The 56,065-nt window shown below is 51.8% G+C and carries 61 protein-coding genes, 1 rRNA gene and 6 pseudogenes (1 of these 68 only partly in view); 23 read left to right on the forward strand and 45 right to left on the reverse strand.

Going from position 1 to position 56,065, the window contains the following annotated elements:
• From DW724_RS13650 to DW724_RS15685, 18 genes are all read right to left on the reverse strand, one after another.
• Positions 1-1,028: ribosomal RNA gene (locus DW724_RS13650) — 16S ribosomal RNA — on the reverse strand; it reaches 716 nt to the left of the window's first position.
• Between the two features lie 428 nt (positions 1,029-1,456).
• Positions 1,457-1,582 (reverse strand): hypothetical protein, encoded by a 126-nt coding sequence (locus DW724_RS16275; protein WP_256372149.1) that lies wholly within the window; start codon positions 1,580-1,582, stop codon positions 1,457-1,459.
• Between the two features lie 109 nt (positions 1,583-1,691).
• Positions 1,692-2,012 (reverse strand): SCP2 sterol-binding domain-containing protein, encoded by a 321-nt coding sequence (locus DW724_RS13655; protein WP_158574710.1) that lies wholly within the window; start codon positions 2,010-2,012, stop codon positions 1,692-1,694.
• Positions 2,013-2,171: 159 nt separating this feature from the next.
• Positions 2,172-2,564 carry a hypothetical protein gene (locus tag DW724_RS13660; protein WP_117490730.1) on the reverse strand — a complete coding sequence of 131 codons (393 nt, stop codon included), beginning with the start codon at positions 2,562-2,564 and terminating at the stop codon, positions 2,172-2,174.
• Positions 2,565-3,176: a ribosome biogenesis GTP-binding protein YihA/YsxC gene (gene yihA / locus DW724_RS13665; RefSeq protein ID WP_227600708.1), complete on the reverse strand. Its 612-nt coding sequence runs from the start codon at positions 3,174-3,176 to the stop codon at positions 2,565-2,567.
• 1 nt (position 3,177) lies between these two features.
• Positions 3,178-5,592 carry an endopeptidase La gene (lon, locus tag DW724_RS13670; protein WP_118761854.1) on the reverse strand — a complete coding sequence of 805 codons (2,415 nt, stop codon included), beginning with the start codon at positions 5,590-5,592 and terminating at the stop codon, positions 3,178-3,180.
• A 131-nt stretch (positions 5,593-5,723) separates the two neighbouring features.
• Positions 5,724-7,040, reverse strand: a complete 1,317-nt coding sequence (gene clpX / locus DW724_RS13675; RefSeq protein WP_118761855.1) for an ATP-dependent Clp protease ATP-binding subunit ClpX — start codon at positions 7,038-7,040, stop codon at positions 5,724-5,726.
• A gap of 53 nt (positions 7,041-7,093) precedes the next feature.
• On the reverse strand, positions 7,094-7,675 hold the full coding sequence (gene clpP, locus DW724_RS13680; protein ID WP_117490728.1) for an ATP-dependent Clp endopeptidase proteolytic subunit ClpP: 582 nt from the start codon (positions 7,673-7,675) through the stop codon (positions 7,094-7,096).
• A gap of 165 nt (positions 7,676-7,840) precedes the next feature.
• A complete protein-coding gene (gene tig, locus DW724_RS13685; RefSeq protein ID WP_118761856.1) occupies positions 7,841-9,172 on the reverse strand; it encodes a trigger factor in 1,332 nt (443 codons plus the stop codon).
• A 78-nt stretch (positions 9,173-9,250) separates the two neighbouring features.
• Positions 9,251-9,952: a metallophosphoesterase gene (locus DW724_RS13690; RefSeq protein WP_118761857.1), complete on the reverse strand. Its 702-nt coding sequence runs from the start codon at positions 9,950-9,952 to the stop codon at positions 9,251-9,253.
• A complete protein-coding gene (gene thrC / locus DW724_RS13695) occupies positions 9,952-11,445 on the reverse strand; it encodes a threonine synthase (RefSeq protein WP_118761858.1) in 1,494 nt (497 codons plus the stop codon). The genes DW724_RS13690 and thrC overlap by 1 nt, the downstream gene beginning before the upstream one ends.
• A gap of 100 nt (positions 11,446-11,545) precedes the next feature.
• Entirely contained in the window at positions 11,546-12,508 is a 963-nt protein-coding gene (locus tag DW724_RS13700; protein WP_118761859.1) for a dipeptidase, read from the reverse strand.
• Between the two features lie 2 nt (positions 12,509-12,510).
• Positions 12,511-12,861, reverse strand: coding sequence for a YraN family protein (locus tag DW724_RS13705; protein WP_158580367.1), 351 nt, complete (start codon positions 12,859-12,861; stop codon positions 12,511-12,513).
• Entirely contained in the window at positions 12,858-13,475 is a 618-nt protein-coding gene (locus tag DW724_RS13710) for a ribonuclease HII (RefSeq protein ID WP_117752253.1), read from the reverse strand. Before DW724_RS13710 ends, DW724_RS13705 begins: the two co-directional genes overlap by 4 nt.
• A gap of 56 nt (positions 13,476-13,531) precedes the next feature.
• Entirely contained in the window at positions 13,532-14,389 is an 858-nt protein-coding gene (ylqF, locus tag DW724_RS13715; protein WP_110436595.1) for a ribosome biogenesis GTPase YlqF, read from the reverse strand.
• Position 14,390: 1 nt separating this feature from the next.
• Positions 14,391-14,957, reverse strand: coding sequence for a signal peptidase I (gene lepB / locus DW724_RS13720; RefSeq protein ID WP_110436594.1), 567 nt, complete (start codon positions 14,955-14,957; stop codon positions 14,391-14,393).
• A 125-nt stretch (positions 14,958-15,082) separates the two neighbouring features.
• The gene (gene rplS, locus DW724_RS13725; protein WP_110436593.1) at positions 15,083-15,424 is read right to left on the reverse strand and encodes a 50S ribosomal protein L19; all 342 of its coding nucleotides are present in this window, start codon (positions 15,422-15,424) and stop codon (positions 15,083-15,085) included.
• Between the two features lie 127 nt (positions 15,425-15,551).
• Positions 15,552-15,923, reverse strand: a complete 372-nt coding sequence (locus DW724_RS15685; RefSeq protein ID WP_158580369.1) for a hypothetical protein — start codon at positions 15,921-15,923, stop codon at positions 15,552-15,554.
• Positions 15,924-16,023: 100 nt separating this feature from the next.
• On the opposite strand from DW724_RS15685, the gene DW724_RS13735 reads away from it, so the two are divergent.
• A complete protein-coding gene (locus tag DW724_RS13735) occupies positions 16,024-17,334 on the forward strand; it encodes an alpha-amylase family glycosyl hydrolase (protein WP_118761862.1) in 1,311 nt (436 codons plus the stop codon).
• Between the two features lie 60 nt (positions 17,335-17,394).
• On the opposite strand, the gene DW724_RS13740 is transcribed toward DW724_RS13735, so the two are convergent.
• The 3 genes from DW724_RS13740 to DW724_RS13750 form a co-directional block, all read right to left on the reverse strand.
• On the reverse strand, positions 17,395-17,868 hold the full coding sequence (locus tag DW724_RS13740) for a hypothetical protein (RefSeq protein ID WP_118761863.1): 474 nt from the start codon (positions 17,866-17,868) through the stop codon (positions 17,395-17,397).
• A gap of 24 nt (positions 17,869-17,892) precedes the next feature.
• A complete protein-coding gene (locus DW724_RS13745; RefSeq protein ID WP_118761864.1) occupies positions 17,893-19,983 on the reverse strand; it encodes an S-layer homology domain-containing protein in 2,091 nt (696 codons plus the stop codon).
• 246 nt (positions 19,984-20,229) lie between these two features.
• Positions 20,230-21,027, reverse strand: coding sequence for a YlmH family RNA-binding protein (locus DW724_RS13750; RefSeq protein ID WP_158574454.1), 798 nt, complete (start codon positions 21,025-21,027; stop codon positions 20,230-20,232).
• Between the two features lie 108 nt (positions 21,028-21,135).
• On the opposite strand from DW724_RS13750, the gene DW724_RS13755 reads away from it, so the two are divergent.
• Complete coding sequence (locus DW724_RS13755; RefSeq protein WP_158580371.1) at positions 21,136-22,128, forward strand: biotin--[acetyl-CoA-carboxylase] ligase; 993 nt, start codon at positions 21,136-21,138, stop codon at positions 22,126-22,128.
• A 38-nt stretch (positions 22,129-22,166) separates the two neighbouring features.
• On the forward strand, positions 22,167-22,703 hold the full coding sequence (locus DW724_RS13760; protein WP_116704867.1) for a hypothetical protein: 537 nt from the start codon (positions 22,167-22,169) through the stop codon (positions 22,701-22,703).
• Positions 22,704-22,765: 62 nt separating this feature from the next.
• On the opposite strand, the gene DW724_RS13765 is transcribed toward DW724_RS13760, so the two are convergent.
• Positions 22,766-24,424 carry a ribonuclease J gene (locus DW724_RS13765; protein ID WP_110436586.1) on the reverse strand — a complete coding sequence of 553 codons (1,659 nt, stop codon included), beginning with the start codon at positions 24,422-24,424 and terminating at the stop codon, positions 22,766-22,768.
• Between the two features lie 654 nt (positions 24,425-25,078).
• Between DW724_RS13765 and DW724_RS16280 the strand changes: the two genes are divergently transcribed.
• Positions 25,079-25,801: a 3D domain-containing protein gene (locus DW724_RS16280; protein ID WP_118480737.1), complete on the forward strand. Its 723-nt coding sequence runs from the start codon at positions 25,079-25,081 to the stop codon at positions 25,799-25,801.
• Positions 25,802-26,285: 484 nt separating this feature from the next.
• Here the strand turns inward: DW724_RS16280 and DW724_RS13775 are convergent, their stop codons facing one another.
• The 6 genes and pseudogenes from DW724_RS13775 to DW724_RS13815 all read right to left on the reverse strand — a co-directional run bounded on the left by DW724_RS13775 (position 26,286) and on the right by DW724_RS13815 (position 33,928).
• Positions 26,286-27,566: a glycosyltransferase family 2 protein gene (locus DW724_RS13775; protein ID WP_192924414.1), complete on the reverse strand. Its 1,281-nt coding sequence runs from the start codon at positions 27,564-27,566 to the stop codon at positions 26,286-26,288.
• A gap of 588 nt (positions 27,567-28,154) precedes the next feature.
• Positions 28,155-29,360: an FprA family A-type flavoprotein gene (locus DW724_RS13780; protein WP_118480739.1), complete on the reverse strand. Its 1,206-nt coding sequence runs from the start codon at positions 29,358-29,360 to the stop codon at positions 28,155-28,157.
• Between the two features lie 588 nt (positions 29,361-29,948).
• Positions 29,949-30,632: pseudogene (locus DW724_RS13785) on the reverse strand (site-specific integrase); the annotation flags it as partial.
• Between the two features lie 188 nt (positions 30,633-30,820).
• Positions 30,821-31,799, reverse strand: a pseudogene (locus DW724_RS13795) (tyrosine-type recombinase/integrase).
• Positions 31,800-32,157: 358 nt separating this feature from the next.
• Positions 32,158-32,298: a hypothetical protein gene (locus DW724_RS16140; RefSeq protein ID WP_243105764.1), complete on the reverse strand. Its 141-nt coding sequence runs from the start codon at positions 32,296-32,298 to the stop codon at positions 32,158-32,160.
• An 889-nt stretch (positions 32,299-33,187) separates the two neighbouring features.
• Positions 33,188-33,928 carry a DNA polymerase Y family protein gene (locus DW724_RS13815; protein ID WP_442861288.1) on the reverse strand — a complete coding sequence of 247 codons (741 nt, stop codon included), beginning with the start codon at positions 33,926-33,928 and terminating at the stop codon, positions 33,188-33,190.
• Between the two features lie 252 nt (positions 33,929-34,180).
• On the opposite strand from DW724_RS13815, the gene DW724_RS13820 reads away from it, so the two are divergent.
• From DW724_RS13820 to DW724_RS16460, 3 genes are read left to right on the forward strand one after another with little or no spacing between them, the layout of a single operon-like run.
• Positions 34,181-34,597, forward strand: a complete 417-nt coding sequence (locus tag DW724_RS13820) for a helix-turn-helix domain-containing protein (RefSeq protein WP_118761867.1) — start codon at positions 34,181-34,183, stop codon at positions 34,595-34,597.
• A 48-nt stretch (positions 34,598-34,645) separates the two neighbouring features.
• The gene (locus DW724_RS16455) at positions 34,646-34,915 is read left to right on the forward strand and encodes an ImmA/IrrE family metallo-endopeptidase (RefSeq protein ID WP_243105766.1); all 270 of its coding nucleotides are present in this window, start codon (positions 34,646-34,648) and stop codon (positions 34,913-34,915) included.
• A gap of 4 nt (positions 34,916-34,919) precedes the next feature.
• Positions 34,920-35,153, forward strand: a complete 234-nt coding sequence (locus DW724_RS16460; RefSeq protein ID WP_243029956.1) for a hypothetical protein — start codon at positions 34,920-34,922, stop codon at positions 35,151-35,153.
• A gap of 145 nt (positions 35,154-35,298) precedes the next feature.
• Here DW724_RS16460 and DW724_RS13830 read toward each other — a convergent pair whose 3' ends face one another.
• The 7 genes and pseudogenes from DW724_RS13830 to DW724_RS13860 form a co-directional block, all read right to left on the reverse strand.
• Entirely contained in the window at positions 35,299-35,613 is a 315-nt protein-coding gene (locus tag DW724_RS13830; protein WP_118761868.1) for an ArsR/SmtB family transcription factor, read from the reverse strand.
• A 35-nt stretch (positions 35,614-35,648) separates the two neighbouring features.
• Positions 35,649-37,464: pseudogene (locus tag DW724_RS13835) on the reverse strand (HAD-IC family P-type ATPase).
• A gap of 92 nt (positions 37,465-37,556) precedes the next feature.
• Positions 37,557-37,775 (reverse strand): annotated as a pseudogene (locus tag DW724_RS13840) (cation transporter).
• Positions 37,776-37,935: 160 nt separating this feature from the next.
• Positions 37,936-38,070 (reverse strand): FeoB-associated Cys-rich membrane protein, encoded by a 135-nt coding sequence (locus tag DW724_RS16465; protein WP_118761869.1) that lies wholly within the window; start codon positions 38,068-38,070, stop codon positions 37,936-37,938.
• A gap of 177 nt (positions 38,071-38,247) precedes the next feature.
• Positions 38,248-39,165, reverse strand: coding sequence for a radical SAM mobile pair protein B (locus DW724_RS13850; protein ID WP_118761870.1), 918 nt, complete (start codon positions 39,163-39,165; stop codon positions 38,248-38,250).
• Entirely contained in the window at positions 39,153-39,842 is a 690-nt protein-coding gene (locus tag DW724_RS13855; protein ID WP_118761871.1) for a radical SAM mobile pair protein A, read from the reverse strand. The genes DW724_RS13850 and DW724_RS13855 overlap by 13 nt, the downstream gene beginning before the upstream one ends.
• 28 nt (positions 39,843-39,870) lie before the next feature.
• Positions 39,871-40,374: a flavin reductase family protein gene (locus DW724_RS13860; protein ID WP_118761872.1), complete on the reverse strand. Its 504-nt coding sequence runs from the start codon at positions 40,372-40,374 to the stop codon at positions 39,871-39,873.
• A 154-nt stretch (positions 40,375-40,528) separates the two neighbouring features.
• On the opposite strand from DW724_RS13860, the gene DW724_RS13865 reads away from it, so the two are divergent.
• Positions 40,529-40,882: a winged helix-turn-helix transcriptional regulator gene (locus DW724_RS13865; protein WP_117800764.1), complete on the forward strand. Its 354-nt coding sequence runs from the start codon at positions 40,529-40,531 to the stop codon at positions 40,880-40,882.
• 85 nt (positions 40,883-40,967) lie between these two features.
• Here DW724_RS13865 and DW724_RS13870 read toward each other — a convergent pair whose 3' ends face one another.
• From DW724_RS13870 to DW724_RS13885, 4 genes are all read right to left on the reverse strand, one after another.
• Positions 40,968-41,543, reverse strand: a complete 576-nt coding sequence (locus DW724_RS13870; protein ID WP_442861287.1) for a DNA-3-methyladenine glycosylase I — start codon at positions 41,541-41,543, stop codon at positions 40,968-40,970.
• 21 nt (positions 41,544-41,564) lie between these two features.
• Complete coding sequence (locus tag DW724_RS13875; protein ID WP_243105767.1) at positions 41,565-42,224, reverse strand: NAD-dependent protein deacetylase, SIR2 family; 660 nt, start codon at positions 42,222-42,224, stop codon at positions 41,565-41,567.
• 193 nt (positions 42,225-42,417) lie between these two features.
• Complete coding sequence (locus DW724_RS13880; protein ID WP_118761874.1) at positions 42,418-43,299, reverse strand: NAD-dependent protein deacetylase, SIR2 family; 882 nt, start codon at positions 43,297-43,299, stop codon at positions 42,418-42,420.
• Complete coding sequence (locus DW724_RS13885) at positions 43,296-44,276, reverse strand: NAD-dependent protein deacetylase (protein WP_202183533.1); 981 nt, start codon at positions 44,274-44,276, stop codon at positions 43,296-43,298. Before DW724_RS13885 ends, DW724_RS13880 begins: the two co-directional genes overlap by 4 nt.
• Positions 44,277-44,397: 121 nt before the next feature.
• On the opposite strand from DW724_RS13885, the gene DW724_RS13890 reads away from it, so the two are divergent.
• From DW724_RS13890 to DW724_RS13920, 9 genes and pseudogenes are all read left to right on the forward strand, one after another.
• Positions 44,398-44,841: an Rrf2 family transcriptional regulator gene (locus DW724_RS13890; RefSeq protein ID WP_117484730.1), complete on the forward strand. Its 444-nt coding sequence runs from the start codon at positions 44,398-44,400 to the stop codon at positions 44,839-44,841.
• A gap of 214 nt (positions 44,842-45,055) precedes the next feature.
• Positions 45,056-45,277 (forward strand): annotated as a pseudogene (locus DW724_RS16470) (cation transporter); the annotation flags it as partial.
• A 208-nt stretch (positions 45,278-45,485) separates the two neighbouring features.
• On the forward strand, positions 45,486-45,707 hold the full coding sequence (locus tag DW724_RS13900) for a heavy-metal-associated domain-containing protein (RefSeq protein WP_118761875.1): 222 nt from the start codon (positions 45,486-45,488) through the stop codon (positions 45,705-45,707).
• 143 nt (positions 45,708-45,850) lie between these two features.
• Positions 45,851-46,092 (forward strand): annotated as a pseudogene (locus DW724_RS13905) (CGGC domain-containing protein); the annotation flags it as partial.
• Positions 46,093-46,239: 147 nt separating this feature from the next.
• Positions 46,240-46,626: an ArsR/SmtB family transcription factor gene (locus tag DW724_RS13910; protein ID WP_118761876.1), complete on the forward strand. Its 387-nt coding sequence runs from the start codon at positions 46,240-46,242 to the stop codon at positions 46,624-46,626.
• Positions 46,627-46,770: 144 nt separating this feature from the next.
• The gene (locus DW724_RS15485) at positions 46,771-47,004 is read left to right on the forward strand and encodes a hypothetical protein (protein WP_118667718.1); all 234 of its coding nucleotides are present in this window, start codon (positions 46,771-46,773) and stop codon (positions 47,002-47,004) included.
• Between the two features lie 24 nt (positions 47,005-47,028).
• Positions 47,029-47,268 (forward strand): hypothetical protein, encoded by a 240-nt coding sequence (locus DW724_RS15490; protein WP_147358674.1) that lies wholly within the window; start codon positions 47,029-47,031, stop codon positions 47,266-47,268.
• A 34-nt stretch (positions 47,269-47,302) separates the two neighbouring features.
• Positions 47,303-47,614, forward strand: coding sequence for a helix-turn-helix domain-containing protein (locus DW724_RS13915; RefSeq protein WP_158580373.1), 312 nt, complete (start codon positions 47,303-47,305; stop codon positions 47,612-47,614).
• A gap of 125 nt (positions 47,615-47,739) precedes the next feature.
• On the forward strand, positions 47,740-47,928 hold the full coding sequence (locus tag DW724_RS13920; RefSeq protein WP_243105768.1) for a hypothetical protein: 189 nt from the start codon (positions 47,740-47,742) through the stop codon (positions 47,926-47,928).
• A gap of 70 nt (positions 47,929-47,998) precedes the next feature.
• Here the strand turns inward: DW724_RS13920 and DW724_RS13925 are convergent, their stop codons facing one another.
• From DW724_RS13925 to DW724_RS13935, 3 genes are all read right to left on the reverse strand, one after another.
• On the reverse strand, positions 47,999-48,331 hold the full coding sequence (locus tag DW724_RS13925) for a hypothetical protein (RefSeq protein WP_243105769.1): 333 nt from the start codon (positions 48,329-48,331) through the stop codon (positions 47,999-48,001).
• 67 nt (positions 48,332-48,398) lie between these two features.
• Positions 48,399-48,827, reverse strand: a complete 429-nt coding sequence (locus DW724_RS13930) for an MmcQ/YjbR family DNA-binding protein (protein ID WP_118761878.1) — start codon at positions 48,825-48,827, stop codon at positions 48,399-48,401.
• 3 nt (positions 48,828-48,830) lie between these two features.
• Positions 48,831-49,133 carry a chalcone synthase gene (locus DW724_RS13935; RefSeq protein ID WP_118761879.1) on the reverse strand — a complete coding sequence of 101 codons (303 nt, stop codon included), beginning with the start codon at positions 49,131-49,133 and terminating at the stop codon, positions 48,831-48,833.
• A 397-nt stretch (positions 49,134-49,530) separates the two neighbouring features.
• Between DW724_RS13935 and DW724_RS13940 the strand changes: the two genes are divergently transcribed.
• From DW724_RS13940 to DW724_RS13965, 6 genes are all read left to right on the forward strand, one after another.
• A complete protein-coding gene (locus tag DW724_RS13940) occupies positions 49,531-49,926 on the forward strand; it encodes a Fur family transcriptional regulator (RefSeq protein WP_118761880.1) in 396 nt (131 codons plus the stop codon).
• Positions 49,927-49,948: 22 nt separating this feature from the next.
• Positions 49,949-50,245: a hypothetical protein gene (locus DW724_RS13945; protein ID WP_118761881.1), complete on the forward strand. Its 297-nt coding sequence runs from the start codon at positions 49,949-49,951 to the stop codon at positions 50,243-50,245.
• Between the two features lie 126 nt (positions 50,246-50,371).
• On the forward strand, positions 50,372-51,910 hold the full coding sequence (locus tag DW724_RS13950; RefSeq protein ID WP_118761882.1) for a metal ABC transporter solute-binding protein, Zn/Mn family: 1,539 nt from the start codon (positions 50,372-50,374) through the stop codon (positions 51,908-51,910).
• 12 nt (positions 51,911-51,922) lie between these two features.
• On the forward strand, positions 51,923-52,636 hold the full coding sequence (locus DW724_RS13955) for a metal ABC transporter ATP-binding protein (RefSeq protein WP_118761883.1): 714 nt from the start codon (positions 51,923-51,925) through the stop codon (positions 52,634-52,636).
• Positions 52,633-53,484: a metal ABC transporter permease gene (locus tag DW724_RS13960; protein WP_202183534.1), complete on the forward strand. Its 852-nt coding sequence runs from the start codon at positions 52,633-52,635 to the stop codon at positions 53,482-53,484. The genes DW724_RS13955 and DW724_RS13960 overlap by 4 nt, the downstream gene beginning before the upstream one ends.
• Positions 53,481-54,110: a hypothetical protein gene (locus DW724_RS13965; RefSeq protein ID WP_118761884.1), complete on the forward strand. Its 630-nt coding sequence runs from the start codon at positions 53,481-53,483 to the stop codon at positions 54,108-54,110. The genes DW724_RS13960 and DW724_RS13965 overlap by 4 nt, the downstream gene beginning before the upstream one ends.
• Positions 54,111-54,558: 448 nt before the next feature.
• On the opposite strand, the gene DW724_RS13970 is transcribed toward DW724_RS13965, so the two are convergent.
• The 3 genes from DW724_RS13970 to DW724_RS13980 form a co-directional block, all read right to left on the reverse strand.
• The gene (locus DW724_RS13970; RefSeq protein WP_147358675.1) at positions 54,559-54,963 is read right to left on the reverse strand and encodes a hypothetical protein; all 405 of its coding nucleotides are present in this window, start codon (positions 54,961-54,963) and stop codon (positions 54,559-54,561) included.
• A gap of 91 nt (positions 54,964-55,054) precedes the next feature.
• On the reverse strand, positions 55,055-55,441 hold the full coding sequence (locus DW724_RS16330) for a hypothetical protein (protein ID WP_330426320.1): 387 nt from the start codon (positions 55,439-55,441) through the stop codon (positions 55,055-55,057).
• 249 nt (positions 55,442-55,690) lie between these two features.
• Positions 55,691-55,972 carry a hypothetical protein gene (locus DW724_RS13980; RefSeq protein ID WP_202183535.1) on the reverse strand — a complete coding sequence of 94 codons (282 nt, stop codon included), beginning with the start codon at positions 55,970-55,972 and terminating at the stop codon, positions 55,691-55,693.
• Between the last annotated feature and the right edge of the window lie 93 nt (positions 55,973-56,065).

Below are 56,065 nucleotides of genomic sequence, written 5' to 3' on the forward strand. Positions count from 1 at the left end.
TCCGAAGAGAAGCCCTATCTCTAGGACGGTCATCGGGATGTCAAGACCTGGTAAGGTTCTTCGCGTTGCTTCGAATTAAACCACATACTCCACTGCTTGTGCGGGCCCCCGTCAATTCCTTTGAGTTTCAACCTTGCGGCCGTACTCCCCAGGTGGGATACTTATTGTGTTAACTGCGGCACGGAAGGGGTCAATACCTCCCACACCTAGTATCCATCGTTTACGGCGTGGACTACCAGGGTATCTAATCCTGTTTGCTCCCCACGCTTTCGCGCCTCAGCGTCAGTTAATGTCCAGCAGGCCGCCTTCGCCACTGGTGTTCCTCCGTATATCTACGCATTTCACCGCTACACACGGAATTCCGCCTGCCTCTCCATCACTCAAGACCAGCAGTTTTGAAAGCAGTTTATGGGTTAAGCCCATAGATTTCACTTCCAACTTGCCGGCCCGCCTGCGCGCCCTTTACACCCAGTAAATCCGGATAACGCTTGCTCCCTACGTATTACCGCGGCTGCTGGCACGTAGTTAGCCGGAGCTTATTCTTCAGGTACCGTCATTTTTTTCGTCCCTGATTAAAGATCTTTACAACCCGAAGGCCTTCTTCAATCACGCGGCGTTGCTGCGTCAGGGTTTCCCCCATTGCGCAATATTCCCCACTGCTGCCTCCCGTAGGAGTCTGGGCCGTGTCTCAGTCCCAATGTGGCCGTTCAACCTCTCAGTCCGGCTACTGATCGTCGCCTTGGTGGGCCGTTACCCCGCCAACTAGCTAATCAGACGCGAGCTCATCTAAAAGCGGATTGCTCCTTTGGCAATGAAAACATGCGAATTCATTGCTTTATGCGGTATTAGCAGCCGTTTCCGACTGTTATCCCCCTCTTAAAGGCAGATTGCTCACGCGTTACTCACCCGTCCGCCACTAAGTCGAGAATTCCAATCCCGAAGGATTTTCCAAAACGACTCCGTTCGACTTGCATGTGTTAGGCACGCCGCCAGCGTTCATCCTGAGCCAGGATCAAACTCTCTAAAAATTGTATTAGAACGAAATTTCTTTCGTTTTAACCGACTTCAGAGTCTGACGTGTCACTTTGTTTTAACTGGAGTTGTGACTTCCAGCGATTTACCAAGAGTAAAAAACTCTCGAAATTTCAGGTTCGCACTACAACCTTCGTTCTTTTGAACAAAAGTTTAAGCACATCGTTGTTTAATTTACAAGGTACAATCTGCTGTTTTCAAAGAGTTTTCACAACTTTTCGTCGTTCTCAACCGCTCATCAACAGCTTATTTAGTATATCAAAACCAGAAGCGTTTGTCAAGAACTTTTTTCAAATTCTTTTTTGAAGAATCAAGTCGTTCTAAATCAAACTTTTCGGTTTTGCGCTCGTCTCTGAGAGACAGCTTTACTAGAATACCAAATCCGACAGCGAATGTCAAGAGTTTTTTCGTCTCTGTTCGACATTTATTTCTCGTTTCTCCGCACAAGACTGATTACAAAAGCCGCAATCGACAGTCCTGCGCTGACCGCTGACAGCGCGCACGCAATAATATCCAGTGTCAACTTGACTTTTTTCTGTTTTTTATTCATTTTTGAGCATTTCTCCTTGTATAACTACAGCATGTACCGCTTTGGATGCTTTTACATAAAAGACCCGCCTGAAAGTACGGCGGGTCTTCCTCTATGCAGCTTTGCATCATTACTTCATCAACTCTGCCAGCAGCATAACCTTATCCACATTGCCTTCAACCTTGATTTTTCCCTCAGCGATAGCAACCTGCGGAACCAGCTTGCCGGTAAGCACCTTCTCCAGATTCGTCATCGACCCGGAAACGATTGCATCGTGGTCAATATACTCATACGGCATAACGGACACATTGCCGTTCAGGATTTCGATGTAGAATACACCTGTAATCTTGCCCGTAAGATTAAACTGCACCGCAACCTTGCCTTCCGTGCCGGCAATATCGGCTTTCTTTAATCTGTTGTAAAACTTTCCAATCAGCTGATCAATATCCATCGGACTCACCCCTGCTCTATTTTCTATCTTTATTATACAACACATGCAAGAAAAAGCAAGGATAATTTTGGTGATTTAGCCGTGAAACCGTAACAAAGCGACTGTGCAATTTTTAATGCACAGTCGCTTTGTAAATTGAACAGTAATCAACAGTTAATTTCAGGTCTTTCGATCGAATTTAGTGTGACAATGCGGGCAGGTAATCATAATCTTTCCCTTTCCCTTGGGCACGCGCAGGCGCTGACCGCACTCCGGACACTTGAAATAGCAGTGTGTCTTACGGTCGGCAAAACGGCCCTGTGCACCGCGAATCCTGTTCGATACCGGACGCCACCATCTCATGAACTTTTCATTCTCCGCATACCGCGCCTGAATATTGCGCGAGAACATGCGGAAATAGCACAGGCACAGCAACGCGAGAATAAATACGTTCATCCACGCCCAGCCGAGAATGCGCGCTACGATAATGAGCGCAATGCCGAGAATGAGCAGTGCGTTATTGAGCGGGTCGCTGCCGTAGCGGCCTGCCATAAAACGGCGGAAAAAATCCATTTATGCCTCTTCCTTTCCGCAAACGTGCTCGAAAATCAGGTCAAGCACCTCATCACGACCGAATCCCTTCTCTGCCGAGAACGGAATGACCGGCACTTCCTCCGGCAACAGCAATGTCTGACGAATCTCCGCGATATTGCCCGCAAGCTGGCTCTTCTTGATCTTATCCAGCTTGTTGGCGATAATCACCCACGGCTTACCGGATGCGCGGAACCACTCCGCCATCGTCATATCGTCGCGCGTCGGCTTGTGACGAATGTCCACGATCTGGATGCCCAGCGTCAGCAGATCCATTGCAAAGTAGGTCTCCATCAGAGCACCCCACCGCTGCTGCTCAGCCTTGGAAACGCGCGCGTAGCCGTAGCCCGGAAGATCGACCAGATACATTGCCTTGTCGATCGTGAAATAGTTGATGTGAATGGTCTTGCCCGGCTGTGCACTGACACGCGCAAAGTTCTTGCGATTCAGCAACTTGTTGATGACCGAGCTTTTGCCCACGTTGGATTTGCCCGCAAACACGATCTGCGGCAGCGGGTCATGCGGAAAATCGCTTTCCTTGACCGCCGAGCGCAGAAATTCCGCGTTATGCAAATTCGGTTTCTTCATTTCCATATTATTGTACCACCGTTGTCGATGCCGAGTCCGCTGCACGCTTTACCGGTGCGGACTTGCGTTTTTTCTGCTTGGGACGGCGCGAAAAGTCAATCGCGGTCTCTACCACCGTGTCCATGTGCTCCGCAATGACAAAGTTGATGTTTTCCCGAACGACCGGCACGATGTCCTTCAAATCGCTCTCGTTGTCCTTCGGAATGCACACGGTCTTGATGCCCGCACGGTACGCCGCCATGGTTTTCTCGCGCAGACCGCCGATCGGCAGCACGCGGCCGCGCAGCGTTACCTCGCCGGTCATGGCAACCTCGTGACGAACCGGCGCGCCGGTCAATGCCGAAATCAGCGCCGTGGTGATCGTCACGCCTGCGGACGGGCCGTCCTTCGGAATCGCTGCCTCCGGGAAGTGAATGTGCAGATCGTTGTCCTTGTAGAACATTGGGTCGATGTTCAGTGCCTCTGCCTTGGAGCGCACGAACGTCACAGCCGCCTTTGCGCTCTCCTGCATGACCGTGCCGAGGTTGCCGGTGATTTCGATCTTGCCGGTGCCCGGCACGACTGCCACCTCAACCTCGAGCATTTCACCGCCGACACTCGTCCACGCGAGACCGTTTACAATGCCGACCTCGTCCTTCTTGCTGACCAGATCGTCCTTGAAAGTCGCCGTGCCGAGCAGCTCCTCGAGATTCTCCCTGGTAGCCGTCAGGCTTTCGTCGCCATCCGCGATATGCTTTGCCGCCTTGCGGCACAGCTTCGCCAGCACCTGCTCAAGACGGCGTACGCCTGCTTCGCGGGTGTAGCCGCTGATGATCGCATCAAGCGTTTCATCGTCCACGATCAGCTGATTTTCGCTCAGGCCGTGCTTCTTCATCTGCTTGGACAGCAGGTGACGGCGTGCGATCAGGCGCTTTTCCTCCGCCGTGTAGGACGGCAGCTCGATAACCTCCATACGGTCGAGCAGCGGACGCGGAACGGTCGAAAGATCGTTCGCAGTCGTCAGGAACACCACGTCGGACAGATCAAACGGCAGTTCGATGTAGTGGTCGCGGAAGGCAACATTCTGCTCGGTGTCCAGCACTTCAAGCATCGCCGATGCCGGATCGCCGCGGAAGTCATTGCCCATCTTGTCAATCTCGTCGAGCAGGATGAGCGGGTTGGACGTACCGGCACGGCGCAGCGCATCCATAATACGGCCGGGCATTGCGCCGATGTAGGTCTTGCGGTGACCGCGGATATCCGCCTCGTCACGCACACCGCCGAGGCTCATGCGCGTGTAGTTGCGGCCCATGGCCTCTGCAACGGACTTGGCAATCGAGGTCTTGCCGACACCCGGAGGGCCGACCAGACACAGCACCTGCCCCTTGAGGTCGGGCGCAAGGCTCTTGACAGCAAGAAACTCCATAATGCGTTCCTTGACCTTCTCCATGCCATAGTGGTCGCGGTCGAGGATCGCCTGTGCTTCCGCCAGATCATGACGTTCCTCGCTCTTCTTATTCCACGGCAGGTCGAGCACGGTATCCAGATAAGTACGCACGACACCCTGCTCGGCCGTCGAGCCGCTCAACTTGGCAAAGCGGTCCACCTCACGGATGAGCTTGTCCTCGCACTCCTTCGGCAGCTTGAGGTCGAGCACGCGCGTGCGGTAGCTTTCCGCTTCTGCGGCTACGTCCTGTTCGCCGAGTTCAGTCTGAATGACCTTGATCTGCTCGCGCAGGTAGTATTCCTTCTGGTTTTTGTCGATCTGGGTCTTGAGTTCGTCCTGAATCTCGTTTTCGATCTTGAGGACCTCGGTCTCCTCACCGAGCATGCGGATCACCATCACCAGACGGCGGGTAATGCCAAGCTCTTCGAGGATCTCCTGCTTGGCTGCCACATCGACCGGAATATTCTGGGCGATATAGTCTGCCAGATAGCCCGGATCGCCGCCCTCGGCTACGGTCAGCTCCACATCGGGTGACAGACGGGACGCATACTGTGCATACTCGCCGAAACGCTCCTGCGCGGTGCGCACGAGTGCCTGCGCGCGGCGTTCGGTCACGCCGTAAACGTAGTCCTCGAGTTCCTCAACCTCGGCATACATGCAGTCCTCGTCCTTCTCGGCGGCGATAAAGTTGTGCGCGAGTGCGCGGGTCTTGCCCTCGACCAGCACGCGGATATTATCGCCCGGCAGACGCAGGATCTGGCGAATCTGGCAGATCGTGCCGATCTGGTACAGGTCGCTCGGCGTCGGCGTATCGGTTTTCAGTTCGCGCTGCGCGGTCAGGAAGATGGTCTGGCCGTTCTTCATCGCCGCTTCCAGTGCGCGAATCGACATCATTCTGCCCACATCAAAGTGGACAATCATATTAGGGAACGCCGTCAGTCCGCGCAGCGGCAGCACCGGCAGGCGGCTGAGGATGATTCCGTTAAGCTCTGTCATATGTTCGTTTCTCCTTGCACGGAAAATTGTCTATTAGTTTCAGTATAGTATATCTTCCGGGGTTTGTAAAGGCGTTGAACGTTAAAATACGGGCGGGAATCTCGTTCCCCGCCCGTATTGGTTTTGATTGGTTATGCGCTCTTGGTCGGCTTTCTGCGCGAAGCCTTTTTCGGCGGCTGCTTTTCCGCCGGAACAGCCGTGCGTTCGCCGTGCTCGACAATCGGCTCGCCGGTGCCGTCCACAACGCCCGGCGTGATCTCCACGCGGCAGACGGTCTCATCGGACGGAATACGGAACATGATGTCGGTCATCACGTTCTCCAGCACACCGCGCAGACCGCGGGCACCCGTTTTGCGCTCGAGTGCAACCTCAGCCACACGCTCCAGTGCCTCCGGCTGGAACTTCAGCTCTACACCGTCCATTGCGAACAGCGTTTCGTACTGCTTGACCAGTGCGTTCTTCGGCTCCTGCAGGATGCGGACAAGTGCTTCCTTATCCAGCGTATCGAGCGAAACGATGGCCGGCAGACGGCCGATCAGCTCGGGAATCAGGCCGAACTTCATCAGGTCATGCGGCTCGATCTTGGCCAGCAGACGGTCGGTCTGCTCGTCTTCCTTTCCCTTTACCTCAGAACCAAAGCCCATACCCTGCTTACCGGTGCGCTTCTGGATGATACCCTCGATACCGTCGAATGCACCGCCGCAGATAAACAGAATATTGGTCGTGTCGATCTGAATGAATTCCTGATGCGGATGCTTGCGTCCGCCCTGCGGCGGTACGTTGGCAACCGTGCCCTCGAGCATTTTCAGCAGTGCCTGCTGTACGCCCTCACCCGAAACATCGCGGGTGATGGACGGGTTTTCGCTCTTGCGGGCAATCTTGTCGATCTCATCGACGTAGATAATGCCGTGCTCTGCCAGCTCCACATCAAAGTCCGCCGCCTGAATCAGTCGCAGCAGGATGTTCTCGACATCCTCACCGACGTAACCGGCCTCGGTCAGCGTGGTCGCATCCGCGATCGCGAACGGAACCTGCAGAGTCTTGGCCAGCGTCTGTGCCAGCAGCGTCTTGCCCGAGCCGGACGGACCCAGCATCAGGATGTTGGACTTCTGCAGCTCTACCTCGGTCTCCGGATGGTAGATGCGCTTGTAGTGGTTGTAAACCGCAACTGAAAGGGCAATCTTCGCGCGATCCTGACCGATAACGTACTCATCGAGCACTTTTTTCAGCTCCTGCGGCGTCGGCAGGTGCTCGGGCTTTACGAGTGCATGGCTCTGCGGCTCGTACTCCGGCATGAGATCCAGCTCGTCATCCAGAATGCTGGTGCATACGCCGATACACTCATCGCAGATATACACGTTCGGTCCTGCGATCAGCTTGCGCACGCGGCTCTGCGGCTTGCCGCAGAACGAGCATTTCAGTTCTTTTCCATCATCATAACTTGGCATATGCCACCTCTATACTACGAAAAAAATTACAATTACGACAATGCAGAATTGCCTTAGTGCTTATCGAATACCTTGTCGATCAGGCCGTATGCAACAGCCTCGTCCGCGGTCATGAAGTTATCGCGCTCGCAGTCAGCCGTCACGGTCTCAACCGGCTTGCCGGTATTTTCGGACAGGATCTTGTTCATGCGCTTCTTGATGATCTCAAGGCGCTTCAGGTGGATCGCCATATCAGTGATCTGACCCTGCGTGCCGGCGGACGGCTGATGGATCATGATCTCAGCATTCGGCAGCGCGTAGCGCTTGCCCTTGGCGCCCGAGGACAGCAGAAATGCACCCATGGAAGCCGCCATGCCAATGCAGATGGTCGAAACATCGCACTTGATATAATTCATGGTGTCATAAATCGCCATACCTGCGGTTACGGAGCCGCCGGGGCTGTTGATATACAGCGAAATATCCTTATCCGGGTCCTGTGCTTCCAGATAAAGCAGCTGAGCCACGACCAGAGAAGCGGTCGTGTCGTTTACTTCATCGCACAGCATGATAATGCGGTCATTCAACAGACGGGAGTAAATATCAAACGAACGCTCGCCGCGGCCGGTCTGCTCTACGACCATAGGGACTAAACTCACTTGGGAAAACTCCTTTCAGCAAGGTGGATAAGCTGCGAAAAAGCGCAGATTTTGTCCTCCTTGAATATAGGTGAAAAAGCGCGAGCGTCGCTCGCGCTTTTCTTATGAACCAACGCTAAGCGTTTGGTTTGCTGTTGTTTGCGCGCTTTGGGGAATCAGCAGAAATTACTCTGCGGTCTCCTCGGTGGTCTCCTCAGCAGCCTTCTTCTTTGCTGCCTTCTTAACCTTGGCGTTCTTCTTGATGAACTCGAGCGCGTTCGAGATCTTCAGATCGCCCTCCAGAGCTTCCTTGGATACGATGGCCTTAACCTTCTCGACTTCCATCTTGTACTGCTCTGCCATCTTAGCATACTCTTCCTCGAGTTCCGTGTCGGAAACAGTAATGCCTTCCAGTTCAACAACCTTCTGCAGTGCCAGACGGGTCTTAACCTGACGCTCTGCCTGGCTCTGGAACATTGCGCGGAATGCGCCCATCTCAGTGCCGGTCATCTTGAGGTACTGCTCGAGGCCCATGCCCTGCATCTGCAGACGGTAGCCGAAGTCCTGTACAATGGTGTCAACCTGAGCGTCGATCATTGCAGCCGGAATGTCAGCCTTCATGCCGTCGATTACAGCGTCCAGAACCTTCTCCTCGAAAGCGTTGTCAGCAGCTTCCTGACGCTCTGCCTTCAGGCGCTCGGTGATCTCCTTCTTCAGATCGTCAAGGGTCTCGCAGGTGTCGGAAACGTCCTTAGCGAACTCGTCGTCGATCTCCGGCAGGATGGTCTCCTCAACCTTGTGTACCTTGCACTTGAAGGTAGCTTCCTTGCCTGCCAGCTCCTTAGCGTGGTACTCCTCCGGGAAGGTAACAACTACGTCCTTCTCGTCGCCGGCCTTGCAGCCGATCAGCTGATCCTCGAAGCCCGGGATGAATGCGCCGGAGCCCAGAGTCAGCTCGTGATGCTCTGCCTTGCCGCCCTCGAACGGAACGCCGTCTACGAAGCCCTCGAAGTCGATATCAACGGTATCGTTCTTCTTAGCCTTGCGCTCTACGGTCTCGGTGCGGGCGTTGCGCTGAGCCATGCGGTTCAGCTCTGCCTTAACGTCAGCCTGCAGAACCTTAACGGTCTCCTTCTCAACCTCGATGCCCTTGTACTCGCCGAGCTCAACTTCCGGCTCAACCGGTACCTTGGCGATGATGGTCAGGCCGCCCTCTTCTGCCGGGTCGCCCAGGTCAACGTCTGCACGGCCGACCGGCTTGATGCCGGACTTCTCAACAGCCATTTCCATAGCGTCCGGGTAAATGATATTGAAAGCTTCTTCAAAGAACACGCCTTCGCCGTACAGCTTCTCGATCATCTTGCGCGGTGCCTTGCCCTTGCGGAAGCCCGGAACAGTGATGTTCTTGCCGGTCTTCTTGAATGCCTTGTCCTTAGCTGCTTCAAACTCAGCCTTGGTGATCTCGATAGTCAGAGCAACGACGCTGTGCTCCTGCTTTTCAGTGTTTTTCAGTTCCATGTTGCCAATCTCCTTACTTACTTTCGATTGTATCTAAATCATTCTACCAGATTATTTTGAGAATTTCCATAGTTTTTTCTATTTTTTCAGAAAAATCGGGATAAAATCCACAAAATCTCCGGAGACGAGCTTCCATTCTATTCCTTCCTGCTCGCCTGTTACGGCATGACTCAGGCTTTTCCCGTGCAAATGTCCGTAAATACAGCGCTTTACACCGTACTTATGCAGCAGTTCGATGATCTCACCGCAGCGGTAGGACGCATAAAGCGGCGGATAATGCAGGAAACAGAGAATCTCCTCCGGGTCTGCGGCAGCGCCGAGCTTCAGCGACGCCTCGAGCCGCAGCAGCTCGCGCTTGAAGATTTTCTCGTTGTGCGGGTCGGCGAAGTCCTCCTCAAAGGGCCAGCCGCGTGTGCCGCACAGCGCGGTCTTTTCATAGAAAAAACAGTTGTTGTGCAGAAAATCAATGGTAGTAAATCCGTTTTCATCTAAGAAACGGTGCATTTTGGAGGCGGTTTCCCACCACAGATCGTGGTTGCCCTTCAAAATGATCTTTTTGCCCGGCAGCGAGTCGATCAGCGCAAAATCGCCTTTCGCTTCCGCAAGGTTGATGCCCCACGAAATATCCCCGCCCAAAACAATAGTGTCCTCCGGCGCAACAAGCGCACGCCAGTTTTTGATGATCTTTTCCGTGTGCCCCTGCCACCGGCCGCCGAAAATATCCATCGGCTTGGCTACATCAGAAGCAAGGTGCAGATCGGCAAGCGTATAAAGCGCCATTATAGATCCTTGAGCAGGCCGACGGTGGACAGAATGTCGGCCTTGTCTACCACGCGGTCAAAGCGCGGCGTTTTGCCTGCCAAAGCGGCGAGCGGAGCGGGTGCCGGTACACCCGTCAGCTGAGAGAGCACCTCCAGCTGGGTAACGTCATCGTTCTCGAGCGTACCGCCGAGCGCCTCGATGACCGAGCGGCAGAACTTGAACGGAGACGCGGTGGACGCGATCACGGTCGGCGTTTCGTCGCCGGTGCGTGCGCGGTAGTCCTCGTATACACGAACGGCAACTGCGGTGTGCGTATCGCACAGGTAGTTCTCGTCCTTCCACAGCTTGTTGATGGTATCAGCCGCGTGGCTGTCATCGCAGCAGCCTGCGTCGAACTCAGCCTCGATCTTGGCAAATACATCCTCGGCTACCTTGTAGCTGCCCTCGGTATTCAGCTTGCCCATCAGCTCTGCGACCAGCTTGTCGTTGAAGTCGGAAGCGAAGAACAGCAGACGCTCGAGGTTGGACGAGATCAGGATGTCCATCGACGGCGACGTGGTGGTGAAGAAATCGCGGTTGCGGTTGTACTCGCCGCCCTTCTTGAAGAAGTCGGTCAGCACGTTGTTGCGGTTGGACGCGCAGATGAACTTGTTGACCGGCAGACCCATCTTCTTGGCGATGTACGCCGCAAGGATGTTGCCGAAGTTGCCCGTCGGTACGCAGACGTTGATCTTATCGCCCTGTGCAATGGTGCCTGCGGCAACCATATCGCAGTATGCGGAAACGTAGTACGCGATCTGCGGCGCCAGACGGCCCCAGTTGATGGAGTTTGCCGAGGACAGCATCATGCCGTCCTTATCGAGCGCTGCGCGGGTATCCTCATCGGTGAAGATGCGCTTTACCGCGCTCTGTGCATCGTCAAAGTTGCCGTGGATGGCTACAACCTCGACGTTTCTGCCTTCCTGCGTTACCATCTGCAGCTTCTGCATAGGCGATACGCCGTCCACCGGATAGTACACCATGATCTTGGTGCCCGGTACATCGTGGAAGCCGTCGAGCGCTGCCTTGCCGGTGTCACCCGAGGTAGCGACCAGAATGCAGGCGGTACGGGTTTCGCCGGTCTTGCGCAGGGACGCGGTGAGCAGGTGCGGCAGCATCTGCAGCGCCATATCCTTGAACGCGCAGGTCGGACCGTGCCACAGCTCAAGCAGGTTCTTGCCCTCGCCCAGCTTTACCACCGGTGCGGTATCTGCACCGCCGAACTTTTCATCGGCGTAAGCCTTGGACGCAAAGTCCGCCAGCTCCTCCGCCGTAAAGTCGGTCAGGAACTTGCCGAGAATGAGCGCCGAGCGGCCCTTGTAATCGCTCTCCGCAAGCGTTTTCCAATCCGCGTCGGTAAGCGTGGGAAACGCGGTCGGGCAGTACAGACCGCCGTCCGGTGCGATACCGTTGGCGATGGCGTATGCCGCGGAAACCTTGCGCTCCTTATTTCTTGTGCTTACATAATCCATATTTTTACAACCTCCGCAGTGGTTTTGATTGCTCCTTCTATTGTATAGCAAATATGTATGTTTGGGCAATAGGCAATTCCGTGGAAATTCCGCCGTCCTGTCACAACATTTTCTGCATAAAGTTGAATGCGTTGTCATAAAACAGCCCATCGACCGTTTCCTGCTTGTAGCCAAGTGTCAACATGCGGTCTGCCAGACGATACATATCCGCCAGACCATCAATGCCGATCGGCAGGGTATCGCAGCCATCAAAGTCACAGCCGAGCGCGACCACCTTCTCGCCGTACATACCGATGAAACGCTCGATGTGGTCGATGGCGTCATCAATCACCGAATCGCTCTGCCGCACGAGGAACGGCGTGTACAGGTTGACGCCGACCAGTCCCCTGCGGTTGGCAATCTCGGCAAACTGCTCGTCGGTCAGGTTGCGCGAGTTGCGGCACAGAACCCGCGAATCGCTGTGGGTCGCAACAAACGGACGGTCGGTTGCCGCGCACACGTCCCAGAACCCGCGGTCGGACAGGTGCGATACATCAACGAGTATCCCCTTCTCGCCGCAGTCACGGACCAGCTGCTTGCCCAGCTCGGTCAGACCCTCGTTCTGACCCACGGCGGATGAGCAGCCGTAGCGGCTGCGGTAATTCCACGTCAGCGTGATGAGACGCACACCGGCGTCGTAAACATAATCGAGCGCGTCCGGCCGGTCGGGCAGCAGCTCCGCGCCCTCGATAGAGAGCAGCGCCGCCGCCTTTCCGGCCTCCACTGCCGCGCGGATGTCTGCCGCCGAGCGGCAGAACGTCAGCCAGTCGGCGTTGGCGGCAAACTCGCGTCTGGCAGTCGTCAGCATGCGGTCGAACCGCTCATCGGCGGGCGTATCGAGCAGACAGTCGCGTGTTTCCGGCGAATACGGCTGTCTCGCGCCGCAGAACAGCGCAAAAAACTGCACATATGGCTGATACCTGCGCGCTGCCGCGTAATTGATATGTAAATCGTTCTCCCGCAGGTGTTTTCCTGTCTCGCAGCACTCGTAAATGGTGTCACAGTGCAAATCAAACAGCTTCATACTCACCCTCCAAAGGCGTTTTCCAGATGGTTGATGCGCGGCGGGACCGGTGCGCTTTCCTCGCCGTAAACCTCGATCACGTCAAACCGCGGCTGTTTTTCAGTCGGATGCTCCTGCAGCCACGCCTGTGCAGCGGCGATGATCTTCGCCTGCTTGGCTGGTGTGACGGCTTCGCACGCTGGACCGTAGCGGGCATTCCTGCGCGTCTTGACCTCCGCAAAGATAACATACTGCGCGTTCTCCGCGATAATGTCAATCTCACCGAACCGGGTGCGGAAATTCGTCGCTGCCGTGTGCCAGCCGCGCTTTTCGAGGTACAGCCGCGCCGCTTTTTCTCCCCACGCGCCCTTCATCGCGGTGCATCCGGATGCTTTTCGTAAAATTTCTTGAGGAAGGTCATCCGGTGGATCGGGCATGGACCGTGTTCGAGCAGTGCCTCATCGTGCGCCTTGGTCTCGTAGCCCTTGTGCTTTTCAAAGCCGTACTGCGGGTACTGCTCGGCGAACTGGCGCATCAGGCGGTCTCGCGTTACCTTGGCGATGATGGACGCTGCCGCGACAGACGGAATTTTTGCATCGCCGGAGACCACGCACTCGTGCGGCTGCTCGAGTCCCTGTGAGCGGTTGCCGTCCACATAGACAAAATCCGCCGGGCGTGTCAGACCGTCCACCGCCTGCTTCATCGCGCGGTAAGTCGCCTGCAGGATGTTGATCTCGTCAATCACCCGCTCGTCCACGAGCGAAACCGACCACGCAAGCGCGTTTTCCGTGATTTCATCGAACAGCTTCTCACGCTTCTTTTCGCTGAGCTTTTTCGAGTCGTTCAGCCCCTCGATGACGATTCCGGCGGGCAGGATAACTGCGGCAGCGCACACCGGTCCGGCGACCGGACCGCGTCCGGCCTCATCCACGCCGCACACCGAGCCGTAGCCGTTCGCCCATGCTTTTTCTTCGTATTCCCAAGTCATTTTCGTCTCTCCTAAAACCAAGGGCGAACACAGTGGTTCGCCCTCGAAATGTTGGTTTATTCCGGCTTCTCGAGCGTAATGCGGCCGAGAACACCGCCGCGGAACTCATCGAGCAGGATGCGCGCCATGCGCTCGGTGTCGATCTCACCGCCGCGCAGCAGAAAACCGCGGCGCCTGCCCGCCTGCTGCAGCAGCTCATAACCGAGGAAATCGCACTCCTCCTCCGGAATGGCGATGCTGTAGCGGTCGATGATGGTCTGCGGCGCCTGTTCGGCGAGCAGCTCCATCAGCTTGCAGCCGAGCGTCTCAACGTCCAGAATATCATCCTTGATCGCGCCCGTGCACGCCAGCAGAATGCCGACGCGCTCATCGTCGAACTTCGGCCACAGGATGCCCGGGGTGTCGAGCAGGTCAATGCCGCTCTCCACGCGGAACCACTGGCTGCCGCGCGTTACACCCGGACGATCCGCCGCCTTGGCGGATTTTCTGCCGAGAATGCGGTTGATGAACGTGGATTTGCCCACATTCGGGATGCCGACGACCATCACGCGGACGGACTTGCCGACCAGACCCTTCTCATTCCACTGGGCGATCTTGTCCGCCAGCAGCGTGCGAACCGCACCGGAGAACGCCTGCGTGCCGTTGCCGCTGCGGCTGTCGGTCTGGATGACCGCCATGCCCTGCTCGCGGAAATGCTTCGCCCAGACAGCCGTCATGTTCGGGTCGGCCAGGTCGATGCGGTTGAGGATCATCATACGCGGCTTGCCTGCTGCAATCTCATCCATATCCGGGTTGCGGGACACCTGCGGAATGCGTGCGTCCACGACCTCGCAGACTGCGTCCACCTGCTTGATATACTCCGCCATCTGCCGGCGAGTCTTTGTCATATGTCCGGGATACCATTGAATGTTCATATTACTTCACCGTTCCAAAATCGCTGATTGGGAAAACCACGCTCTGCACATGACCGAGGATGTAGCGCTCATCCACCATGCCGAGACGGCTGTCGCGGCTGTCGGTAGAGGCGTTGCGGTTGTCGCCCATGACGAACACGCAGCCCTCCGGCACGGTCTGCGGATAGGTCAGATCGCCCATATGCTCGAGTACGTCGATCGTTTCGTTGATATACGGCTCATCGAGGACCTCGCCGTTGACGCTCACGTCGCCGGTTACAGGATCAATGTCCACCGTATCGCCGCCGGTCGCAATGATGCGCTTGACGATCGGCTGATTGTTGTAAAAACCCTCCTTGCGCAGCACGACAACGTCTCCGCGCTCGGGCGTATAGTTCAGGTTGCTTACCAGCATGATGCTGTGATCCTCGAGGGTCGGGTACATGCTCATGCCGTCCACGCCGATCAGGCGCACGAAAAACGTGAATACGACCACGAAGAACACCAGAACCGCCATCAGGGATTCGCCCCAGCCGAACAGCTCGCTCGAGAAGCGTCCCTCACTCTTTTTATTTTCGGTTTGCTGCATTATGATTTCCTCCATCAAAAAGATAGCATACAATATTATTATAGCGATAATACAGCGTATGCGCAAGTGAAAACAAAAAACGGAGAGCAAAAGCTCCCCGTTTTTGTTCGGTTGTAATGTTAGAATTAAACCTTCTCTGCGATCTTGGCAGCCTTGCCTACGCGACCGCGCAGGTAGTACAGCTTAGCACGGCGAACCTTACCGCTGCGAACAACCTCGAACTTAGCAACGTTCGGGGAATGTACCGGGAAGGTCTTCTCTACGCCTACGCCGTAAGAAATGCGGCGAACGGTTACGGTCTGGTTTACGCCAGCGTGCTTCTTAGCAATGATGATGCCTTCGAATACCTGAATACGCTCGCGGTTGCCCTCCTTGATCTTTGCGTGTACCTTAACGGTGTCGCCGATCTTCAGAGTGGGCAGATCGCTCTTGAGCTGCTGCTCGGACAGGACTTTAACGAGATCCATTTTTTAGTCTTCCTTTCGTCTTAGACATTCTTGCCGCATCGTAAACCCATAAATGAGCAGAGGAATGCCCGTGTTCATTGTTACTCGACTATAATATCATATCATGCGGCGGATTGCAAGTGTTTTTTCAATCCTGCGCAGATTTTTGTCTCATTCGCTCGACAGACTCGGCGTGCACGGTCTCGGTCTGCGCCTGCGCCTTCTCGTTGTCATAAATGCCGATGACAACGTAATCTCCCACCTGCAGGTCCTCAAAGCCGATTTCCTGCGTTTTGCCGGTGTCGGAATTGTAAGCAGAAAGCGCTGCTTTCGAGCAGTCTGCCGTGCCATGCTCGCCGAATACAGTCGTCTCTCCCGCATCCCGCACAGTGATTGTTTGATTTCGGCTGTCTGTGGACACAATTTCTGCGTCGGCAAGCAATCTAATCGGCTTTTGCTGACTGCAAGCGCATAAAAGCAGACAAATCCCCAATCCCGCAACATAAGAATTTTTTCGCATTTTATCGCCATCTTGCATAATTTTTATCACAAATCGCTTGCATTTCTTATTCACTTTTATTATACTGAAAATGCTACCCGATGTAAAGGAGTGTTTTTTCATGTGGGCATACGAAAGCGTATTTTATCAGATCTATCCCATCGGCTTCTGCGGTGCGCCGCGCGTAAACGACGGCGTGACCGTTCCGCGCATCCGCAAGGTCAGCGACTGGGCGGAGCATATTGCATCTCTCGGCTGCAATGCCGTGTACTTCTCCCCGATTTTTGAGTCCGACAGCCACGGCTACGACACCCGCGATTTCCGCAAGGTGGACTGCCGTCTCGGCACCAACGAGGATTTCGCCGCCGTCTGCAAAACACTGCACGAGCACGGCATCAAAGTTGTGCTGGATGGCGTATTCAATCATGTCGGACGAGGTTTCTGGGCGTTCAAGGATGTGCAGGAGAAAAAATGGGATTCCCCCTACAAGGACTGGTTCCACATCTCCTTTGACGGCAACTCAAACTACAATGACGGCTTCTGGTACGAGGGCTGGGAAGGTCATTTCGAGCTGGTAAAGCTCAATCTGCGCCACCCCGATGTGCAGCACCACATTTTCGAGTGTATCCGGCAGTGGAAGGACGAATTCGGCATTGACGGTCTGCGGCTGGACGTGGCGTACTGTCTCGACAAGGATTTCATCCGTGCGCTGCGCGGCTTCTGCGACTCGCTCTCGCCCGACTTTTTCCTCGTCGGCGAGCTGCTCCACGGCGATTACAACCAGTTTGTCGGAGATGGCATGCTGCACTCCTGCACGAATTACGAGTGCTACAAGGGTCTGTATTCCTCGATGAACAGCTACAACCTGTTTGAGATCACGCATTCGCTGCTGCGCCAGTTCGGTCCGGAAAACTGGACGCTGTATAAAGGCAAGCACCTGCTTTCGTTTGTGGATAACCACGATGTGACGCGCGTTGCGTCCATCCTGCAGAATCCGGCGCATCTGCCGCTGATCTATGCGCTGCTGTTCGGCATGCCCGGCATTCCGTGCATCTACTACGGCAGCGAATGGGGTGCCGAGGGCAAAAAGCAGGACGGCGATGACGCTCTGCGTCCCTCGTTCGAGCAGCCGATCGAGAACGACCTGACCGCCCGTATCACCGCAATGGCGAAGGCGCACCGTGAAAGCCGCGCGCTTTGCTACGGCGGCTTCAAGCAGCTTGTGCTCACCAACAAGCAGTGCATCTGGGAGCGCGAGACAGACGGCGAACGCGTGCTCGTTGCGGTAAATATCGACGAGCAGCCGTACCATGCACACTTTGACGCGCGCTGCGGCCGTGCTGTGGACCTCATTACCGGAGAAATGCACGACTTCGGCGGCGGCAGCGAATTGCCTCCGTACTCGGCTTACTTCTGGAAGTGTGAGTGCTGAGCGTACCCGTAAGATAGAGAAAACCCTCCGTATGGTTTCATACAGAGGGTTTTTATGCCTTTATGCCGGATCATATCCCGGCAGTTCGCTCTGATCGGCATGTTCTGCCACAAGTTCTTGATTCAAGTCATTCCAGCAGGCGCCGATATCCGCACGTGTGAAATAGCGAAATCCGCCTGTCTGCGAAGCCAGATAGCCGTTTTTCACGCCGCTGCAGACGTAAATCAGTTCATAGTTCGTCCCGTCCGAAAGCTGAAACCGAAAACTGGTCACATCTCCTCCGTCACCGCTATCATCTATCGTCTTATCTTTGAGCGGCAGACCTTCCAGCCGCTCATACAGCGCTTTGATATCGTCTTTGTCTGTAACGATTTTCTTCTCTGCCGTTATAGGGACGCCCTCGAAATGATACATTACAGCACTTTCCACATCATCGGCTGTAAACGGCAAGTCCAGCTTGACCGTTTTTCCACTGCAGCCGATCAATCCCGTCATGAAAATCAGTAAAACGATAAAGCCTGCTGCCTTTTTCATTTCATCACGCTCCTTTACAAGAAGTTACTTTCGCTTTACATAGTCGATAACGAGGGCATACGCCGTGCCGTCCGCCAGATCGGCGCTGAATACGACAGCCGTACCGTCCTTGCGGTAACGCTCAAGCGCAGACTTTTTCAGCGTCAGCGTCTGACCGCTGATCGTGTAATCGCTGCCTGCGTTGAGCGTTTCGGTCACGCCGTTGTTCTGCACGGTCACCGTACGCACGCTTGTGCGCGTCAGCGGCAGCGTGAACTTCGGTTCGCTCGGCGAGAACGTGTTGTACTCCTCGACCGCCCAGCTTTCGCCGTTCGGTGCGGAATCGCTCACGGTCAGGGTGAATGCCTCGGTCTTGCCGTTTTTCAGCTCAACGCTGATGGTGTAGCTACCCGCTCGAAGCTGCGCCAGCACACCGCGCGGCAGGATGAGCGAACGCGTCGAAGAATCGAACGTGTAGTCGATGCTCGACAGACCGAGCACTACATCCCGGATATCCTCCGAGGTGTTGGCGCCGCTCAGACGTGTGTGCACATCCGCGTACTTTTCCGACTTGTAATAGCGGTCAAAAGACGCATTCTGCACATTTTCGTTCACCGAAGAATCGGTAACCGCAATGGCGATTGCCGTCGTTTTGCCGTCCGAGAGCGTCAGCGTCAGCTTGTAGCTTCCGCGCGGCAGCCTGCCCAGCCAGTCCGCGCTGATGGCGGCTCCGGTCGAGGTCTGCGTATAGTCCGTGCCTGCGACGAGGACTGCACCGTTACTCTCGATTTTCTCAATTTTCAGACCGTTCGGCACGGTGACCGCAACATTTTTGCCCAGTGCAGAGAAGTTATTCAGATCGACCGCTATGCTTTCCGGCGAAACAGCCGCCGTCACACTGCCCGTGAGCGTCTGTCCGCCTGCGATGGCGGTCACGCCGTTTGCGATCGTGTAGCCGGAGACCCGCACGCTGCTGGCAAAACTCACGCCGCTGCTCTTGATCTCCGCCTGATAAATCGTGCCGTAGCCGGTGACAGACGCAGGCTTGCTGGCGGTCATGCGGTAGACCGACGCATTCGCAGTGATGGAAACCGTGGATTCGGTATCCAGCTCCAGATGATTGATATCCGCATCCAGCGTCAACGAAACCTTCTTATCACCGTTTATTTTTACATCCGCGAAGCCTTCATAGCCTGCGGTGGTCAGCTTTTTCTCGTAGAGCACTGCTGTGCTGCGAACCTCTGTGCTCGGAAAACGAGCGGCGCCTGCCGCAGTAACCTGCAGCAGGCGACCCATAGGCGAGGACACAACGATGTGGTCGCTCATTGTATTCGTCATTGTTACCGTGCCGCCGGCTACAATGATCGTACCCTTGACGTACACGTCATTCAGCTGTACCGCATCCGAAGCCAGACCTTCGGTCAGGTACAGATCGCCATCGATCGTCGCGTCGGACAGCGTGCAGCTTTCCGAGATGGTGACGTTCGCGGTATCGCTCTTGAGGTCGGAGCCGGTATACGCTTTTCCTGCCGTCGAGAGCGAGGTTCCAAGATAATAGTACAGGATCTTCGCCAGCTCTGCGCGGGTGATGACCTTGGTCGGCTTGAAGGTATTGTCCTTGTAGCCGGTGATGATGCCCTTGTCCACAGCCGCCTTGACATAGCCTGCCGACCACGCCGCAACCTTCGTCTTATCCTTAAAAGACAGGTTTGCCGGTTTTACATTACCCGGATCGGCCTTGTACAGCCGCCCGAGGATAACCGCCGCCTGCTCACGGGTGACATAACCCTCCGGATTCATCCTGCCGTTGCCGGTGCCGTTGATGTAGCCGTACTTCTCGGCAATGCGCACCGTGTCGTAGTACCACGAGTTGGACTGCACATCGCTGTACGAAATGCTTGCCTTCTCTGTGAAGTGAAACGCGCGGTTGACATAGCGCATGAACTCCGCACGAGTGACCTTGCGCTCCGGCTCGTACTTGCCGGTGGTCGCACTCGGATTGATGATGCCCTCCTCATCCAGATATTCGATAAAGCTTTTGCTCCAGTGTCCGTCCAGATCAGAGGCAAATGCTGCCGGTATCATCGTTGCCAGCATCGCCGCACACAGGAATGCAGATAATAAACGTTTTTTCATAAGATACACCTCGTATGTGGGTTACAGGCAATACCAAATGATTGAACAAGAGCGATTTACGAGCAAATTTTGCGTACTGATTAGGCGTGGTTTTGCAGCAATACGAGGTATTGCAAAAAATCACAACGACATCAGGACACAAAATTTCCGTAAAGCGCCGCAGCTTTAATCGTTTGGTATTGCCTAAAGTATAACATAGACAAACCCGCTTGACAACAGGCTTTGCCGGACACATTCTGCCAATGTTTACGCATTTCGGACATATTCGAGGAAAATTCGTCCTTTACGGCTCGTACCGCCGAACGCCTCCACGCGCGCACGGCCGACGCCGCGCACAGTCAGACGGTCGCCTTCCGTAATCTGGTGCTCCGGCTTCATGCAGGGTGTGTTGTTGACGAATACCAGTCCCTTCTCGATCCGCGCCTGTGCGTCCTTGCGCGGCAGACCAAAAATCAGAGCGGCTACGCTGTCCAGACGCGGAGACGCCACCGAACCGGTCCCCCGTTTTTCCTCGACTGCCGCGTGCTTCAGGTCGCTGAGGTCCTCGCGTGTCAGCGAAAGCTGCTTGCGGCCCGCTTTGGCGAAGTGCATGAGGATGAACTCCGCCATATCCTCGAGCACGATGATGTCTGCACCTTCCTCGTGCACGAGAATGTCACCGACCACCGAACGGTCGATCTGCAGGCCCATCAGCGAACCGAGGTAGTCGCGGTGCGTGAGCGTGTCCTCCCTGCGCTTGCGGGCGCGCAGCAGCGCCAATGGCGCGGACAGCTTTGCGCTCTCGGCATCCATGTAATCCGGATAAAACAGATAGATCCCGCGTTCCGCGTCCTCATAGCCGCCCCAGAACAGCGCATGACCGGTCGCTCCGGCAAGGCGCACCGCATCCGTGCACAGCGCCCGCTGCTTGAGGTCGAGGAACTTGGTATGGGTCAGATAACCGCGCTGCTCACACGTCTGCTCCTTGTCGAGCAGTCCTGCCAGCAGCAGCTTATCGTCGCCGCTGTGGGCAAGCGCAGTCAGGATCTCTTGCTTGGTCTTCAAGGTATTTTCCTCCATTGCGGCATGGATTTTCCGTTATGCCGCCCATTGTTTTGCATGATAGTATTGTACTATCTTCTTTTTTCGTTTACAATAGAGATTAGCATTTTAATGATGGAGATGATCGAATTGACCGTGAAGGACGCCGTTTTGCAGGCACTCGAACAGGCACGCGGCACCCGCCTTTCCGGCGGACGGCTCGCCGAGCAGCTTGGCGTATCCCGTGCGGCGGTGCACAAGGCGATCGCCGCACTGCGCGAGAGCGGCCTTGCCATTGACGCCGTGACCGGAGAAGGCTATCGCCTGGCCTCGGATGACGACAGCCTGACTGCCGCAGGCATTGACGCACTGCTCGATACCGCGGTCATCGGACGCGAAATCCTGGTCGAGCCGTCGCTCACCTCGTCCAACACAACGATGAAGGAGCAGTATCTCGGCAGAAAGCACGGCTTCACGCTGTTTGCCGAGGAGCAGACCGGCGGGCGCGGACGGCTCGGCCGCACGTTCGTCTCCCCTGCCGACACTGGCGTGTACATGACCATCCTGCTGCATCCGACACTGCCGCTGTCGCACCTGTCGTTCGTCACCATTTCGGCGGCGATCGCGGTCGTGCGCGCCATTGAGCAGACAGCTGGCTTCACGCCGCAAATCAAATGGGTGAACGACGTGCTGATGAACGGACGCAAGCTGTGCGGCATCCTCACGGAAGCGACCATCGAGGGCGAAACCGGCACGGTAAGCTCGCTCGTGGTCGGCATCGGCATCAATCTGCAGCCCAATCCGGCGTGGCCCGAGGAAGTACAGGCGGTCGCGGGTGCCATCAGTGACTTCGGCAAGCCGCCCCGCAGAGCCGAACTGGCCGCCGCTGTCCTCAACCACTTCGAGGATGTGTACCTGCTGCTCGAGCAGGGCAAGGAACCCGAGCTGCTCGAGCAGTACCGCGAACGGCTGTGCTGCATCGGCCGTCCGGTGACGGTCAGCAGTCCGGCAGGCCGCTACGAAGCCGAGTGCGTCGGACTGGACGAGAATGCACATCTGCTGGTGAAAACCGCAGACGGACAGGTGAATGCCCTGTCCTCAGGCGAGATCAGCATTCGACTGTAAACCGCATTTTTATACATTATATATAAGGAGATATTTCTATGTTTCAAACCGCTGCAGGCGTGACCGTTCCGTTCCCCGAAAAGCTGTCCGAGCAGTACGAGCTGGACGGCAACACCATCACCGCAAACCTCAGCTTCGAGAAGCTGAGCGACTTTGTTCATTCGTTCTACGCCGAGCTGGACGAGCCGCTGTTCCTCGCCATCCATCCGGATGCAGAAAGCGATGAGGTCTGGTATCTGGACGGCATGACAAAAAAGCAGCTGACCATGATTTTAGACGGCTACGGCGAACTGCTGTATCAGGACGGGCTTTCGGCATTCGCCATTGGCTCTCTGACCACCGAGGAGGAGCTTTTCGTACAGAAGTACAAGGTTCTGTCCATTTACAGCGAGACTGCAAAGCGTTTCGTTCCCCTGCTGAAAAAGTACGGCATGGAGCCGACCGGACATCTTGTCACCGCATGGGATACGTTCTCCGAGGAGAAACCCGGCGCCGCAGAGCGGCTCGAGATTGCCGGTCAGACCGTGCCGGATATGATTAAAGAGCTGTGCAAGATTGGCATGTATAAAGGTTAATGATAGGGCTTATACGAAAAAAGACACCGATTTCTCGGTGTCTTTTCTTATCCATCTTACATTTAGATTTCCATGATGATCGGCAGGACCATCGGGCTGCGCTTGGTCTTCTTGAACAGGTAATCACTTACATCGCCCTTGATGGCAGATTTCAGGCTGTTCCAGTCACGCAGATTCTCTACCGAGCAGCGGTCAAGCGCCATCTGCGAAATGGTACGCAGTTCCTCCATGAGAGCCTCGGCTTCCTTGACGTAAACGAAACCGCGCGATACGATATCCGGACCCGCAATGACAACGCCGGTCGTTGCGTCAACCGTGACAACGATAACCAGCAGACCGTCCTCGGACAGATGCTTGCGGTCACGCAGAACGGCAGTGCCGACATCACCGATGCCCAGACCGTCTACCAGCAGACGGCCGGCCGGCACGGAATTGCCCAGACGAGCCGAATTTTCGCTGATCTCGATCGGACGGCCGATCTCACTGACGAGAATGTTCTTCGGGTTGACACCCATCTCGCGTGCCAGACCGGCATGCTGCACGAGCATGCGGTACTCGCCGTGTACGGGAATGAAGTACTTTGGCTTGCACAGACCGAGCATCAGCTTAAGATCCTCCTGGCAGGCATGGCCGGAAACATGGATGGCTGCCGAACGGTCGTAAATGACCTCAGCGCCCTGCTTGTACAGCTCGTTGACCATGTTGTTGATCGACTTCTCGTTGCCCGGGATAGCAGACGCTGCGATCAGGATACGGTCGCCGGAATTGACCTCCACCTGCTTGTGGCTGCCGTACGCCATACGGTACAGCGCGGACATGGTCTCACCCTGAGAGCCGGTGGATACGATGATCAGCTGGCTGCGCGCGTAGCGCTTGATCTCGGAAATGTCGATCATGACCTTGCCGGAATCCTTCAGATAACCCAGCTCCATCGAAACCTTGGAGATCTTCTCCATGCTTCGGCCGCAGACGGCTACCTTGCGTCCTGCCTTGGCGGCAATGTCGAGAATCTGCTGCAGACGCGATACATTGGACGCGAACGTTGCAATGATGATGCGCTGGTCGCTCTCCATGATAAATTTCTCGAGCGATTTGCCGACGATTTTCTCACTCGGCGTGTAGCCCGGACGCTCGACGTTGGTCGAGTCGCTCATCAGCGCAAGCAGTCCCTTCTTGCCCAGCTCACCGATGCGGACAAGGTCGATCATCTCACCGGAAACCGGCGTCAGGTCAATCTTGAAGTCGCCCGTGTGCAGGATGGTGCCCAACGGCGTGGTGATCGCCAGCGCAACCGAATCCGCAATGGAGTGGTTGGTGTGGATAAACTCGATCTTGAAGCAGCCGAGCTTAATCGTATCACCGGCGCGCACGCGGTTCATCTTGACCTTCTGGGGCATCTTATGCTCGGACAGCTTAGTCTCGATGATGCCGCAGGTCAGTCGGGTCGCGTAGATCGGTGCGTTGCACTCGCGCAGAACATACGGAATAGCGCCGATATGGTCCTCATGTCCGTGGGTGATCACATAGCCGCGCAGCTTGTTCAGGTTGCGCTTGAGGTACGTTGTATCCGGAATGACCAGGTCAACGCCCAGCATGTCGTCATCCGGAAAGGCAACGCCGCAGTCGATAACTACGATGTCATTGCCGTACTCGATCACCGTCATGTTCTTACCGATCTCGTTCAGACCGCCGAGCGGTATGATCTTCAGTTTTTCCTTCATAATAGTATTATCACTTTCCTTTATCTGATTGTTGTTTATTATATGTACGCGGATGTCGTTTCCGCTTTTCTGAAAAGGCAGACCATGCGATCCCGTCTGTCTTTATCCACATGTGAAGGATGCGGTCCGTTTTCGCTGTAAATGGCACAGCGCATTCCCACACGGACTGCAAACACTTATTTTTAATATACCACAGCTCAGCAGAATTGTAAAGAGCCAGTCACCAAAGCGCTCTGTACGGCTTCGTCGAAACAGCCAATTTACCTATATACTATTTATGCACAGTGTCCCGCTGTTTTACCCATTCTGCGTGTCCTGCATAATGACCGGTCAAACCGGGCAGACTTCCTTTTCGATCCCTGCGGTTTGTAACAAAGCCGCCGATGTGCGTTTTACACGGCTAACCGTAAAAAACCGTATTTTCGCCCAATTATGCCATACAGATTAACGAAATCCAGCGATAAACTCTGTGAAATGTGCACAAAATTCTATGAAACCGTTTGACAAATCGGAGAGGATGCAGTATGATTGGTTACAGTTCGGAAACAGAACGTAAACAAAACAGTAACAACCCAGAAAACAACATCGGTTTTTCCGGTGGCGCGGGAAGTGTTCCCGCTGCGTTTTCACCTGACTTTTAGGAGCGTAACACAAATGTCTATTTCTCTGCGTAAGCATGCTGCCATGTTCCTCGCGGCAACCTTCACGGTAGGCTCGATGGCAACCTTCGGCGCTGCTGCACTGGAGCAGCCGACTGCGGTACTCTCTTCCACTCTGAACCATTCTGTCGGCACGGTGCTCACCTCTGCCGAAATCTCCAACGCACAGCAGGCTATGGCGAAGGCAAAGGCTTCCGCACTCAAGGCACAGCAGGATGCTGCCAAGAAGGCGCAGGAGGAAGCTGCTAAGAAGGCTAAGGCTGAGGCTGCCAAAAAGGCCGCTGAAGAAGCAGCTAAGAAGGAAGCTGAGATCAAGGCCGCTGCAACCAAGACCGCTTACAACCAGCTGGTCGCAAGTGCAGCCACTGCCCGTCCGGTAGCTTACTCCACAACGTATCTGGCAAGCGATGCCATCAAGGCAAATGCAACTGCGCTTGGCAATTATAAACTGACCTTCTACGATCCGTGCGTTGAATGCAACGGCAACAATCTGGCACTGACCGCTACCGGCACCACCCTGACCGAAGGCCGCACGATCGCAGTTGACCCGTCTGTCATTCCGCTCGGCAGCCGCGTATTCATCGAGGGTTACGGCGTGTTCATCGCTGAGGACACCGGCGGAGCGATCAAGGGCAACAAGATCGACATTGCAGTAAGCACTCACGAGCGTGCAAACGAGCTTGGCGTGCAGTACGCAAATGTATATCTGCTGAAGTAAATTTTTGAAGAGCTGTGCGAAAGCACGGCTCTTTTTTTCTGCCTGTTTGAGCGGTTTTACGGTTGCAGACATGGATGGCATCGGTTTTCGTTTTGTATTTCGCGTCAGAATCGCGTGTGATGGATTTTTGACGGATCGGTTCAAAACTATACAGCAAATTTGCAAAGTCGATTGTGCGGCGTTTGAGCGGGTTTTCGTTATCATTCCAGAAATTAGGGTTTTCGCTTGCGAAGCAAGAGAATCCTGCCTCCCCGGCAGGGGCACAAGAAGAAGAGAACCAAGGTTCCCTCCTTCCTATTCAGCACAGCGAAAATCAGAGAACGGTGAATTGCCCGAAGGACAAGAGAGAGTCCTCCAGAGGATACCTGTGCCGCGCAACTCGTTGGTCTGGTGGCACAAGGGAGACCACCGGCCTCCCCTGCAATTACACATCTGCAAATGGTAAAAAAACAGCCGCAGACACCCTGCGGCTGTTTTGATTCAATTACGCGCTCTCGCGCTCCTCCTGCACCTTGGCGATGCCATGCTGGATCGGCTTCCACTCGACCTTGCCGACCAGAGCGGCGATCGAGATCGGAACATAGGTGAGCATGAAGAACGGGAAGGTAAAGGTATACAGCACCTTTTTCCACGCCGGACCTGCGATGCGCTTCCACTCGGCGATCATCGTCACCGCGCCGAAGGCAAACAGGCTGAACGTAATGCCGCGCACGGTCAGCATCAGAATACGGCCAAGCATACGCATAACGCGGTATGTAATGTATGCCGGCTGTGCGAAGCTGGTCACGCACAGGAGTACGGCCAGCAGCAGCGAGCCGATGGTAACAAGGTTGCACGGTGCAACTGTCATCAGCATATCATAGCAGGACATGCCCGCCTTGCCGCCGCGCGTACAGCCGCGCAGCAGTGCGCCGGTATACTTTGCGTCCACCTGATAGAAGCCCTTGCTCCAGCGCAGACGCTGATCCCACGACTGGCGGAAATGCTCCGGCTGCTCATCGTAGATGATGGCATTGCCGCAGTAGCCGATCTTACGGCCGCGGACCGCACTGGCGATGGAGAACTCGATATCCTCGGTCAGCAGATGATAATTCCAGCCGCCTTCCTCGCGGAGCACATCAGCCGAAATCAGAAAACCGGTGCCGGAAACCGCACAGTTGACACCCAGACGGGTTCTCGGGCGGTTCAGGAAGCGCGACTCACGCAGGAACCACAGCGCATAGCCTGCGGAGATCCAGTTCGCGCAGAAGTTCTGCGAATTGCGATAGCTGGTCAGTGCGGAATACTCGCCGGTATCGTACATCTTGTTCATCTCACGGACGAACTGCGGATCTACGATGTTGTCCGCATCGAATACGAAAAACGCGTCGTATGCATCCTCACCCTGCTCCTCGAAAATACGCTTGAACAGATAGTCCAGCGCGTAACCCTTGCCGACCTGCACCTTATTAAATCGCTCGTACACGATCGCACCGGCGCTGCGCGCTACCTCAGCGGTATTGTCCGTGCAGTTATCTGCAACAACAATGACATCAAGCAGCTCTGACGGATAATCCTGCTCCTTCAAGGTGCGGATCAGTCTGCCGATAACGGCGGACTCATTGCGTGCTGAAATGATCGCCGCGTAACGGTGCAGCTCTGCATTTTCCACGCCGCCGCGCTGCTTGCCCCACAAGCCAACCAGAAGGTAAAAGATCTGGTACGCATACGCCGCAGTAAAGAAAATGAACAGCACCCACTGCATGCTCTCCAAAAACCGAAGCATAAAAATTCCTCGTTTCTTCTCCTGATGTATTTCTCTATACTTTAGATATTGTGGCGGTTGTTTCAACCCTTGTACTATAATAGCACTATTAACGCATTATGCAACATATTTTTAACCGGATTTCACAAAATTTTTAATTTTTCACTGTTCGCACAAATTTTTTGTGCTTTCATGCGTTTTTTTCATGCCACTTTGCCCTGTCTTTCCGTGGAAAACAGTAAACCTGGAGATGCATTCGTCCCGCACCGCTGACGCTCTTTCACTTTTCCCTGCTGTTTGCTTGGACAAATCCGGGTTTTCTCTATAACATCATCAATTTCGTATACATTTTATAAAGGAAGGGAGGGCATTTTTCCTCGCCGCTCTCCCCTGCATATACAGCAAAACGGCTGCCGCATTGCGACAGCCGCCGGTATTTAATTATTAAGGCAACACCGCACAATTAAAGCTGCGGCGCTTTGCGGAAATTTTGTGTCCTGACTTTGTTGCGATTTCACAGTAATACATTAAGTATTACTGCAAAACCGCGCCTCGTTAGTACACAAAATTTGCTCGCAAATCGCTCTTGTTCAATTATGCGGTATTGCCTTAACCGTTTACCTGCTTTGCCAGCTCGTCAGCCAGCGCTTCGAGTGCGCCGAGCTGGTTCTCTGCCAGTGCAGACTTGATGGAGATCGGGTTCTCGAGGATGGTCATGTTCTTCATGCCCTCGAGCATGCCGATCATCTGCTTGCCCGCAGTAGCGGCCCAGGTGCCGTTGTCGATGACGGCAACCGTGCGGTTCTGCAGGTTAAGCGCCTTGATGTCGGACAGATATGCTTCCATCTTGGGCTGGATGCCGCTGTTATAGGTCGGCGCAGCGAGCACCAGATGGCTGCAGCGGAAGCTCTCCGCTACTAGCTCGGAAACGTCGGTCTCGGAAACGTCGTACATCGCGATGTTCTTCACGCCCTTGTCGGCCAGCATGCCTGCGAGCACGTTTGCGGCGTTCTCGGTGTTGCCGTACATGGTCGCGTAGGCGATCATGACCGTCTTGTCCTCCGGCTCGTAGGTGCTCCACTTCTGGTACTTCTCCAGCAGCAGGCCGAGATCCTTGTGCCAGATCGGACCATGCAGCGGGCAGATCATCTCAATATCGAGCGATGCCGCCTTCTTAAGCAGCGTCTGCACCTGTACGCCGTACTTGCCGACAATGTTGGTGTAGTAACGGCGGGCATCGTTCATCCATGTGGTGTCGAACGTGATCTCGTCATCGAAAATGTTGCCCGCCAGTGCGCCGAATGTGCCGAACGCATCAGCAGAGAACAGGATCTTGTCCTTCTCGTCGTAGGTAACCATGACCTCCGGCCAGTGCACCATCGGCGCCATGACAAAATGCAGGGTATGCTCGCCCGTGGACAGCTTGTCGCCTTCCTTGACGACCAGCGCACGCGCGGCAACGTCCGTTCCGTAGAACTGGGCGAACATGCCGACCGCCTTGGCGCTGCATACCATCTTCACCTCCGGATAGCGGCGCAGCATATCGTCGATCATCGCACAGTGATCCGGCTCCATGTGCTGAACGACCATGTAGTCCAGCGGACGGCCGTTCAGCGCGTGAACGACGTTTTCGATATACTGACGGCTAATGGACTCGTCTGCCGTGTCAAACAGCACGGTTTTCTCGTCCAACAGCACATAGCTGTTATAGGATACCCCCTTGGGGATCGGGAACAAATTTTCAAAGCGGCTCAGGCGGCGATCGCTGCCGCCAACATAAATGAGATCATCCTTGACCTTTCTGGTACTGTGCATCGCACGACACCTCCGTGTAAATATCTATATTGAATTGTAGCATATTTTTGTGCATTCGTCCAGTGGTAGGGTTAGTCTCGGCATACAAAAAAACGACCGATGAAACAGCCGGTTTTTGACGGGATACAGGTTTCGATCGATTGCAGCAGCGGGCAGGTACCGAGCACCATGAACAACAGGCTGATCAGCCGGCCGACAATCTCGCCGGGAGTTTGCCGTTCAGCGGTCCGTGCAGTATATCGATCGAGCGTTTTGTCTTTGCCATGTGCATTCTCCGTTTCCTTTTCGGGTCTACTTCTATTGCAGCACGGTTTTATTGATGAGAAAAGCACATGTTTTGCATTGCAATTCTGCATATATTGTTTTGTCGATAAATAAAGAAAAAATGCAGAAAACTTGCGTTTTCTGCATTTTGAAAGCACAAATATTGATTAGCGCTTGGAGAACTGCGGTGCGCGACGTGCTGCCTTGAGGACGTACTCACCTGACCTTGATCCGAAAAGTCCAGTATTCATGCGGGTTTTCGGGCTTCCCGCTCTCAGTAAACCCATAGGTAAACCCACGAAATCGCGAAATTTTTGGTGCAATTTAACGCAGCCCGAATGCTGCATTCACAACGCTGCTCAATTCTTCAGGTTTATTATACTTGACTTTCGCATAGATGTCCATAGTCGTTTTGCTGTTCTCATGACCTGCCAAATACTGCACCGTCTTAGGATCAACACCTTTGTAAATCAGATTGGTGATGTAGGTGTGCCGCAGCATGTGTGGGGTCACCTTGAAGTCCATCGTATACACCAGTTTGGGATTGTTCGGCTGATGCTCACCAAGCCTTGGCTTTATTCTATGCTTGATGGACTGTCCATTTACATAGGTGTAATAACAGCGTTCTGCGGTAGAACGAACTGCTATGTACTTCCATACCCTCACGAACTGGGATTCAGCCAAAGCGTTACCATTCCTGTCCGAGATCACATATTCCGATTCTGATTTTTCCTTTGCTTCCTTGAGACAGGCTACCAAGCATTTGGGAATCGGAACATCTCGTTTTGCTGACAGTGTCTTCAAAAGTGTGTTGACTACCGGCTTACCGCCTTCCACATGCCATGCACGCCTTACCGAAATGTACGGCGTTTTTTCATCCAGGAATACACAGTCCCATTGAAGTCCAAGAATCTCTTCTCTACGCAATCCCGCGTACAAGCCAATCATCACGAATACATACGGCGGAAGCTCACGAATGCTATCCAGCAAAATAGCAGTCTGTTCTGTTCCGTATTCCGGAAGTTCGGCAGGACGCTTTTTCCCTTTAGCCATGTGTTCTCCTCCTCGTCTATCTTCATACATTGCGTGTTGTCACTTTTATTATCACGGCGTACATCACTTCCTTCAAGGATGTCGCATGTATGTAAAAAGGGCAGTGATTTTGATGGCCATCCCTGCCCTAAGTTTTTCCTGATTTACTCTTGATCCCACGATGCAAAAGCATCTTCCAGCACTCCTGCGAGCTGCTCTGGGCGATTATATTTCACCTTGGCGTAAATATCCATGGTGATCTTGCTGCTTTCATGACCGGCAAGATACTGAACCGTCTTCGGATCAACCGAAGCATGAATCAGATTCGTAATATAAGTGTGCCGCAGCTGATGCGGAGTCACCTCAAAGTCCAGACTGTAAACCACATTTCCATTGTGTGCCGCCTTTTGCCCCAGAACCGGCTTCACCGTATGCTTTACCCTCTTGCCATCTTCATAGCGGTAATAGCAACGTTCCCTGGTGGTACGGGTTACGATATACTGCCATAATCTCTTGAACTGCGTATAGGACAAAGGGTCTCCATCCCGATTTGCAACCACATAATCCGATGTCGATGTCTTCTTCGCCTCTTTCAGACATTCCAGAAGATTGTCCGGCAGAGGGACATTCCGATGCGCTGCCTTTGTTTTCAGCTCTGTCAGAATCACCAGACGATTATGCTCCGTATGCCAGGCTCTCCGAACAGTAAGGTACGGAGCCTCGCAATCAAGATACACCGAATCCCATTTCAGTCCGAGGATTTCTTCTCTCCGCCAACAGTGCCAGGCGAATGTCATCCGCTGTTACATCTCCCATATGCATATCGCCCAAGGGCTTGATGATGTAGTTCTTCACTTTCGATGTATAGTCAATCAGCGTTGTCATCCTGATCTGTGCTGACTGCATCAGCAGCCATTTCTCGCAATACTCCTCCACTGTAGGTGTACTGCGGCGATACGTCTTGTTCTCAATCTGCTGGATCGCTTCCTGTTCCTTCTGGTACAGTTCCTCTCTCGTTCTTGCATATAACGTTTCTCCTTCCGCACAGCCGATACAGAACCGGACCAGTGGAAGGTCAAAAAAGGAGCCGCATGACGGTGAAGAAAAATCCTGTGCCGATAAAACAGAACATGGGTATTCCATAATTCTGTCTCATGCGGCATTCGGAAGACTTCGCCTGTCAGCGGCTCCACAGCACAGCTATGACTTATAAAATTGTGTTAATAGGGTTATTTATTGTCATCTCAACCATTCAAAGACGAATAGTAGAGCTGCAATCTCCGTAATCTTCTCATCTCCAAAACATTGAAGACGGTCTCGCGTCCGCAGGCCTTGCATTTGGTCTGCACATGTCCTCTGGTATCCTCAAAGACGATGATTGAATTGTGTCGGCAATAAGGGCACCTGACAGTCCTGGGCTCTTGCGAAGCGATTGCATCCTTTGCTCGGAAGATTTTAATCTGCATTTCCGCAGATGGTTCCGATACTCTGATATTCCTGCTCATGGCCACACCTCCAATGGATCACGATATTCATAATCCTTTTTCCGGTTCAGATAGCCCAGTTGTTCCAAGCGGATAGCAGCTGCCGATCTCGAAACGCCAAAGGCACCACAGAAAGTATCTATCTTCACCTGATCCATGTCGTAAAAACGCCATCCATAACAAGTCAGAGACTTTCTGCTGTTGATGAACCACATCATTGGTTTTCAGAAAGATGCTCCTCTGACTTCCCTCTACTTCTATCTGACATTCTGTATCACATACGCGGTCAGATCATAGATGCTTCCGTCCGAGGATAGCTTTTGAAATGACACCTTCAGGTTCAGATAATCGGATGCAAACTGGTCAATGGGTGTCGGAAGCGCAAATCTTTCCGGATCATCTGCTTCGCTGCCGAAAAAGGACTTTTGAAAATCTCTTATCACTGCAACAGCGATTTCTTCTATGTTTTTCTGCGCAAGAATCATAGGCACTGCTCTTTCGCTTCAACGAACCATTTTTCATCTTCGTTGTACAGAAAGCTCTCATGCCCACCGATCATGACCGTGTAACGAATTCCGCAGCCACCTACCTTCGTGGAAGCAGCCCGGCACTTATGCCTCAATCAGTCGATCTCATACACCCGTCCGTCAATCCACCGAATCAAGCGCGGGCGGATATTTCCCTCGGCATCCACATCCAAATTCACAGGTACATATACTTTTCTACACTTCTGTTCCGACATATTCTACGCTCCTCCTCTGTAAACCGGCGAATGTGTTGACTTCTTTTCGCAAAGAACTCACCAGATTCTACCGGTGCTGTATTAACCAATCATTCCTGTCGGCATAACCAAATCTACTTTTCGCTCTGTCGGCATCTTGCTTTTCTGAAAAAGTACCTCATTTTTAATCGCATCTTTCCCGAATCGGAATCGAATCTGCTCAATCGCTGCGTCCAACCGTTCCTGGCGATCCAGTGATTTCACATCGGTGAATAGGTCGTATTGTATCGGACAATCCTCTTCAAACAGGTTGATTGCCCGAACTGTCACTGAACGAATCGGGTGTTCCCACTGATAGTTTTTTGCAAATAAAGCAAATGCAGTTTTCGCCAGATAAGTAGGGCTTGTGTCGGAATACTAATCCGGCACTGCCACTCTTTCGTGTAAAGTTCGTTGTTGCGGATGGAAATCGCTATTCCGCCAGCTTTCTTCTTATGTGTTCGCAGCTTGGTTCCGATTTCCTGCACCAATTCCAGCATGATGCACCAGACTTCGGCGTTATTCTCCAAATCCTGCTTGGTCGTTATCCCGTGCCCAATGCTCTTTACTGGGGAGACATAATCGGAACGCATAACCGGCGAATCATCCAGTCCATTGGCATATTTCTTAATTGCCAGTCCATTCTTTCCAAGGCGGCACTTCAAGAAATCATCCGATGTTGCAGCAAGCTCTCCAATGGTATGAATCCCATGACCGGATAGAACCTTCTCGGTCGCTCTGCCGACTCCAAGCAAGTCAGAGGCAGGAAGACACCAAATCTTCTCCCGGAACGAATCTGCTTCGATGCAGGTAATCGCATCCGGCTTTTTCATATCCGACCCAAGCTTGGCAAAAATCTTATTGAAGCTCACTCCTGCAGAAATCGTAAGTCCCAGTTCAAACTTAACAGTTCTGCGAATCTCATCCGCAATTTCAAATCCGGTTCCCATGCAGCCGCTTCCGGTCACATCCGGCCAGCATTCGTCCATCCCATACGGCTCGATCTGGTCAGTGTATCGACCGTATATCTCGAGGCATAGAAATTATTCATATCACAGTGAAGAATCACTCTTTGCATCCCGTATTCCTCCTCTCTGTTCGTGATAGCACGAACAACTTTTCACGAACGCATTAACACACAGCATTTCTTGTGATACTATAATTACACGAATTGTATTTCGTGTTTTCATCGTCATTATAGTAAGCACCGTTTTTCATGTTAATAGGTTTTTTATGAAAAAGTGTTCGTGTTCGTCATCAAAAAAGAAAGAGGTATTCCTATGGTCTTCAAAGAAAGGTTGAAAGAAAAAAGAACAGAAGCCAATTTAACTCAGGTAGAACTTGCAGAGAAGGCCGGTGTAACCGCCCGCACAATTCAGAATTATGAGCTTGGCAGCCGCAAACCATCCAATATGGTTACGATTCAGAAGATTGCGGATGCGCTGAATACTACTACTGAGTACCTGCTGGGAAGCAGCGGCAGCTACGTCGTAGAAGCTCATGAAAAAGGCGGCATAAAAGCAGCGAAAGATATTGAAGAACTGGTCAGTGAAGTGACCGGTATGTTCGCTGGCGGCGAATTAAGCGAAGATGTCATCGAAGGAGCTTATAAAGCTCTGACCGATGCCTACTGGATTGCCAAAGAGAACAATAAAAAATACGCCCCGAAAACGAGGCGTAAAAAATCCGATCAGTGATATTTATCGTACACACTTTTCGCTATACTGTACACTGGAGGTGGTATGATGAATGCGGAACAGCTTTCACGGGTCGGTGAGAAACTGGTAAAACGCTGCGGTTCCAGAGCCCCTTTTGAAATTGCAAGGCAGCTTGGTGTCCATGTCATGCTTTGCGAGAATCTTGGTTCCCTGAAGGGAATGTACCGGGTAATCAAGCGAAATCGCTTTATTTTCCTGAATAACAGTCTGGATGAAAATATGCTGCGCATCGTGTGCGCACATGAATTAGGGCATGATCAGCTTCACCGGAATATGGCGCCCCCCCCCGATTCATGAGTTCATGCTCTACGACATGAAATCCAAGCCGGAATATGAGGCCAATATCGTAGCAGCAGAAATTCTGATGGACAGCGATGAAGTCCTTCGCTACATCTATGAATATGGATACACCGCCGAGCAGATTGCCAGTGCGATGTCCACCGACATCAACCTGGTTGCGCTGAAGGTAGCACACCTGGCCACCCTTGGTTATAATCTGCACACACTGGAACATAAGAGCAACTTTTTGAAATAACGTACCTTCGAGGAGCCTGGATTGGCTCCTCTTTTTGTTGCAAATTGTGCAGGTGGCGCTTGCATAATTATCAGCCTACTGGACGACGGCTTTTTTCTTTTGCCGTCGTCCGGCAGGTGATTGAAATTATTTGTTTTTCTTCCTACTAACTAACGAATTCTTTAATATGTTCACATCCCTGTGCAATAATGCATCTAACATGATCATCTTTTAGAATATAGTAAATAGTTTTTCCGATTCTGCGTCTGCAGACCAAACCATTCATTCGTAAAACATGGAGGTGATGCGAAACGGCAGATTCTGACATATTCAGTTTGCCTGCAACTTCACTGACACATGCTTCCGAGAAACCAATCTGAAATAAAACCTTCATGCGGGAAGGGTCCCCCAGTGCCTTAAACAACTGTATTAAATCTTCCAATTCTTGCCCTTGTGGTTCTCGGGGCCAAGATTGATTCATAGACCCCCTCCATTCCTTGCGATTTTTCCAACCCCTTAAAGATTCTTTACAAATAGCGCTCGAATGGCATTGAGAACGACAATAATCATTACGCCTACATCGGCAAACACCGCCAGCCACATGTTGGCTATGCCCAGGGCTACCAAGACAAGGCAGATCAGCTTGATACCAATGGCAAAAACGATGTTCTGGTAGACAATGCCCAGACACTTGCGACTGATCTTAATCGCCTTGGAGATCTGCATAGGATCATCATCCATTAGGACCGCATCGGCAACCTCAATGGCGGCGTCAGAACCCATGGCACTCATGGCGATACCGATGTCTGCCCGGCGGAGTACCGGGGCGTCATTGATGCCATCTCCTACGAAAGCCAGCTTTTCCTTTTCCGATTTGATCTGAATTAGCTTTTCTACTTTCTCTACCTTATCAGCAGGCAGCAGTTCGCTGTAGGCCTCATCCAAGCCAAGAGCGGAGGCTACACTGTCAGCCACCTTTTGGGCATCACCGGTGAGCATCACAGTCTTGCGAACCCCAGCCGACTTTAATGCCCGGATGGCTTCCTTGGAGTGAGGCTTCACAATGTCGGAAATAACAATGTGTCCGGCATATTTCCCGTCAATCGCCATGTGAATGATGGTGCCTACGCTGTGGCACGGAATAGATTGAACGCCCAGACGATTCATGAGCTTGTCGTTACCAGCTGCCACCTGATGACCGTCCACCATAGCGATGACACCGTTGCCGCTAAGTTCCTGAAGGTCAGTCACCCGGCTACGGTCGATTTCCATACCGTAGGCTTTCTGCAAACTCTTGCTGATGGGGTGGCTAGAGGCACTTTCCGCCAGAGCAGCATATTCCACCAGCTTGCGCTCATCCATCTCATTGTGATGGATCGCATTCACCTCAAATACGCCCTGAGTCAGTGTGCCGGTTTTGTCAAAGACTACAATCTTAACCTGTGACAGAGTCTCAAGGTAGTTGGAACCTTTGACCAGCACACCGGCCTTACTAGCTCCGCCAATCCCTGCAAAGAAGGACAGAGGGATAGAGATGACCAGTGCACAGGGGCACATTTTCCACCAAGTCCAAGATTTTTGAGACCGTAGACTCACCAAATTCCTTGGTAGTCTGGATATGAAGCAGTCCGGTCATGTTAATGCAGCCAGAGATGATCTCATCACCAGTCTTGCCCTCACGCGGCAAACTTTCGCCGGTGAGGGCGGCAGTGTTCAGAGTGGATTCTCCCTGCACCACGGTACCGTCAATGGGAACTTTCTCGCCAGGCTGAACCACGATGATGGTGCCGATATCCACCTCGTCCGGGTCTACTTGTTCGAGCTTGCCATCCCGTTCAATGTTAGCGTAGTCTGGACGGATGTCCATGAGTTCGCTGATGTTGCGGCGAGATTTTCCAACAGCATAGGACTGGAACCATTCGCCTACCTGATAGAACAGCATAACTGCAATGGACTTCAGATAATCACCGTTTTCGTAGACAGCCAGAGCCAAAGCACCAATGGTGGCAACCGCCATCAAGAAGTTCTCGTCAAAGACCTGACCATTACGGATACCCTTATACGCTTTTCTCAGAATATCATAACCAATAATGAGATAATCCACCAAATACAGTGCCAATCGTACCCAGCGCCCGGCTGCGCCCAGCTGGTCAAATACGGTGGAACCCAAAGTTTGTAACGCCAACAGTAATACCGTGGCAGTCAGGATTCTTCCCAACATGATTTTCTGTTTCTTTATCATGCCGCTGCTGGACCGCTGGCCAATCAAGAGAAGGATAATTGATAATACGGCTACTACGATCAGCAAGCCGCTTTCAATCATTTCTTGCATATCATTCTTTCCTTTCTATAATTGCTTATTTGTTTGTTAAAAAAGTGCCCCTTCCGCCCGTAGCGTCTGGGGCACCTGTGTGGAATGGGACCTTACAGGAAGATCTCGCAGTCAGGCTCCACCTTCTTGCAAGCCTTCTGCACAGCAACCATCACGCCGGCCGGCTCCTGACCTTCAGCAAATTCCACAATCATCTTCTGGGTCATGAATTTCACAGTAGCGCTCTATACGCCACTGGTCTTGCGGGCTGCATCCTCCATCAGGTTGGCGCAGTTAGCGCAGTCTACTTCGATCTTATAAGTTTTTTTCATTTTGGAAAACTCCTCTCTCAATTTGCTCCTGTTGTCAGAACAATTAAATCGCTGTTTAATTGTATCTTCATCATACTTAGTTGAACTGGCTTCGTCAACGCTTTGGAAGCACATCCTGCTATTTGGGTAAAAGGTCCTGCTGCTTGGGAAAAAATAGCCTTTATCGGCACATTCCAGTGCCTTGATAAGGGCAACCGGAACACTTTCCGCGATTTTCTTTGCGTCGCTTTATAATACGCCGTAGCGACCAGATGCAATACATTGTCAATACGGCAAGCAAAATCAAAGACGCCATACAAATCTCCTATCTATGTTTGGTACACCTTGTAAAACCTGCTGTCTTAAAGCAATACAAGAGAGCCGATCTGATACACTCCAAAAGTAAAAAAACTTCTGAATAGGTAAACAGTGCTGAAAAAAAGGTTCTGACATTGAAGCACAGCTCCATGTCAGAACCCTTTTATTTCACAAATTATTTTTTGGGGTTGCGTCGCCCGGTGTTTTCCGAGCCACGCACTTCCTCATGGTAAAAGTAATCCACAATTACGGGGTGCCCAGGCTCTGCTCGTCCGTAGGGCAGCTCGTTGTCCACGAAGGGACAGCTGTATTCTTTCGCTAGCCGTTCCGCTTGATCCTCCAAACCACGGAAGTAGCTTCTGTCTTTCTTGTTGTGGATAGCGTCGTACAGCGGAACCAAGTCAGGATATTTTTTACAAATATAGTCCAGGATGTCTTTTTTGAATCCGCCTCGCAGATTTAGATTTTCTAGCCATATCAGGTCGCATTGGTTTCTGACCTGATGGAAGATAGCCTCAAAATCTGTGATACCGGGAAAAACCGGAGCGATAAAGCACACGGTGCGGATACCTGCGTCATAAACCTGCTTCATGGCATCCAGCCGCCGCTTGATGCTGACGGCATTGTCCATATCGTTTTTGAAATCCTCGTCCAGCGTATTGATCGACCAGGAAACCGTGACCTTTCCCAGTTCTTTCAGAAGGTCGATATCACGGATTACCAAGTCCGACTTGGTACAGATGAGAATTTCTGCCTCGCTGCCCCGGAGCTGCTCAAGAAGCTTTCGGGTGTTCTGAAACTGAGCCTCCTGGGGCAGATAGCCATCGGTCACAGAACCGATGACTACGCGCTGCCCTTTGTACTTTTGCGGATTTTTGATTGCCGGCCAATGCTTCACATCCAGGAATGTACCCCACGGTTCGGTGTGCCCGGTAAATCGCTTCATAAACGAGGCGTAGCAGTATTTGCAGCTATGGGTACAGCCCACATAAGGATTGACGGAATAGCCGCCCACCGGCAGGGTGGATTTTGTCATAATATTTTTGGTTTCTACATCCTGAATCAGAATGCTACTATCTTTCACATCCGCCATGTCTTCTGTTCCTCCAATACCCGGTAAAAAGCCGGGGGAAATTCTTGTACCATATGTGTTTCTCCCATGATAGGAAGTAGATCTTCCTTCATGAATACAGGGATGCCAAGCGCATGGGCCTGATGTGTCAGGTTACACACCCATTCCGGTTTCGATACGGATTTGCCCTTCCTATGTCCGGTCTCAGTCCCAATGACGATCCACTCAATTCCGGTAAGGTCCACCATACCAACATCATCAAACATAGGTTCAAAGGTCACATGATAGTGTCCGCCATGGATATGCTCCCGCAAAGTCCGGATACGGTTTTTCTCTTTACTGGAGGTAACAGTTACACCAAACCAAGCATTTTCTAGGGTAGTGGAAAAGACGATGTCCTCCGGTCGCTTGGTCAAAAACAGATATTGGTGCTGCGGATTTTCAGTCATCTTGGCAAATATCTGTTCCCGCCACTCTGGCTTCCAGTGAAAAAAATCGCTCATGCCGGTGAGCAGAAAATTCTGTGGGCGCTTTTTCTCCATCAGCCGCAGCTTATTGGGAAAAAACTCCGGCTTTTCAAAGTCATCGATCATGTGAAACCGGCGGACATTGTTTCTGGCATAGCAGTAGCTGCAACCAATAGTACAGCCGATCACCAGATTCATGTTCTGAATACAGTCTTTAATACAAACAGCCACCGCTAACGCCTCCTTTCCGTTTTAAGATTTAGCCTTCTACCGCAGGCGCAACTTTCTCGAAGCCGTTCCATGCATACAGCCCCTTCTTGTCCTCATCGCCCAGGAACTTGTCCACCTGACAGATGTGCAGGATATGGTCGCCAACTTCCACCGACTGCTGCAGGGTGGCCACCATCGCCAGACGAGTATCCACCGGAATCTGGATGTCACTGCCCTCCACAGCCATCATCTCGATGTTGTTGGCGGCCACCTTGTCGGTCTTGGCACCGGTAGACGCTCCGCAGGCCATCACAGTCTGGGCAAGACTCTCGCCAGGAACGGTGACAATCACCTTGTCGGTCTCCCGTACCTGCTTACCGGTGTGGGACTGTTTGCTAGTGGCGAAACCCACCATGGGCGGGTTGAAGGAGAGGTAAGACACAAAGCAAATGGGAGCCAGGTTCGTAGAACCGTCCTCCTTTTTAGAGCAGATCAGTGTCAGCGGATTGGGGGAGGTCAGAACAGTAGCCTCCATAATATTCAGTTCTTTCATGTTATTCAGACCTTTCTAAGAAATTTCAGTCGTTGACTGCACGGCCAACCAGTGATATATTTATTATACCTGATAGCAATTTTTGTTCAAGTACGCAAATTATTTGTACCTAGTATCAAAAAATATACTGCAAAAGACGAGGAAAGATCCAATCATGACTTATGAAGAATTCAAAGAAAAGGTTGGCAGTGTCATTCTAACCGATGATGGAAACTGCCCGGTCACGCCGGTGGTTCAAATGCTGCAGGGCAAATGGAAACTCCAAATTCTCTATGAACTGTGCATCAAGTGTCCCATGCGGTTTGGGGAACTGAAAAAAGTTCTCAAGCCCATCACCAATACAGCTCTGACCAACGCCCTGAAGGAGCTGGAAGCGGATGAATTGATCCAGCGCATCCAATATAATGAAATGCCCCTGCGGGTGGAATACTCCCTCACCGAGAAAGGACGGGATCTGTTGCCGGTCTTTTACGCCATTTCCCAATGGGGAATGAAATATATACCATGATTCTAACTATATTAATCTGCAAGATAATAGCCGGGAGACATTGACAACTTGAGTCAACTTCCCGGCGTTTTATTTTCTGCATTTTCTACTGCTGCAAAGGATTCAGGAAGCAACCTGATTCATGAGAGTTGATAACTCCCACCGCCTGCAAATAGGCATAGATGATTACGGTCCCCACAAACTTCATGCCTCGCTTTTTCAAGTCTTTTGAGATAGCATCCGATAATGGTGAGCTGACCTTGTCTACTTCTTGGATGATTTTTTCATCTGTCCAATGCCATAAGTATCGGTCAAAACTGCCCCACTCTTGCTGTATCTTTTGAAACACTTGTGCGTTGACCACTGCAGCTCGTATTTTCAGTCGGTTACGGATGATTCCAGAGTCAGCTTGCAGAGCCGTCAATTTTTCTTCGCTATAAGATGCCACCTTCCGTAAATCAAACCCGTCAAAAGCACGGCGAAATGCTTCTCGTTTATTTAAGACACATTCCCATGTGAGGCCTGCCTGAAAATTCTCCAAAATCAACATTTCAAACAGCAACTGGTCATCGTGGACCGGTCTGCCCCATTCCTCGTCATGGTATCGCAGATAAGTGGTATTAGTCGGGCTCACCCAATGGCATCGAATCTTTCCATCTGTCCACTGCATTCGTATAGTCATTTTGAACTTGCTCCGAAATCGTTATGCCTCGCACGCCTCCCGGAGAGCAGGCAGCAGCTCATCCAGCCGCCCGTCCAGTCCGAAGGACTTCTCTTTGATATTGTCCACAATGTAGATCTCCCCCAGATTGATGGTCACATAAGTGGCATTTGGCTCGCTGGCCACCAGGCGCATCATCGGAGCCTTGATCAGCTGATTGCGCCAGCCAATGCCCAGCTCCAGAACCATCAGTTTCTTTCCGTGGTAGGTTTTCAGAAAGTTTTGGAACCGTGCCTGGGCAGCGGTATCCGGAATCATTCTCTGACCCGCGCCCATGTGGATATCCATGGGACCTCCGCACTTGGGACAGCGCGGCACCAACTCTGTAGGCACATGGCCGCCCTGTTCAGCAGCCGATAATTTTTCGGCCACCTCTAAACTTGAATAGAGGGTGTCGTGGCAGGGGCGGGCACACTGCATCGTAAACCAGTTGCCCTCAATCTCATAGATTTTCGTCGGATCGAAGCCACACAGTTCAAAGTGACCTTCTCCGTTTGATGTGACGACAAAGTAATCTTTCTCTCCCACAATGGCCTTCAAATCGTTCATCACCTGCGTCGGCTGGTACTGCCCGCAGTAATGATGGATGAGTCGGGCCCAGAAGGCCCATTTTTCCTCCTCGCTGGGCCATCCAGCCATCATGCCCTGCAAAATACACCCAAGGCCGTATTTCCGTTTAAAATCCCCAAACAGTCTTTCAAAGGCCGCATTGTCCGCAAACAAATGCAGTCCTTCGGTTATGGACAGTCCGTTACTGGCCCCGATCAAGATAGCGTCCGCTTCTCTGAATTTTTTCGCAATAGGGTTCCAATCAATCATATTCGTTCGCCCCTTTCTATTTTATGGTTGCTGCGATGGAGCGCTCCTGCCGGAGGGCAGCTAGAGTTTCCGCCAAATCTCCTTGCAGATACAGGCTGCGTCCCCGCAGATGCTCTGGCCTATGAGATGCCTCTCGATTAAGACATGCATAAAAGACGTTTTCGTTTTTGGCAGTAAGTTCCCAGAAAGGCAGTTTGATGATACTGGGCGTCATCTCACCCACGCCAAGTTCCAACAGCAGGACTTTTTTGTCGGACTGATCCATTATCCAGCGTCGCAGGAATCTATGGTAGCGGTGCAGGTTATCCTGCCAGAAGGTTCCCTCCAGAAAGGTATCATCTCGTACCCAAGGCACCAGCACCCGCCCGCAATCCGGGCAACGAGGAACAGCTTCCTCCGGCAGGTGCACACCCACCAAGCGACCGGTCAGTTCCTTTACCAGTTCGCGGTTTTTCCAAATATCATCCCGACAGGGCTGGCTGCACTGGCAGTAGCTAAAGTCTCCCTGAAAAGCGCAAATTTGTTCCTGGGGAAATACCCGAAAAAACTGCTGATCCACATTGGTGGTCAGCACAAAGACAGATTTATCTGCAATAAGCGTTTGCAGATCCAGATAGGGCTGCCCAGTAGGGGCTTCCCACATGAAGCGGATATATTGACTGTAATACCCCCACTGCTCTCCATAGCTGGAAAAGCAATGGTAGAATCCAGCCAGCGGAGAGGTAAAGCCATACTGTTCGCGAAAGGGAGCCAATGCCTCCGAAAGTGCCGGGGACCAATGGTAGTGGTCGTATCCAGCCGCGCTTGACAGGCCGGAGCCACCTCCGATCACAACGGCATCTGCTTGAGCAATACGCTCGGCAAGTTCCTGAAGCGCCGCTTGGTTTCCAACCCTCATTGATCGTTATCTCCGCTTTCCATGGTGTTCCGTGCATCCCGTAGCACTTGAGCAATGTCGGCCACAATGGTCATGCCCTTGTCCTCCAACTGCTTGGGCAGGAAGTCATACTTGTTGTTGACAGCAATATACCGGGCATGGGGAAAGCTGAGGGTCATGTTCCAGAAAGGCTCCTGAATAAACATGGGAGTCATTCGGCCAACACCCAGCTCCAGGAACAGAATTTTGCTGTCTTTGTGTTCCAGTACATAGCGAGAAATTTTTTCGTACTGTTCTTCATATTTCTTTCCTTGCAGGAAATTCCCATATCCTCGCACCCAGGGGAATGCCTCGCCGCCGCAGTGAGGGCACCGGGGAATGAGATCCGTGGGAATCTTCGTGCCATCCCCCATAGCGGCCACCATATCAGCCACTGGCTTTACCGCATCCCAGGTGTCATCGGTACAGCAGGCGGCACACTGGAAGAACCGGTGATCTCCCTGGATCTCCGCCACCTTCTCCTCCGGGTAGAGTTTGACAAACTGGGTATCCTGGTTGGTGGTGAGGATGAAGCAGTCCTTGCCTTTCAACAAAGCGTCTAGATCCAGATAGGGATGACGCACAGGTGCGGTCTGGGTGGTGTGAAGGAAGGTGGCAAGATACCCCCAATACTCTTCCCGGGTCTCCCAGGGGTGCATCATCCCTGCAAAAGCACCTTTGAAGTGGTACTTCTCCGCAAAAGGCCGGAAGTATTTGCGGTAGGAGTCGTTGTCCTCATAGTAAAAATCTCCGCCACCGGCAGCGGACAGGCCGGAGGCTCCGCCCACTACCACACAGTCAGCTTCCTTTACCTCCTGTACCAACCGATGGATCTGTTCGCTATACGGCAGCGGCTTTTTGTCAGTCAGCTGATAAGGCGTACTGCCGGAAGCATAGATAGGATAGTGCCTGGAATAATTCATCTGTGCCTGCATGACCAAATCATCATAGAAGTTCATTGTCATCATTCCTTTCGAGCGGGTGTTATTTTTATTATTACTACAACTCATATTAGCATTTGCTTGCGCCGCTGTCAATATGTTGTTATAATAAAAATAACATCAAAAAAGGAGATTTGCCATGAAATACCCCACCCGGCTTAGCGATGCCGTTCATATTTTAGCCTTTATCGCTCTGTACCCAGACTGCGACCTAACTAGCAACAAACTGGCAGAAAGCGTTCAAACCAATCCTGCCTATGTACGCCAGCTCATGTCCGCCTTGCGGAAAGGAGGGCTGCTAGTCAGCGTGAAGGGACATCCTCGGCCTGCCCTGGCTCGTGAGCCGGAGAAAATCACTCTGCTGGATGCCTATCGAGCAGTAGAGGGCAACAAGCCTCTGCTCCATCAGGACATCCACACCAATCCTGCCTGTGGCGTGGGTGTAAATATCCAACTGGTGCTGCGGGATTTTTACTTGGACATTCAAAAAACAGCGGAACAAAGAATGCAAGAAATCACGCTGAAAGATGTGCTGGAACAATATCACATGAAGTTGGAAGGGATGCCCTTGCAGCGTTTATAACGGATCGATTTTCAGAAGCTCTTCCATTTGGGACAAAAATTCTTCTGAACGGGAAATACAAGACCTCCTTGCGATTCTATACTGAGAACCGGAGAGACCTATGCCCCGTATGGGTATTCTGCTTTCCAGAAAAGGAGGTTTCAAATATGCAGGAAAAGTACAATATCACAGGCATGACTTGTGCGGCCTGCCAAGCTAGGGTACAAAAAGCGTATCCAGCCTGACCGGCGTGCAAGAATGCAATGTCAATCTGTTAAAAAACAGTATGGTGGTGACTTACGACGATAAAAATGTAAACAGTGGGCAGATTATCGCCGCTGTAGAAAAGGCAGGCTATGGCGCATCCCTACAGCAGGTCAAGGGAAACTCGGCTGTACAGGCTGTCTCCTCGGTGGACACGGCAAAAAGGAATATGAGGCGATGCGCCGTCGAGTAATCTGGTCCTTTGTATTCACTATCCCTTTGTTCTATATCTCAATGGGACATATGTTGGGCTGGCCGCTGCCGAGTGTCTTTCTGTGGACGGAAAACTCCATAGTCTACGCCCTGACCCTGTTTTTGCCGCTTCTGTCACTACGGAATCTCCCGTACAGAAGATTTCCGTAAAGCAAACAACAATGAAGCAATCGAATGGAGGAACTACTATGAAAAAAGAACTGATGATTGAAGGAATGATGTGCCAGAACTGCGTCAAGCATGTCACCCATGCCCTGGAGGGTATCCCTGGTGCGTCCCATGTCCAGGTAAGTCTGGAGGACAAAAAGGCCACTGTTGAGGTCCCGGAGTCCGTTACTGACGAAACCCTGAAAGCGGCAGTTACCGAGGCGGGCTACGAAGTCACGGAGATTATCCCCCATGAAGGCTGATAAGGCTCACATAACCCGTTCCATTAAGATTGCCAGAGGACAGCTTGTTACATAATAATAGACAGTGGGTCGGCCAAATCTGAATGGCCGGCCCTAAATAAATTAAGGAGGAAACCAATATGAAACTTGGCATTATTCGTTGTATGCATACAGAGGATTGCTGTCCCGGAAGCCGGGATTTTCGGACAATCCGAGAGAGAAAAGGCGCTTTCATGGGAGAGGACGATATTCAGTTAGTGGGCTTCATCAACTGCGGTGGCTGCCCCGGAAAAAAGCGGTGCTAAGAGCCCGTTCTCTGGTAGAACAGTGTGCAGACACCATTGCCTTTGCTTCCTGTATCAGCAAAGGGACTCCCATTGGTTCCCCCTGTCCTTTTGCCAAACGTATGCGGAAGCTGGTGCAGAAAGAGGTAGGCGATGGTGTCCGTATCTTGGATTACACCCATGACGCTGGACCTGAACCAGAAACATCTCAGAAGTAAAGTTTTTTCCCTCCGGCCTATGGTAAAATAGACTTCAAGGAGGAGTGCTAAATGGTTCAGAACCACTTACCCCACGACCACGGACAAACTATCAAGCAGAAACTGGAACATATACCCAGCGCAGAAAACTTTCAAACCGTAGCCGATATTTTCAAGCAGCTGGGGGATGGCAGCCGTATTCGCATTTGGGGGTTACTTTGCCACTATGAGGAATGTGTTATCAATCTTTCGGCCATGGTAGATATGAGCAGTCCTGCAGTTTCTCACCATCTCAAGCAGTTGAAATCAGCAGGTCTGATCGTTAGCCGCCGGGACGGAAAAGAGGTCTATTATAGAGCTGCCGATACCGAACCGGCCCAAAATTTCCACCACATGATTGAGTGGCTTGTAAAAATCGCCTGTCCATCGCAAGTAGAAACACAGAAAGGAACGCCATGAAAAAAGAAGAATCCAAAGTTATCGCTCAAAAAACTCCAAAAGATTCCAAACGGCACCCTCGTCTTGAAGCATTGTCGGGCTGGTGGAACAGATAGCACACTCTTTGGAGAACAGTTTCGAGCGGTTACCGCTGGAAAAGGATGTGTGGAGGCATATGAAACTTTTCCTGGAATAGAGGTATCCTTCAATGTTTTTCTTGCTTCAGAAGTCAAGTTTCGGCACGATGCTTCGGATTCTGTTTTGGAAATTTACTATTGCCGCAGTGGTCGCGTGGGTTGGAATATGCAAGGCGGTACTGCCGTCTATTTAGGTGCAGGTGATGTGACTGCGCACAGTATGGCCTGCTGCGCGGATTCCGCCATGATGTTTCCCCTATGATATTCAGAAGGGATTTCCATTTCCGTGGATCTGAAACAGCTTTCTTCCATTTGCCCGGAAGTTTTAAAGAATGCCGGTGTAGAGGCAGACCAGTTACGGGATCGATTTTGCTCCGGAAAGCCATCCGCAATCCCGTCCTGTTCCGATTCAGAGCATATTTTTGCCCCACTTTTTTCTGCTCCTGTGTCCGTTCGAATTTCCCTTTTGAAATTGAAGGTGCTGGAAATTTTGATTTATTTGAGCAACATGAAATCCGGAGCATAAAGAACTGACTCAATACTTCTCCCAGCAAACCGAATTGATAAAAGAAATTCATCAACAGTTGACAGAGCACTTGGATCAGCGATTTACGATTGCTGAACTTTCCAAACAATATTTGATAAATACCTCTACTCTAAAGGAAATATTCAAGGCAGTCTACGGCCAGCCTATCGCCACCTATATGAAGGAATTTCGAGTGCGTCAGGCTATGAAATTATTACGGGAAACAGATGCCTCCATCGCTGATATTGCCAACCAAGTGGGATACGAAACTCAGGGAAAATTCTCGAAGGCATTCAAGGATGTAGTACAGGTGTTACCGACAGAGTATCGAAAAATGCAACATTAAAAATGATTTTGATTAAGAGTGGTTGTGCATAGCAACCACTCTTTTATTATCAATTCGGCCATTTTCATGCTTTGAAATTATAGTATTAGTAGAATAGGAAACGGTTGATAGCAAGCAGGGCTTTCGTGACAGCAGAGATCCTGATGGACAGCGATGAAATCCTTCGCTACACCTATGAATATGGATACACCGCCGAACAGATTGCCAGTGCGATGTCCACCGACATCAACTTGGTTGCGCTGAAGGTCGCGCACCTGGCAACACTTGGCTATAATCTGCACGCACTGGAACATAAGAGCAACTTTTTGAAATAACGCACCTTCAAGGAGCCTTGACCGGCTCCTCTTTTTGTTGCAAATTGTGCAGGCGGCGCTTGCACAATTATCAACCTAACATCTGCATGTGATAGAGCCTTACCTTTTCCTTGAATGGCAGTCCCAGATCAATGCCGACTTCTTCCCACATCACACCGAATGGTGCGCCGCCATCTGTATAGCCTGCAATAAAGGCAAAACGATCATCGCAGTCCTTATACAGTTCTGCTAACCGTTCCCGTTCTTTCGCTTTCCGCTCCGTTCTCCGCTGCCGGAGCCGCTGTTCTTCAGCCTGTTTAATCTGGTCGAGCTGCTCCTGTGTATAATTGACCCCAAGCTCCTGCAAATCTTTGGCAGCCGTCACAGCATCCACATGAAAGCGTTCCCGGTAATGCTTGTTCATCTTTTTCGGTGAGCCGGTATAGGTGAGCAGCCACTGCTTGCCTTTCCGGAGGCGTGCTTCCCATCACTCAGCCTTCGTCAGTTTCTTTTTCTTTGCCATTTGCGGAATCTCCCGGATTTTTTGCTCTTGACTTTGGGGTGCGCTTTTTCGGTGCTGTCAGCTCATGGCTCAAAGAAAGCAAATCTTTGATGGCATCATCCAGTTCCGGTTTGCCAAGCTGAATACTGAGCCACTTTTCCTTGTTCATGTGATAGGCCGGAAAATAGCCGTCCTGTCCGCGAAGAGAGCCGATCAACAGCGGATCGCTTTTCACATTAAGGACATCAACGATACCTGCTTCCAGCAATCCCAACTTATCGGCAGATACTTCCAGAACCACACCATACCATTTATCATTGTCGTTGCGCCGCAGCACAGCATTCCAATCATGCCAGGGGTATTCCGGCTCCGTGCCGTACTGCTGGTGTATCCATGTAAATAATCCTTGTCGTGTCATCTTTCAAGTTAATTTTTTACGATAGAATCTTGTACGCTTGATATATCGTGGAATTCTTATCCTGCACACTCGCATAAATTCAAGAATTTCCGCCAAATCAAACGATTTCTCTTTCGACCAATCAGAATATTTCCTATGCTGAACCAGCCATACCCCAATCATGTAGTAATCCAATGCATCCTCATCATCGTCGCTCTGAATATCGTGACCACAGAGAAAGCGATACTCAATCGGCGATTGTACATAAATCCTATGGAAGCGTGCTTTGGATGCTTCTATATCATTCTTTGTCCATTTTCTATACACTTGGCAACCATCCTCCTTTGATTTAAGATAGAATCGTTCAATCCTCATACCATTCCTTATAGGCCATCATTTCCGGATAAAGACTATAATATCGTCTGCAAACCTTCTTGAACAGATTCAGCATTCTATCATCATGGCATACATCAAGCATGTAATCCAGTAGATGCTGCCTTGCCGAGCGTCTCCTGCATCTGGACAAGTGGCAACTCCAACATCCAGAAATTGTAGTCCTAAAATATGCAGTCAAACATATTGGGCAACAGTAAAAGTGGTTTTGATTTTCGCGGTAGCTGCGTTCATTGAAAACTTGCAATTTGCGAACAACTCGCATATTGACTTTCTTGCTTTCTTGGATTATAATATTTGCGAATGAACTGCAAATTGGAGGTGCGGTGACTTGCATAGCTACAGCACGCGGCAGCGAAAGGTTCTGCTTGCCTATTTGAGCCAGCACCCGGACGAGCTGTTGTCCGCACGGCAAATTGCGGACGCTTTGGCAGATAAAAACATCAGCCTGAGCGCCGTATATCGAAACCTTGCACAGTTAGAGACAGAGGAAAAAGTGCGTCGGAGCAGCAAGAGCGGCACGCGCGAGGTCTACTATCAATACCTTGATGCCGAAGGCTGCAAAGGTGCGCTGCACATGAGCTGTATCAAATGCGGCAAGACCTTTCACATGGCAGATGGTAACGCAGCTTTGCTCGCAAAGCTTTTGGCGCAGAGCGAACAGTTTATATTGGACACGACTGACACGATCCTCTATGGAACTTGTTCGGACTGCAAGGGAAAATAACGATTGGAAAGGAGGACAGACCATGACAAAGAAATTTCGTTTTATGACGGGCTTGCTGGCCGTAGTGCTGGCCTTTGTTATGCTGTCCTCTCTTGCCTATATCGCAGTGGAATCCGACCATGACTGTACTGGCGTGGACTGCGCCATCTGCCATCAGATCAACGTCTGCGAAAACCTGCTCAAAAGCATTGGGCTTGCTGGCTCCGCCGCAGCTACTGTAACGGCGATTCTATATATTCTGTGCCGGATCATTCCCTCCTGTACAGAGGTTGCCCGCACCTTTACGCTGGTTTCTCTCAAGGTCAAACTTTCAAATTAAAAATAAGAACTTTTTACAAGGGTGTAGTCTATCTGTTTTCGGATAGACTTTTGCGGCGTTGCTGTTACCCTTGTATTTTTGCGCCCATTTTTAAGTTCTTATCATGATTTGGAGGTAACAAACCCTATGAAAAAAATAACTGCGCTGCTGCTTGCGCTTTTGATGCTCGTCGGCGCTCTTGCCGGCTGCGGAAAGCAGAACGATACCAACAAAACCGACAAACTGAGCATTGTCACCACCATTTTCCCCGAATATGACTGGGTGCGTGAGATTTTAGGTGACAAAGCCGATAACGCCGAAGTCACGATGCTGCTTGATAACGGCGTTGACCTGCACAGCTATCAGCCCACTGCCGATGACATTGTCAAAATCTCCAACTGCGACCTGTTCATCTATGTGGGCGGCGAGTCCGACGACTGGGTGGACGATGCTCTGAAAAATGCCACCAACAAGAACATGAAGGTCATCAACCTGCTGGATGTCCTTGGCGACAGCGTCAAGACCGAAGAAGTGGTCGAGGGTATGCAGGAAACAGAGCACGATCACGACCATGACCACAGCAAGGAAGTCTCCACCTTTGAAGATGACGAGGTTCAGGACAGAAGCCTGTCTGATTGGGCGGGCGACTGGCAGTCTGCCTATCCCTTTGTGCTGGACGGAACACTGGATGATGCGTTTGCAGCGATGGCAGAGAAAGGCGAAATGACCGCCGAAGAATACAAGACCTACTATCAGAACGGCTACAAAACGGACATTACCAACATCGATATTGAGGGTGACCACATCGAGTTCACCTACGAAGACAGCAAGAAGGTCGGCTCTAACTACAAGTATGTCGGCTATTACATTCAGAACTGGTCTACCGGCACGAAGGCGGCCATGTATCGCTTTGAGGCGGAGGACAAGGATTCCGGCGCGCCGGTCTACATTGAGTTCAATGACCACATGATCGAACCGGCTGCCGCCGAACACTTCCACATCCGGATGAGCAACGAGAGCTTCGACGCAATCGTCGATCCCGAAAACTCCTGGCCTACCTTCTTCCCGGCTGATATGACCGGCGAAGAGATCTGCGAACACATGGAAGGGCATGACCACGACGAGGACGAAGACCACGAGCATGAGGAAGAAAAGGACGAGCACGTTTGGCTTTCTCTGAAAAACGCGGAGGTTCTTGTAAATGCCATTTCCAAGTCCTTGCAGGAGCTGGACCCCGACAATAAGGACACCTACGCTACCAACGCCGCTGCCTATATCGAAAAGCTCTCTGCGCTGGACGGTGAATATCAGGCTGTCGTGGACGCTGCGACCTATAAGACCGTTCTGTTCGGCGACCGTTTCCCGTTCCGCTATCTGGTGGACGATTACGGTCTGAGCTACTATGCCGCTTTTGTGGGCTGCTCCGCCGAAACGGAAGCCAGCTTTGAGACCGTTTCGTTCCTTGCTAAGAAGGTGGATGAATCGAAACTGCCCTGCGTTCTGACCATTGAGGGCGCACAGCATAAAATTTCCGAAACCATTGTCCAGAACACCGCTGAGAAAAATCAAAAGGTGCTGACCATGGATTCCATGCAGTCCACCACTTCTAAAGATGTGGCAAACGGTACGACCTACCTCTCCGTGATGGAGAAGAACCTGTCCGTGCTGAAAGAAGCATTGGGTTAAGGAGGTAGGTCTATGGCTCAGCTCACTTGTCAAAATCTCCGCGTCGGCTATGATGGGAAGTCCGTTCTGCAAGATCTCAGCTTTGAGGTCTTTGCAGGCGACTACCTCTGCATCGTAGGGGAAAACGGCTCTGGTAAGAGTACACTTATGAAAACAATCCTTGGCTTGCAGCCGCCCATCAGCGGCAGAATTTTGACAGGCGACGGGCTGAGGAAAAATGAGATCGGCTACCTGCCGCAGCAGACCGTCGTACAAAAGGATTTCCCTGCATCCGTGAGAGAGATCGTTCTCTCCGGGTGTCAGGGGCGCTGCGGCAGCCGCCCCTTTTATAACAAAGAAGAAAAACAGCTTGCCGAAGAAAACATTCGGAAAATGCAGATTGATAAGCTCTCAAAGCGGTGTTATCGAGAGTTGTCCGGCGGGCAGCAACAGCGGGTATTGCTTGCCCGTGCGCTGTGCGCCACACAAAAAATGCTGCTCTTGGACGAGCCTGTTTCCGGGCTTGATCCCAAAGTGACAGCGGAAATGTATCGTCTGATCGACGAACTGCACCATCAGGACGGTATCACCATTATTATGATTTCTCACGATATTGCCGCCGCAGTCAAATACGCCAGCCATATTCTGCATATTGGCAACACCGTTTTCTTCGGAACAAAGGCAGAGTATCTCCAAAGCCCGCAAGGGCGGCTATTTGCCGCAGAGAAAGGCGGTGATGAACAATGACCGCAATCTTGGAAAAACTGACCCTCTATTGGGCGTACCCCTTTGTCCGCTATGCGCTGGTGGTCGGCGTGCTGATTGCGCTCTGTTCCTCTCTGCTGGGCGTAACGCTGGTGCTGAAACGGTTTTCCTTCATCGGTGACGGACTTTCTCATGTGGCGTTCGGAGCCATGGCGATTGCCGCTGTGCTGCAAATCACCAACGAAATGCCGCTGGTCATGGTCATTACAATCATCAGCGCCGTGCTGCTTCTGCGTACCGGGCAGAACACGAAGATCAAGGGCGACGCCGCCATCGCCATGATCTCGGTGGGGGCACTTGCTATCGGCTATCTGCTGATGAATTTGTTCTCCACATCCTCTAACTTGTCCGGCGATGTGTGCAGTACGCTGTTCGGCTCGACCTCTATTCTGATGCTGACGAAAAGCGAGGTCTGGCTGTGCGCGGTGCTGTCGGTGGCGGTCGTGGCGGTATTTGTTCTTTGCTACAACAAAATTTTCGCTGTGACCTTTGATGAAAACTTTGCAAAGGCTGTGGGGACAAAGGCCGATTTGTATAACTTACTGATTGCCATAACGGTCGCCGTTGTGATCGTGTTGGCAATGAACCTTGTCGGCTCACTGCTCATATCCGCCCTTGTTATTTTCCCGGCGCTATCTGCCATGCGGGTCTACAAAAACTTCCGTGCGGTGACGATCTGTGCGGCCACCCTTTCCGTCTGCTGCGCCGCACTGGGCATTCTGATCTCCATCCTAGCTGGAACGCCGGTCGGCTCGACCATTGTGGCCGTGGACATTTTTGCATTTCTGATTTCCTCAGGAATATCCCGATTGGGAGGTATCCGCACATGAAACAGGCTTTGTTTATTCTCGCCGTCGCGCTTTATCTGGTTTCCCTCTGCGCCTGCGGCGATCAGAAGATCCAGTCTCAATCGAAGCAGGGCAGCGCGACCCAGCAGGTCGTTCAGGAGCAGATGGCGAATGCCACAGGCGAAACGACCGTTCCGCCGACTGCAATTCCGGAGCAGCAGCCTGCTGCGGATGAAACTACACCGGAAACATCCGTTCCGAAACCGGAGCAGACGCAGCCCGCCGAAGCGCTTCCGGACTATGAACCGGCACAGGCCTCCGGCGAACTGGATGTCGATCTGACTACGCTCAGCAGCACGATGGTCTACTCCGAGATCTATAACATGATGTACGAGCCGGATCGGTATGTCGGAAAGCGCATCAAAATGAATGGGCAGTTTGCGGCCTATGGGAATCCGAACACCGGCGCGGTGTACACGGTCTGCATCATCATGGACGCGACTGCCTGCTGCTCGCAGGGGCTGGAATTCGTCCTCGCGGGCGAACATAGCTATCCTGCCGACTATCCCGAACTGGGAACAGAAATCACGGTCGTTGGCACATTCCAGACCTACGAAGAAAACGGATATATGGACTGCCATCTGGTCGATGCAGAGATAACCGAGTAAGAAATCGTATCTAGCAAAAATAGGCAGCTTTCCACCGAAGCCGCATTTCTGCGCAACGGTTGACGAAAGCTGTCTGTTTTGCTATATTATACTCGTCAGTACAGAATATATCCGATGCGTGGCTTCCTGCATCGAGCGAGCCGGGTGGTATTGAATAGCGCTTTACAATCACCCGGCGGTTATCGCCCTAAAATGTAACTTTTCTGCGAATACAAGCTGATTTTCAGTTTCCACAGTGTCGAACATACTCTGCATCGAAATACCCACCTATCGACTTTGCGGTTTTGTGGGATTTTTTGCACGACCGCAAATATACACACGCCCCAGCGAATGGTGTTCACCCCGCAGCAATTCACTGTTTCACAAAGGAACTGCACAAAAGCGATAACTATTTCACCTTTTTCACTGCCCTTGCTTTACAGAGACGAAAATTGGTGATTTTCGACCCTTAGATGTACAAAAACAGGCGGCACCCAGCTGAAATTTGATATAAGCTTTTTGCAATTTCAAACTGAGGCTTTTTCAATAATGCGTTTTCCGATACTTTAATCCCTAAATAGCTTTGCACTCGCTTTGCTAAAAAGACAAGCAGTTCATGTTCAGTCCAGCTTAACCATATTACATTCCCTTCAATTTTGTCTGTTGACTCATCCGCAGTACGCACCAAAAAGTAAACATCGCTACGAAGGCTGATTCTAAAATGCAAACAAGGAAATTCATTAGTAAGATCACGCACCGCATTTAAGAGAGCCGCTATCCGCTTAATGCTATTTATGAATTTTTTCGTATGTAGCATTTTTGAAAAAGCTACTTTTAAAGCGTTCGATATTCTCGTCCTCTGCCGCCAATTCACCGAATAATCCCGTTATTTGTTCCTCTGTAAAAGTTATATTTGCAGACAATTGACACCATCCTTTCGTTTCCAAAAACAAGCGTTGTCAGAATTAACCATAATTTCCATTAAAATGATAGCACATATATATCTGCTTTTCCAGTATTTTCAGCAGAACATCCAGATATATTTGACTTTTGGCTTTTTCCAAACATGCATTGGCTATATAAAGCGAAACATTGGCATAGTTGCGGATGTTGCCCTTGAGATCCGGATTTGCGTCGCACCACTCTTTGGCCGTCATCCCGAACAGTGCCATATTCAGCACATCGGCTTCCAGTTCATACATAAACCTCCTCGCTGCTTGGTATTTATCAAGGGTTTCCTTTTGCTTCGCGCGAAAGAATATATCCTTATCGCTCGGCATTTTTAGGCCAATCAGGTTGAAGGTTTTGTTTCCAGATGGTATAAGATCAATTACTTCACGGTCAAATTCCATAATGAGGCCTCCTAATGTGTTACAGAGTAGAGATTTCTATGTATGTTGCGGATGATAAACTTAGGGCAATACCGCATAATTGAACAAGAGTGATTTGCGAGTAAATTTTGCGTACTGACGAGGCGCAGTTTTGCGGTAATACTTGATGTATTACTGTGAAACTGCAACAAAGTCAGGGCACAAAATTTCCGCAAAGCACCGCCGCTTTAATTGTGCGGTGTTGCCTTAGTTTTAATATATACTTAGGGCTTATTTGCTTTTCTTATTCGGCAGTTCACCATATGTTCTAAATTCGTCAATGCGATGATCTCCTACAAGGGACTGCATCATCTGCTTTGCGCTGGCGTTCAACCGGAGCAGTCTCTCACTCTGGGGGATTCCTTGGCGAATCAACTCCGCATTGATGCTTTCAAGATTAGCAAGAACGATCAAGTGTTGGAGGCTTGCTTCATCCCGAATATTTCCTTTGGAATCCGGGTGTGTCTGGCGCCATTCCTTTGCCGTGATGCCGAACAGTGCAACATTCAGCACATCTGCTTCATTGGCGTAGGTAAAGCACTGACGCTGTGGGGTCACATCCGGCGGGATCAGTACATCTTTGATTGCATCCGTATGGTTCCTCCG

Source organism: Butyricicoccus sp. AM27-36, assembly GCF_003480945.1.
GTDB classification, from domain to species: Bacteria; Bacillota; Clostridia; order Oscillospirales; family Butyricicoccaceae; genus Agathobaculum; species Agathobaculum butyriciproducens.

Excerpts from the sequence above, each read along its gene's own strand:
- DW724_RS13870 (WP_442861287.1), bottom strand. The coding sequence starts at position 41,543 with ATGACTATACGAATGCAGTGGACAGATGGAAAGATTCGATGCCATTGG.
- DW724_RS13860 (WP_118761872.1), bottom strand. The coding sequence starts at position 40,374 with ATGAAAGAACTGAATATTATGGAGGCTACTGTTCTGACCTCCCCCAAT.
- DW724_RS13760 (WP_116704867.1), top strand. The coding sequence starts at position 22,167 with ATGTTTCAAACCGCTGCAGGCGTGACCGTTCCGTTCCCCGAAAAGCTG.
- DW724_RS13965 (WP_118761884.1), top strand. The coding sequence starts at position 53,481 with ATGAAACAGGCTTTGTTTATTCTCGCCGTCGCGCTTTATCTGGTTTCC.
- DW724_RS13900 (WP_118761875.1), top strand. The coding sequence starts at position 45,486 with ATGAAAAAAGAACTGATGATTGAAGGAATGATGTGCCAGAACTGCGTC.
- DW724_RS13875 (WP_243105767.1), bottom strand. The coding sequence starts at position 42,224 with ATGATGGCTGGATGGCCCAGCGAGGAGGAAAAATGGGCCTTCTGGGCC.
- DW724_RS13780 (WP_118480739.1), bottom strand. The coding sequence starts at position 29,360 with ATGCACAGTACCAGAAAGGTCAAGGATGATCTCATTTATGTTGGCGGC.
- DW724_RS13925 (WP_243105769.1), bottom strand. The coding sequence starts at position 48,331 with ATGAACAAGCATTACCGGGAACGCTTTCATGTGGATGCTGTGACGGCT.
- clpX (WP_118761855.1), bottom strand. The coding sequence starts at position 7,040 with ATGCCAAGTTATGATGATGGAAAAGAACTGAAATGCTCGTTCTGCGGC.
- DW724_RS13885 (WP_202183533.1), bottom strand. The coding sequence starts at position 44,276 with ATGAACTTCTATGATGATTTGGTCATGCAGGCACAGATGAATTATTCC.
- DW724_RS13755 (WP_158580371.1), top strand. The coding sequence starts at position 21,136 with ATGATGGAGATGATCGAATTGACCGTGAAGGACGCCGTTTTGCAGGCA.
- DW724_RS13945 (WP_118761881.1), top strand. The coding sequence starts at position 49,949 with ATGACAAAGAAATTTCGTTTTATGACGGGCTTGCTGGCCGTAGTGCTG.
- DW724_RS13765 (WP_110436586.1), bottom strand. The coding sequence starts at position 24,424 with ATGAAGGAAAAACTGAAGATCATACCGCTCGGCGGTCTGAACGAGATC.
- DW724_RS13890 (WP_117484730.1), top strand. The coding sequence starts at position 44,398 with ATGAAATACCCCACCCGGCTTAGCGATGCCGTTCATATTTTAGCCTTT.
- DW724_RS13830 (WP_118761868.1), bottom strand. The coding sequence starts at position 35,613 with ATGAATCAATCTTGGCCCCGAGAACCACAAGGGCAAGAATTGGAAGAT.
- DW724_RS13655 (WP_158574710.1), bottom strand. The coding sequence starts at position 2,012 with ATGGATATTGATCAGCTGATTGGAAAGTTTTACAACAGATTAAAGAAA.
- ylqF (WP_110436595.1), bottom strand. The coding sequence starts at position 14,389 with ATGAACATTCAATGGTATCCCGGACATATGACAAAGACTCGCCGGCAG.
- DW724_RS13930 (WP_118761878.1), bottom strand. The coding sequence starts at position 48,827 with ATGACACGACAAGGATTATTTACATGGATACACCAGCAGTACGGCACG.
- DW724_RS13960 (WP_202183534.1), top strand. The coding sequence starts at position 52,633 with ATGACCGCAATCTTGGAAAAACTGACCCTCTATTGGGCGTACCCCTTT.
- DW724_RS13880 (WP_118761874.1), bottom strand. The coding sequence starts at position 43,299 with ATGAGGGTTGGAAACCAAGCGGCGCTTCAGGAACTTGCCGAGCGTATT.
- tig (WP_118761856.1), bottom strand. The coding sequence starts at position 9,172 with ATGGAACTGAAAAACACTGAAAAGCAGGAGCACAGCGTCGTTGCTCTG.
- lon (WP_118761854.1), bottom strand. The coding sequence starts at position 5,592 with ATGACAGAGCTTAACGGAATCATCCTCAGCCGCCTGCCGGTGCTGCCG.
- DW724_RS13740 (WP_118761863.1), bottom strand. The coding sequence starts at position 17,868 with ATGAAAAAGGCAGCAGGCTTTATCGTTTTACTGATTTTCATGACGGGA.
- DW724_RS13820 (WP_118761867.1), top strand. The coding sequence starts at position 34,181 with ATGGTCTTCAAAGAAAGGTTGAAAGAAAAAAGAACAGAAGCCAATTTA.
- DW724_RS13660 (WP_117490730.1), bottom strand. The coding sequence starts at position 2,564 with ATGGATTTTTTCCGCCGTTTTATGGCAGGCCGCTACGGCAGCGACCCG.
- DW724_RS13710 (WP_117752253.1), bottom strand. The coding sequence starts at position 13,475 with ATGACTTGGGAATACGAAGAAAAAGCATGGGCGAACGGCTACGGCTCG.
- DW724_RS16275 (WP_256372149.1), bottom strand. The coding sequence starts at position 1,582 with ATGAATAAAAAACAGAAAAAAGTCAAGTTGACACTGGATATTATTGCG.
- DW724_RS16280 (WP_118480737.1), top strand. The coding sequence starts at position 25,079 with ATGTCTATTTCTCTGCGTAAGCATGCTGCCATGTTCCTCGCGGCAACC.
- thrC (WP_118761858.1), bottom strand. The coding sequence starts at position 11,445 with ATGGATTATGTAAGCACAAGAAATAAGGAGCGCAAGGTTTCCGCGGCA.
- DW724_RS16455 (WP_243105766.1), top strand. The coding sequence starts at position 34,646 with ATGAATGCGGAACAGCTTTCACGGGTCGGTGAGAAACTGGTAAAACGC.
- DW724_RS16330 (WP_330426320.1), bottom strand. The coding sequence starts at position 55,441 with ATGGAATTTGACCGTGAAGTAATTGATCTTATACCATCTGGAAACAAA.
- lepB (WP_110436594.1), bottom strand. The coding sequence starts at position 14,957 with ATGCAGCAAACCGAAAATAAAAAGAGTGAGGGACGCTTCTCGAGCGAG.
- DW724_RS13775 (WP_192924414.1), bottom strand. The coding sequence starts at position 27,566 with ATGCTTCGGTTTTTGGAGAGCATGCAGTGGGTGCTGTTCATTTTCTTT.
- DW724_RS13745 (WP_118761864.1), bottom strand. The coding sequence starts at position 19,983 with ATGAAAAAACGTTTATTATCTGCATTCCTGTGTGCGGCGATGCTGGCA.
- DW724_RS13690 (WP_118761857.1), bottom strand. The coding sequence starts at position 9,952 with ATGGCGCTTTATACGCTTGCCGATCTGCACCTTGCTTCTGATGTAGCC.
- rplS (WP_110436593.1), bottom strand. The coding sequence starts at position 15,424 with ATGGATCTCGTTAAAGTCCTGTCCGAGCAGCAGCTCAAGAGCGATCTG.
- DW724_RS13955 (WP_118761883.1), top strand. The coding sequence starts at position 51,923 with ATGGCTCAGCTCACTTGTCAAAATCTCCGCGTCGGCTATGATGGGAAG.
- DW724_RS13700 (WP_118761859.1), bottom strand. The coding sequence starts at position 12,508 with ATGAAGCTGTTTGATTTGCACTGTGACACCATTTACGAGTGCTGCGAG.
- DW724_RS16465 (WP_118761869.1), bottom strand. The coding sequence starts at position 38,070 with ATGGCGTCTTTGATTTTGCTTGCCGTATTGACAATGTATTGCATCTGG.
- DW724_RS16140 (WP_243105764.1), bottom strand. The coding sequence starts at position 32,298 with ATGGATCAGGTGAAGATAGATACTTTCTGTGGTGCCTTTGGCGTTTCG.
- DW724_RS13735 (WP_118761862.1), top strand. The coding sequence starts at position 16,024 with ATGTGGGCATACGAAAGCGTATTTTATCAGATCTATCCCATCGGCTTC.
- DW724_RS13865 (WP_117800764.1), top strand. The coding sequence starts at position 40,529 with ATGACTTATGAAGAATTCAAAGAAAAGGTTGGCAGTGTCATTCTAACC.
- DW724_RS15685 (WP_158580369.1), bottom strand. The coding sequence starts at position 15,923 with ATGCGAAAAAATTCTTATGTTGCGGGATTGGGGATTTGTCTGCTTTTA.
- DW724_RS13950 (WP_118761882.1), top strand. The coding sequence starts at position 50,372 with ATGAAAAAAATAACTGCGCTGCTGCTTGCGCTTTTGATGCTCGTCGGC.
- DW724_RS13705 (WP_158580367.1), bottom strand. The coding sequence starts at position 12,861 with ATGAAGGGCGCGTGGGGAGAAAAAGCGGCGCGGCTGTACCTCGAAAAG.
- DW724_RS13850 (WP_118761870.1), bottom strand. The coding sequence starts at position 39,165 with ATGGCGGATGTGAAAGATAGTAGCATTCTGATTCAGGATGTAGAAACC.
- DW724_RS16460 (WP_243029956.1), top strand. The coding sequence starts at position 34,920 with ATGCTCTACGACATGAAATCCAAGCCGGAATATGAGGCCAATATCGTA.
- yihA (WP_227600708.1), bottom strand. The coding sequence starts at position 3,176 with ATGGAAATGAAGAAACCGAATTTGCATAACGCGGAATTTCTGCGCTCG.
- DW724_RS13910 (WP_118761876.1), top strand. The coding sequence starts at position 46,240 with ATGGTTCAGAACCACTTACCCCACGACCACGGACAAACTATCAAGCAG.